Below are 56,110 nucleotides of genomic sequence, written 5' to 3'. Positions count from 1 at the left end.
CACCCCGGCCGAACCCGGCCCGCGCCCGCGCCGCACCGGCTACCGGCGACTGCCGGTCGAACAGCGGCGCGAGCAGCTGATCGCGGTCGCCCTGGAGCTGTTCGCCTCCCGGCCGCCCGAGGAGGTGGGCCTGGACGACGTCGCCGAGGCCGCCGGGGCCTCCCGGCCGCTGGTCTACCGCTACTTCGCGGGCGGCAAGCAGCAGCTGTACGAGGCCGCGCTGCGCACCGCGGCGGACGAGCTGACCAGCCGGTTCACCGTCCCGCCGAGCGGGACACCGTCCGAGCAGCTGGCGGCCGTGCTGGACGGCTACTTCGACTTCGTGGCCGAGCACGAGGCGGGCTACTCGGCGCTGCTGCGCGGCGGTTCGGTGGTGGAGACGGCCCGCACCTCGGCGATCGTGGACGACGTCCGGCGGGTGGCGCTCAAGCGGACGGTACGGCACCTGGGGGTGCGGGAGCCCGGGCCGCGGCTGACCCTGCTGGTGCGCTCGTGGATCGCGGTGGTCGAGGGCGCGTCGCTGAGCTGGCTGGACGAGGGGCGCGCGCTGCCGGTGGCGGAGCTGCGCGACTGGCTGGTGGACCAGTTCGCGGCGATGGCGGCGGCGACGGCGCTGCACGACCCGCAGACGGCGGAGGTGCTGGCGGGGCTGCTCGCGCTGGACGGTCCGCGGACGGACCGGGCCGCGCGGCTGCGCGAGGTACTGGGCGGGCGGTGACCCGGGCTGGGCTCCCGACCCCCGTGCCAAGGGTCGGGTGCGCCCGGGGCCGGCAAGGCCTCAGGCCTTGCCGAGCACCTGGCGCTGGCGGCCGAGGCCGTCGATCTCGATCTCGACCACGTCGCCCGGGGCGAGGAACGGCGTGCCCGGGCGGCCCAGGGTGACCCCGGCCGGGGTGCCGGTGACGATCACGTCGCCGGGCTCCAGCACCATGAACTGGCTCGCGTAACGGACGAGTTCGAGCACCGGGAAGATCATCTCGGCGGTGTTGCCGTGCTGCCGCTGCTCACCGTTGACCCAGAGCCGCAGCTCCAGGGCCTGCGGGTCGGCCACCTCGTCGGCGGTGACCAGCCAGGGCCCGAGCGGGGTGAAGGTCTCCGCCGACTTGCCCTTGTCCCACTGGCCGCCGCGCTCGAACTGGAAGGCCCGCTCGGTGACGTCGTTGGCGATCGTGTAGCCGGCGATCACCCCGGCGGCCTCGGCGTGCGAGTCCAGGTAGCGGGCGGTGCGGCCGATCACGATCGCCAGCTCGGCCTCGTAGTCGGTCTTCTCGCCGCCGCGCGGCACCAGTACCTCGTCGTACGGGCCGACCACGGTGGAACTCGGCTTGAGGAAGATCACCGGCTCGGCCGGGATCGCGGCCCCGGCCTCCGCCGCGTGGTCGCGGTAGTTGAGCCCGATGCCGACCACCTTGCCGGGCCGGGCCACCGGCGCGCCCACCCGCAGGCCGTCCAGGTCCACCACCGGCAGCAGTCCGGCGGCCACCTCCCGGGCCAGCTCGGCGGTGTCCAGCCCGGGCAGGAAGGCCCCGTCGAGGTCGCGGGCCCGCCCGGAGAGGTCGTACGCGGTGCCGTCCTCGCCCAGCACGACCGGGCGCTCGGCGCCCGGGGGTCCGACGCGGAGGAGCTTCATCGATCCGTCACCAGCCTTTCGTCGCAGCTCACCGGGGCGGCGCGGACACCGCTCCCGAGTCTGGCAACGAGGTATATCAACGGCCCGGGGCGGCGGACCAGGCCGTCCCGATGGGCGAATTCCCATCAAATCCCGCAGGAGCCCGGGGGCCCGAATCGGCGACCCGTACGGTTGACACCCGGATCCCGCCGGGAGCGGGCCGCCGGCGCCGGGGACAGGCCCAGAGCGAACGCGGGCGTGCGACGGCGCCCGCGGGCGCAGGATGCGGGCATGGAGATCACCCGGGTACGCGACGAGTTGCACATGATCACCCTGGAGTTCGGCACCGCCTACCTGTGGCGGGACGACCACGGACTGACCCTGATCGACACCGGCATCGCCGGGTCGGCGGACGGGATCGAGAAGGGCATCCGCACCATCGGGCTGGATCCGGCCGCACTGCGCCGGATCGTGCTCACCCATCACCACGAGGACCACACCGGCTCGGCCGCCGAGCTGGCCCGCCGCTGGAGCGCCGAGGTGGTGGCGCACCGGCTGGAGGCGCAGGTCGTCCGCCGCGAGCAGCCGGCGGCGGCGCCCGTGCTGAACGCCTTCGAGCAGCAGCTGTGGGACGGCCTGCCGCCGATCCCGCCCGCCGAGCCCTGCCCGGTGCACCGCGAGGTCGAGGACGGGGACGTGCTGGACGTCGGCGGCGGCGCGGTGGTCGCGCACGTGCCCGGGCACACCGACGGCAGCATCGCGCTGCACCTGCCCGGGCCCGGGGTGCTGTTCACCGGGGACACCGTGTCCAACGTCCAGGGCCAGACCCGGCCCGGGGTGTTCAACACCGACCCGGCGCAGGCCCTCGCCTCCTTCCACCGGCTGGCCGCCCTGCCGGTGGAGACGGTGGTCTTCGGGCACGGCGACCCGATCGCCGTCGGCGCCTCAGCGGCCCTGCGCGCCGCCGCCGAGCAGCACCCCCAGGTCTAGGTCCCTCCGCTCGCCCGGGCCGAGCCGGGCGGCCTCCCGCTGCCAGTGCGCGAGGTCGCGCCGCAGGTCGGCCCGGGCCTCCGGGGCGGCGCCCGGCTCCAGCGTCAGCGCCTCCAGCAGTTCGACGGCGGCGCCCCGGCTGCCGTCCCGGGCCAGCCAGAGGGCCAGGTCGTGGCAGGTGCGCAGGGTGCGGGGATCGGCCCGGCCGCAGATCCGGGCGAAGTCGGGGACCAGCTTCAGCAGCATCTCCACGGCCTCCGCCGCCCTGCCGTCGGCCCCGCGCTGCCAGGCCTGGTCGGCGCGGCGGCGCAGCTGCTCCGGGCTGGGGTCGTCCGGCCGCGGCATCCCGGGCCGGATCCGGCGCAGCCGCTCCAGCACCTCGGCGGCGTCGGCCGGCCGGTCGGCGGGCCGCTTGGCGAGCAGCTGGGCGACCAGGTCGGCCAGCGCCGGGTCGTGGCTGCGGATCCGCGGCGGGGTCGCCGCCATGTGCTTGTGCATGTACTCGTACGGGGAGTCGGCGTGGAAGGGCCGTCGGCCGGTACTGACCTCGTACAGCATCACGCCGAACGCGTAGAGGTCGGCCCGGCCGTCGACGGTGCCGCCGGACCAGCACTCGGGCGCCAGGTACGGGACGGTGCCGACCACGCTGCCGGTGGAGGTGAGTCCGGTGGACTGGGTGAGCAGCCGGGCGATGCCGAAGTCCAGCACCTTCGCCCGGTCCCCGCCGTCCGCGATCATGACGTTCTCGGGCTTGATGTCCCGGTGGATGACGCCGCTGCGGTGCGCCGCGTCGAGCGCCTCGCAGACCTGCTCCATCCAGGCCAGCGCGCGCCCGTGGTCGGGCGGGCCGTCCTTGAGGATCGCGGACAGCGGCCGGCCGCGGACCACCTCCATCACCAGGTAGTGGGTCTCCCCGTCGCCGTCCGCGACCCGGCCGTAGTCGTGCACCGTGACGATGTGCGGGTTGGAGAGGCCGCCGGCCACCTTGGCCTCGCGGACGAAGCGCCCGACGGCCTCCCGGTCGGCGGCGTGCTCGGCCAGCAGAAGCTTGACCGCGACCTCCCGCTCCAGCCACGTGTCGGTCGCCCGCCAGACCACGCCGAAGCCGCCCCTGCCCAGGAGCTCGTCCAAGCGGAAGCGACCGTCGAGCACCTCGCCCTTGTGCATGCCCTCCCCCAACTCGACCGCGCCCGTACGTCGTTCGCCGTCGGATGGGTCACCATAGCGGCGGGCGGGGACGAGCAGGTGAACGGGCAAGCCCTCAGGGCTTGGGCTTGGGCAGGCCGACCGGGTTGATCTCGGAGGTCTGCACCGCCTCGCTGTCCAGGCCCCAGCGCTTGAGCACCTGCCCGTACGTGCCGTTCCTGATCACCTCGTTGATCGCCCCGTTCAGCGCCTTGACCAGGCCGTTGTCCTTGTGGGTGGTCGCCGCGATCTTGCCGAGGACGTCCGCGCCGCCGCCCGAGTAGGTGCCGACCACCTCGGTCTGGCCGGTCTGCACGGCGTGGAAGGCCAGGCTGGGGTTGGGCCCGGTGTAGACGTCGATCCGGCCGGAGGAGAGCGCGAGGTAGTACTCGGTGCCGGAGAAGTACTTGATGTCGATCGGCTTGAGGCCGGCCCGGACGTTCTCCTCGCTCCAGGAGAGCAGCAGCTTCTCCTGGTTGGTGCCGGTGGCGACGCCGACGGTGCGGCCGGCCAGGTCCTCGGCGCCGGTGACCTTGAGGCCGCTGCCCTTCTTCGCCTCGAAGCCGAGCACGTCCAGCCGGTAGGTGGCGAAGTCGTACTTCTCCTTGCGCTCCTCGGTGACGGTGATGTTGGACAGGCCGGCGTCGTACTTGCCGCTGTCCAGGCCGACGAAGATGTTCTCCCAGGAGACCGGGTTGAACTCGACCTTGAGGCCGAGCACGTCGCCGATCAGCGAGGCGATGTCCGGCTCGACGCCGATGATCGTCTTGTCGTCGTCGGCGTAGAAGTCCAGCGGCGGGGTGGTGCCGATGGAGTCGACGACCTTCAGGGTGCCCCGCTTTCTGATCTCCTCCGGCACCAGCGCCGCGATCGCGTCGACCTTGGCGGTGGTCACCCGGTTCTGCTTGGCCGACAGGTTCACCACGGTGCCGTTCGGCGCGGTGCTGCCCTTGGCCGGGGCGAGGTCCGCCGCGGCGCCCGTGGCCCCGCTGCCGCAGCCGGCCAGGGTGAGGGCGGCGGCGAGCGCGGCGGCGGTCACGAGGGCGCGACGGGGTAGGGACATGGCGGAACTCCTGCTCGGTGAAAGGGGGTTCGGGGGATTTGCCGGGTTTACAGCACCTTGGCCAGGAAGGCCCGGGTGCGCTCGTGCCGCGGGCGGTCCAGGACCTCGGCGGGCGGGCCCTGCTCGACCACCACGCCGCCGTCCATGAAGACGACGGTGTCGGCGACCTCGCGAGCGAAGCCGATCTCATGGGTGACCACGATCATCGTGGTGCCGCTGCGGGCGAGGTCCTTGATGACGTCCAGCACCTCGCCGACCAGCTCCGGGTCGAGCGCCGACGTGGGCTCGTCGAAGAGCAGCACCTTGGGCTCCAGGGCCAGTGCCCGGGCGATGGCGACGCGCTGCTGCTGCCCGCCGGACAGCTGCCGGGGGTACGCGGCGGCCTTGTCGGCCAGCCCGACCCGCTCCAGCAGGGCCAGCGCCGTGGACCTGGCCTCGGCGCGGGGGCGGCCCAGCGCGGCGATCGGCGCCTCGACCAGGTTCTCCAGCACGGTCAGGTGCGGGAAGAGGTTGAAGTTCTGGAACACGAAGCCGATGCCGGTGCGCTGGCGCAGCACCTCGCGCTCCTTGAGCTCGTACAGCCGGTCGCCGGAGCGCCGGTAGCCGATCAGCTCGCCGTCGATCGCGACGTAGCCGCGATCGAGCTTCTCCAGGTGGTTGATCGCCCGCAGCAGGGTGGACTTGCCGGAGCCGGACGGGCCGAGCACCACGGTGACCGAGCCGGCCGGGACGTCCAGGTCGACCCCGCGCAGGACCTCCAGCGGGCCGAAGCTCTTGTGCAGGCCGCGGACCTGCACCATCGGGGCGGTCTGCGGCTTCGTGAGCGTGGTCATGGACGTCCTCCGGAGGTACGGGCGGGCAGGCTCCCCGCGAAGGCCCGCAGGCGCTGCAGCGGGGTGGGCGGCGGGGTGCGCCGGGCACCCCGGGAGAAGTAACGCTCGACGTAGTACTGGCCGATCGACAGCACGGTGGTCAGCACCACGTACCAGACGGTGGCGACCATCAGCAGCGGCACCACCCGGCCGGTCCGGCCGTAGATGACCTGGGTCTGGTAGAACAGCTCGCCGATCGCCATCACGTAGACCACCGAGGTGCCCTTGAGCAGCGAGACCACCTCGTTGGCCGCGGCCGGCAGGATGCCGCGCATGGCCTGCGGCAGCACGATCCGCCGGCCCTGCCGCCAGCGCGGGATGCCGAGCGCGGCGGCGGCCTCGCGCTGGCCGGCGTCCACCGCGACGACGCCGCCGCGGATGATCTCGGCGGCGAACGCGGCCTGGTGCAGCCCGAGTCCGAGCACTGCGGCGCCCAGCGCGCCGAGCACGCCGACCGTCTCGAACTCGCCGAAGGTCGGGCCGAACGGGATGCCGAAGCCGAACCGCTTGTAGAGGTAGGAGAGGTTGAACCAGAACACCAGCTGGACGATCAGCGGGATCGAGCGGAAGACCCAGACGTAGGCCCAGGCGACGGTCCGGAGGATCGCGCTGCGGGAGAGTCGCATCGCGGCCACCACGGCGCCGAGCGCGAAGCCCAGCACGGTGCCGTAGGCGGTGAGTTCGAGGGTGCGGCCGATCGCCTGGAGGATGGTGTCGGCGGTGAAGTAGAGCCGGAAGGTGGCCCAGTCCCAGGCGGGGTTGGTGGCCAGGCCGTGGGCGAACTGGGCCAGCAGGACGAGGGCGGCGATCCCGGTCGCCCAGCGCCAGGGGTGCCGGGCGGGGACGGTCCGCAGGCCGTCCAGCTCTCCGGGGTCGAGGCCTGGCCCGGCGGTGGGTCTCGGCGGGGCCGGTGCCGCTTCGGTGCTGACGGTCATCGGGGGACTCCTTCAACGGGCCCTGAGGTCAGGGGTGTTCGGGCGGACTGATCTGCGACTGCGGGATGGCCGAGTCGGCGAGCCCCCACTTCTTGAGGATTTGCTGGTACGTCCCGTCCTTGATCAGCTGGTTGACCGCCGCCTGGAAGGCCGGGGTGAGCTTGGAGCCCTTCTTGAAGGCGAAGCCGACGTCCAGCCGGTGGAACTCGTTGAGGAAGCGGGTCCCGGCGGCCTCCTGCGCGGCCTGGTGGCGCAGTCCGTTGATGGTGGACATCTCGACGTCCACCCGGCCCTGCTGGAGGCTGGTCAGCAGCGCGCCGCCCTCGCTGAACGCCTTGACCTCGTACGGCTTCTTCCCGGCGTCGGCGCAGACGCCCTTCTTGCCGTTGAGCGTGGTCTCGAAGGTGGTGCCGGCGCCGGTGCCGATGGTCAGCCCGCAGAGCTGGGTCAGGTCGGTGATCGGCTGGATCGCCGTGTTGTCCTTCTTCACCGCGAAGCCCTGGCCGTCGTCGATGTAGGTGACGAAGTCGATGATCTTCAGACGGGCGGTGGTGACCCCGAAGTTGCCGGTGCCGACGTCGAACTTGCCGCTGTCCAGGGCGGGCAGGATGGTCTCGAAGACAGCGTCCTCGCGCTGCACGGTCAGGCCGAGCAGCTTGGCCACCGCGTCGGTGAAGTCCACGTCCACCCCGACCGGCTTCTTGCCGGACTGGTCGGCGTAGAAGGCACTGGGCGGGGCGCCGAAGGAGGAGCCGAACTTCAGCACACCGGAGGAGCGCACCTCCTCGGGCAGCAGGGCGGCGGCGGCCTCGGACCTGGCCAGGCCGGAGACGACGTCCTCGGTGGCGGCGGACCCGCTCGCCCCCGCCGCGCCCGCGATCGTCGGGTCCGAACCGCACGCGGCCAGCGCCAGGAGCGGCAGCAGGGCGGCGGCCGCGAGCAGGCGGCGGGAGGCGGTGGTGGTTCTCACGAGGGGCCTTTCAGTGGGTCGGGAGCAGGACCGGCAGGGGTTTCTCGAAGGGGAGCGGGCCGACGGTCATCGGGTCGGCGGTGACGTCGAACAGCGGGGTGTAGCCGGCGGCCAGGTAGAGGCCCTTGGCCTCGGGCTGGCGCGGGCCGGTGGTGAGGTACAACCGGCGGTACCCGGCGGCGGCCGCGGTCCGCTCCAGCTCGGCCAGCACCCGGCGGGCCAGGCCGCGGCGGCGGTGCGCGGAGTGGGTCCACATCCGCTTCAGCTCGGCGGTGTGCTCGTCGTACCGCTTGTACGCGCCGCCGGCCACCGGCTCGCCGTCCTCCAGCAGGAGCAGCAGCACGCCGTGCGGCTCGGCGAAGGCCTCACCCGGGTAGCGGGTCATCTCCTGGTGCGCGTCGGGGCCGTAGCGGCTGACGTACTCGTGGGTGAGCTCGCGCAGCAGCGGCTCGACCAGCGGGTCGTCCAGGGTGACCCGCCGGAACCCGCTGCCGTGCCCGTCGCTCACGCCTGCACCGCGATCAGCTGGTCGCGCTCGTGCCGGGCCCGCGCCGCCGCCTCGGCCTTGGCGGCGTCCCGCTTGGCGACCTCCTCGCGGACGATCGGGATGACGTGGCGGCCGAAGTCGATCGCGTCGCCCAGCAGGTCGTAGCCGCGGGCGGAGAGGATGTCCACGCCCAGGTCGTAGTAGTCCAGCAGCGCCTGGGCGACCGTCTCCGGGGTGCCGACCAGCGCGTTGGAGTTGCCGGCGCCGCCGGTGGCCGCGGCGGTCGGGGTCCACAGCGCGCGGTCGTAGCGCTCGCCGGCCTCGGCGATCTCGATCAACCGCTGGGAACCGACGTTTTCCGGTGTCGCGGTCTCGGGCTGGTCCGTGACCGGACGGCGGCGGGGAGCGAGCTGCCCGCTCTCCCGACGGGCCCTGATCGCGGCCACCGTGCGGTGCGCCTTCTCCCAGGCCAGCTCCTCGGTCGGCGCGATGATCGGCCGGAACGCCACCTGGATCCGCGGCACGTCCGTCCGGCCGGCGGCCCGCGCCGCCTCCTTCACCCGCTCGATCTGCTCGGCGGTACGGGCCAGCGGCTCGCCCCAGAGGCAGTAGATGTCCGCCTCGGCGCCGCCGGCCGCGTAGGCCGCGTCCGAGGAGCCGCCGAAGGAGACCGCCGGGCGGGGCTGCTGCACGGGGAAGACGTCGGAGACGAAGTCGTTGAAGCGGTAGTGCGGGCCCTCGTGGTCGAAGGGCTCTCGGCTGGTCCACGCCTTCTTCACGATGCCGATGTACTCGCGGGTGCGCTCGTAGCGCTGGTCCTTGGTGAGGAAGTCGCCCTCGCGCTGCTGCTCGTGGTCGGTGCCGCCGGTGATGAAGTGGACGGTCAGCCGGCCGTCGCTGATCCGGTCCAGGGTCGCGAAGGTCTTGGCGGCGAAGGTCGGGTAGGAGACGTTCGGCCGGTGCGCGAGCAGGATCTGCAGCCGGTCGAGGTGCGAGGCGAGGAAGGCCGCGGCGGCGGCCGGCTCCGGGGAGCCGGAGCCGTACGCGAAGAGCACCCGGTCCCAGCCGTGGTCCTCGTGCGCCCGGGCCAGCCGCAGGGTGTAGTCGCGGTCGAAGGCGGCGGTGGTGCGCGGGGCGGTCTCCGAACCGTCGCCGGTGGCGGCGATGCCGAGGAATTCGACGGGCATGACGGAACCTTTCGGGTGAGCGGAGTCCGGTGGACTGCGGGTGGGCAGGCCGGAGGCGGCCGCGGCGGGGCGGCCGTCGGGCACGTGACGGTGAAGTGCGAGGGCGGGAAACTGCCGGAGTGCGGTGCGAAGTCGTCGGCGGCAGCGATGGCCTGACGCGTCGCCGGTCGGCGACGACTACCGGCCCGTGACGGGGCGAACCGAGGGAGGGCTCCCCGCCGGGAGATCAGGCCGGACGTGCGGCCCGCTGCCGGGTCAGCCGCGACACGCCGCGGACCACACCCGACCGAAGTCGATGTGGTCGCGGGTGACCAGGGGCTGCTCGGCGTACATGGCCTCAAGTTGAGCAGTCGGCCGAGCGGTACGTCAACCACCCATCATTGCCGCACTGTTGCGATCTCCTGTCGCTTTTCCAACATGCTCCGACCGGCCCCGACCACGCCTCGGTCACCCTTGACAGCCGTCGATCGCGCATGCGTACGATCGACGCGGAGTGCAGTGCCAGGCGCCGGCCGCGTTGAGGGACGCGGGCCGACGCCAGAGACCCGCGTACGTGACCACCGCCGTGCCCGTCCCCGCCCGCACTCCGCCCAGGAGCCGCCGCCATGGCCACCCCACAGGACGTCCTGCCCGCCCCCGCCCGCTCCGAGAGCCCCGCCCCGCCGCCGGCCCCCGAGCCCGAGGCCCGGATCGTCGCCCGCCGCAAGCCCGGCCAGTGGGCCGCCGCCGCGGTCGCGCTGCTGCTGGCCGCGATGGCGGTCAACTCGGTGATCCGCAACAAGGCCTTCCAGTGGAGCGTGGTCGCCGACTGGTTCACCGCGCGGTCCGTACTGAGCGGCCTCACCCTGACCCTCTGGCTGACCGGCGTCACCCTCGCCCTCGGCTTCGTCCTCGGCACCGTCCTCGCCACGATGCGGATGTCCGCCAACCCGGTGCTGCGCACCCTCAGCTGGGGCTACATCTGGATCTTCCGGTCCACCCCGCCACTGGTGCAGCTGCTGTTCTTCTTCAACATCGGCGCGCTCTACCCGACCCTCGGCCTCGGCATCCCCTTCGGCCCCGAGTTCGTCACCGTGAAGACCGTCAACCTGATCGGCCCCACCCTGACCGCCGTCATCGGCCTCACCCTGCTGGAGACCGCGTACGCCGCCGAGGTGATCCGCGGCGGCATCCTCTCCGTCGACCGCGGCCAGCTGGAGGCGGCGGCCGCGCTCGGGCTGGGCCGCCGGCGGGTGCTGCGCCGGATCGTGGTGCCGCAGGCGATGCGCTCGATCGTGCCGACCGCCGGGAACATGCTGATCGGCGCGCTCAAGGGCACCAGCATCGTCAGCGTGCTGGCCGTCTCCGACCTGCTCTACTCGGTGCAGCTGGTCTACCTGCAGTCCTACCGGGTCGTCCCGATGCTGATGGTCGCCACCATCTGGTACCTGGTGGTCACCACCCTGCTGTCCATCGGGCAGTACTACGTCGAACGGCACTACGCCAGGGGAGCCACCCGGGACGGCCTGCCGCCCACCCCGCTCCAGCGCGCCCGCGCGGCCTTCGTCAAGGTGGTGCGGGCATGACCGTGCTCGTGATCGTCGGCGCCGGACCGCGCGGCACCGGGCTGCTGGAGCGGATCGCCGCCAACGCCGCCGAACTCCTGCCCGCCGAGCGGCCGTTGGACGTCCACCTGGTCGACCCGTACCCGCCCGGCGCGGGCCGGATCTGGCGCCACGACCAGTCCCCGCTGCTGCGGATGAACTCGATGGCCGAGGACGTCACCATGTTCACCGACGAACGCGCCACCATGGACGGCCCGGTCCGCCCCGGCCCCTCGTTGGCCGAATGGGCCCGGCGGCAGGGCGAGTTCGCGCCCTACCGGGAGGTCGCCGACCCGTCCGTACGGGCCGAGCTGCAAGGCCTCGCGCCCACCGACTTCCCCACCCGGCGCGCCCAGAGCGCCTACCTGGACTGGGTGTTCCGCCGCGCCGTCGCCGACCTGCCGCCGCACATCACCGTCACCGTCCACCGGGACACCGCCCACCGGATCGACGGCCCGACCGACGGCCCGCAGACCGTCCACCTCACCGACCGGACGCTCACCGCCGACCACGTCGCCCTCACCCTCGGCCACCTCGACTCCGCCCCGCACCCGCGCCACGCCGCCGACGCCGAGTTCGCCGCCCGGCACCGCCGCTTCCACCTCCCGCCGGCCTACTCCGCCGACGCCGAGGCCGAGTTGGCCGGGATCGCCCCCGGCGAGCAGGTGGTGGTGCGCGGCCTCGGCCTCGCCTCGGTCGACCTGGTCGCGCTGCTCACCGAGGGCCGCGGCGGCCGCTTCGAACCCGACGGCGACGGACCCGGGCTGCGCTACCGCCCGTCCGGCCGCGAACCGGTGCTCCACCTCGGCTCCCGGCGCGGCGTCCCGTACCACTCCAAGACCGAGTACCGGCTCCAGGGCCCACCCGCCCCGCTCCCCCGGTACTTCGACGCGGCCGCCGTGGACGCCCTGCTCGCCACCGACCGACCGCTCGAACTGCGGCGCGACGTCTGGCCGTTGATGGCCAAGGAGGTCGGTTTCGGGCACTACCACGAGCTGTTCCACGCCCACCCCGAGCGCACCGCCCTGCCCTGGCCCGAGTTCCTCGCCCGGTACGACCGGCACGCCTGGTACTCCCCCGAACTCGCCGCCCTCGTCGCCGAGGCCGTCCCCGACCCGGCCGACCGGATCGACTTCGAACGGCTCGACCACCCGCTGGCCGGGCTCGAACTCGGCTCCGCCGAAGAGCTCCAGGCCCACCTGCGCGACTACGTCACCGCCGACGCCGACCGGCGCCGCGACCCCGCGCACAGCGCCGACCTCGGCGCCTTCCTCGCCCTGCTCTCGCTGTTCGGCCAGCTCCCCCGGGTGCTCGCCGCCGGTCGGCTCACCGCCCGTTCGGTCGCCGAGGAGGTGGACGAGTGGTTCTTCGGCTACTTCAGCTTCCTCGCCTCCGGCCCGCCCGGCTTCCGGCTGCGCCAGCTGCTCGCCCTCTCCGAGGCCGGGGTGGTGCGCTTCCTCGGCGCCGGCGTGCGGGTCGAACGGGACGAGGCCACCGGCACCTGGCGGGCCTCCGGCACCACCGTGCCCGGCCACACCGTGACCGCCACCGCGCTGGTCGAGGGGTACCTGCCCAAGCACGCGCTGGCCCGCACCCTCGACCCGGTGCTGCGCCGACTGCACCGCGCCGGACGGGTGGTGGAAGAGGTGGTCAGCGACGAGGAGTACACCCACCGCTCCGGCCTGGTCACCATCGCCCCCGCCGACAGCCGGCTGCTCGACCCCGCCCTGGGCGGCGCCCCGCACCCCCGCCGCACCGCACTCGGCCCGCACACCAGCCTGCGCTCGGCGGCCGCCTTCGCCCGCCCGCGCACCAATGCGCCGGCCTTCCGGCAGAACGACGCCGCCGCCCGGGCGCTGCTGCGCGCGCTGGCCGCCCTGCCGGCCCCGGCGATGGTGGGCTGACGGCTCATGGCCCGAACATCTCCTCCACCAGGTCCTCGTCCGAGACGTGGTCCGGGGCCTCGAACACCAGGTCCACGAGGCCCTTCAGGCCCATCCCCCGGTCGAACGCGTCGATGCAGGCCCGGGCCTCCTGGTCGGTGGCGAAGTCCCACACCCGCAGCCGCCGGACCAGCACCAGCGCCTCGATCGGGCTCATCCTCGGCGCCTTGCGGCGGTTCGGACCGCCGAGCCCCTTGCGGCCGGCCTGGGCCAGCTGCTGCTGGTAGCGGGCCAGGTCCTGCCAGACCTGGACGGTGCTCGGGTGGTGCTCGCCCAGGCTGCGGGCGAGGTCGGGCAGCAGCGCGTGCAGCTGGACCACGGCGCTCTGCAGGTCACCCCGGTTGGCCTGGTGGACGGCGAGGTCGTGCCGGGCCTTCAGCACCCGGCTGTCCTGCGGGCCCCAGGCCGCGGTCAGGTCCGGCAGCAGCTCGTGCAGCAGCCGGATCGCGGTGACGGTCGAGCCGCTCTCGCCGATGCACCACGCCAGGTGGTAGCGGGCGCCCAGGGTGTCCGGATCGGCCGGGCCGAGCGCCGAGGCCATGTCCGCCACGACGGTGGACAGCAGCCGGATCGCGCCGTCCAGGTCCCCGGCCCGGCTGAGGTACCAGGTGAAGTCCCGCCAGGTGCCCAGCGTGTCCCGGTCGGTCGCGCCGAGCGCGGTGACGCACTCCTGGGCGATCGCCTGCAGCTGGATCGCCGACTCGCCCGCCGTCGCCGCCCGGTAGGCGACCGAGCGGCGCTCGCGCAGCCCGGCCCGTACGGCCTCCGCGGTCGGCGGGGCAGCGACCACCGGCGGGGTGGTGAGCGGGGACAGCACCGCCGACGCGGGCGGCGGCGTGGGCGGGGCCGCCGGCGGCACGGGCGGCGCGACCGGCGGTACGGGCGGGGGCGCGACCGGCGCGGGCGGCACCACCGGGCCCACCGGAACCGGCGTCGGCACCGGAGCCGGAGCCGGCGCCGGCGCAGACCGCTCCACCACCGTCGGCACCGCCGCGACGGCCCCCGCGCCGCCGCCCTGCCACCCCGCCAGCTCCGCCAACCGCCGCTCGACCGTACGGGCGTCGGCCGGCCGGTCCGCCGGGTCCTTCGCCAGCAGCTCCGCGACCAGCCCGGCCACCTGCGGCGGCAGCCCGAACTGCGCCGGGTCCAGCGGCGCCGGCACCTCGTTGAGGTGCTGGTACATCAGCACCGGCGTCGAGTCCCCGCCGAACGGCCGTGCCCCGGTGAAGAGTTCGACCAGCACGCAGCCCAGCGCGTAGAGGTCGGCCCGCCCGTCCACCCGGCCGCCGGTCCACCGCTCGGGCGCCATGTACGCCGGGCTGCCGACGATCGTCCCGGTGGTGGTCAGTCCGCCCGCCCCCGTGTCCAGCTGGGCGATCCCGAAGTCCAGCACCTTCAGGTGCCCGGCCTCGGTGATCATGACGTTGTCCGGTTTGATGTCCCGGTGCACCATGCCCGCGTCGTGCGCCGCCGCCAGCGCACCGCTGATCTGCTGCCCCCAGCGCAGGCTGAGCGCCGGCTCGGGCACCCCCGCCCGCAGCACCTCGGTCAGGGTGCGGCCGGTGAGCAGCTCCATCACCAGGAAGGTGACCTCCTGGCCGCCGAGCTCGCACTGCCCGAGGTCGTGCACCGTGACGATGTGCGGGTGCGAGAGGTTGCCGGCCGCGCAGGCCTCCCGGACGAACCGCAGCGCGGCCTTCGCCTGGTTGTCGCCGTGGTGCCCGATGACCTTGACCGCCACCGGCCTCCGCATCCGGCTGTCCTGGGCCCGCCACACCACCCCGAAACCGCCCTGCCCGAGCTTCTCCGCCAGCTCGTACCGGCCGTCGAGGACGTCACCGACTCGCACGCGCCCCTCCCCTCCCGTGATGACGCCCAGACTCTACCGACGGCCCTCCCGTTGCCACGGCGCAGGTGGAAGGATGGGCGTCCGTGACCCCCGCGACGGTGCGGCGGTTCGTCCCAGCAGAACCCGAGGAGCGCAGTCATGGCCAAGCAGGCCCCGCAGAGCGACCCGGGGCAGGACGCCCCCGAGGTGTCCGCACCCCAGCACGCGGCCGCCGGCCTGCCCGCCGTCGGCCACAGCCTGCGGATGGCCGCCGAGCAGATGGGTGCCCGCCGCACCCTTGCCACCCTGCTCAAGGTCAACCAGCCGGACGGCTTCGACTGCCCCGGCTGCGCCTGGCCCGAGCCGGACAAGACGCACACCGCCGAGTTCTGCGAGAACGGCGCCAAGGCCGTCGCCGAGGAGGCCACCGAGCGCCGGATACGGGCCGAGTTCTTCGCCGCCCACCCGGTCGCCGAGCTCGCCGAGCGTTCCGGCTACTGGCTCGGCCAGCAGGGCCGGCTCACCCAGCCGATGCTGCTCGACGAGGGCGCCACCCACTACACCCCGGTCTCCTGGGACGACGCCTTCGCGCTGATCGCGCAGGAGCTGCGCGCCCTGGACACCCCGGACGGCGCCGCCTTCTACACCTCCGGCCGCACCAGCAACGAGGCCGCCTTCGCCTACCAGCTGTTCGCCCGCCGCCTGGGCACCAACAACCTGCCGGACTGCTCCAACATGTGCCACGAGTCGTCCGGTTCGGCGCTCACCGAGACGCTCGGCGTCGGCAAGGGCAGCGTCAGCCTCAAGGACCTCTACCAGGCCGACCTGATCATCGTGGCCGGCCAGAACCCGGGCACCAACCACCCCCGGATGCTCTCCGCCCTGGAGCGCGCCAAGCGGGCCGGCGCCACCGTCGTCAGCGTGAACCCGCTGCCGGAGGCGGGCCTGGAGCGGTTCAAGAACCCGCAGCACGCGCGCGGCCTGGTCGGCCAGGGCACCAAGCTGACCGATCTCTTCCTGCAGATCCGCCCCGGCGGGGACCTCGCGCTGTTCCGCGCGCTCAACCGGATCATCCTGGAACAGGACGGCGTCGACCGCGCCTTCGTCGCCGAACACTGCCACGGCTACGAGGAGTTCGAGGCGCAGGCGGGCAAGACCGAGCGGGCGGACGTCCTCGCCGCGACCGGCCTGCCCTGGGAGCAGATCGAGGAGCTCGGCCGGCTGGTGCTGGCCTCGAAGAAGGTCATCGTCTGCTGGGCGATGGGCCTCACCCAGCACAAGCACGCCGTGCCGACCATCCGCGAGGTGGTCAACTTCCTGCTGCTGCGCGGCAACGTCGGCCGCCCCGGCGCCGGGGTCTGCCCGGTGCGCGGGCACAGCAACGTCCAGGGCGACCGGACGATGGGCATCTTCGAGCGGCCGTCGACGGCCTTCCTCGACTCCCTGGGCAAGGAGTTCGACTTCGAGCCGCCGCGTGAGCACGGCTACGACTCGGTGGACACCATCCGGGCGATGCGCGACGGCAAGGTCAAGGTGTTCTTCGCGATGGGCGGCAACTTCGTCGCGGCCACCCCGGACACCGAGGTCACCGAGGCCGCGATCCGGCGCTGCCGGCTGACCGTCCACGTCTCCACCAAGCTCAACCGCTCGCACGTGGTCACCGGCGCCCGCGCCCTGATCCTGCCCACCCTCGGCCGCACCGACCGGGACGTCACCGCGCACGGCGCCCAGTTCGTCAGCGTCGAGGACTCGATGGGCCAGGTCCACGCCTCCCGCGGCGGCCTGCGCCCGCCGGCCCCCGGCCTGCTCTCCGAGACCGCGATCATCTGCCGCCTCGCCCGAACCGTCCTCGGGCCGCAGGACACCGTGCCGTGGGAGGACTTCGGGTCCGACTACGACAGCCTGCGCGCCCGGATCGCCCGGGTCGTGCCCGGCTTCGAGGACTACAACGAGAAGGTCCGCCGCCCCGGCGGCTTCACCCTCCCGCACGGGCCGCGCGACTCCCGCACCTTCCCCACCGCGACCGGCAAGGCCAACTTCACGGTCAACCCGCTGGTCGCCCCCGAGATCCCGGCGGGCCGCCTGCTGCTGCAGACCCTGCGCTCCCACGACCAGTACAACACCACGGTCTACGGCCTCGACGACCGCTACCGCGGCATCAAGGGCGGCCGCCGCGTGGTGCTGGTGAACCCCGCCGACGCCGCCGAACTCGGCCTGGTCGAGGGCCGGTACGTCGACCTGGTCAGCGAGTGGACCGACGGCACCGAACGCCGCGCCCCCCACTTCCGCGTGGTCCACTACCCGGTGGCCCGGGCCGGCGCCGCCGCCTACTACCCCGAGACCAACGTGCTGGTTCCGCTGGACTCCACCGCCGACATCAGCAACACCCCCACCTCCAAGGCCGTCGTCATCCGCTTCGAGCCCGACTCGGGCGCGGCCGAGTAGCGACGGCACGGAGGCCGCCCCACGTCACCGGACGTGGGGCGGCCTCCGTGGTACCGCGTCAGTGCAGCAGACCGCCCAGCGGCAGGGTCGCCGTGGCGCTGCCGGGGGCCGAGGCGCCGGCCGAGCCGGTGGTGCTCGGGGAGCCCGGGCCCGTCGGGGTCCGGGTGGGGGTGCCGGTCGGGGTCCCGGTGGGCGTCTGGCTCGGCGTACCGGTCGGGGTGCCCGTGGGCGTCTGCGTCGGGGTCCGGGTCGGGGTGCCGCTGCCGGACGGCGTGCCCGGGTCGCTCGGGGTGCCGGAGCCGGTGGGCGTGCCCGGGCCCGACGGGGTGCCGGTGCCGGAGGGCGTCCCGCTCGGTGTCCCCGGGGTGGCCGGCTGCTGGGTCGCCGGGCTGCCCGGTGCGGGCGTGGGCGTGACCTGGTTGGCCGGGCTGGGCGCGATCGGGGTGACGGAGTCCCAGCCCTTCGGCAGGTCGGGCACCTTCCAGGCACCGCCGGCGTCGTCCGCCGCGCCGTCCGGGTCGGGCCGGACGGCGCCGAGGATCGACATCGAGCCGATCGGGGAGACCTTGATGAACGCCCCTGGCCGCGGGGCCTGGACGATCAGCCCGCCGCCGATGTACATCGCGACGTGCGAGGCGTCCTGGAAGTAGATCACCAGGTCGCCCGGCCGCAGCTGGTTCAGCGGGACGTGCGGCAGCTGTGCCCACTGCTCCTGGCTGGTGCGCGGGATCGGCTTGCCGGCGTGCAGCCAGGCCTGCGAGGTGAGGCCGGAGCAGTCGTAGGAGTCCGGGCCGATGCCGCCCCACAGGTACGGCTTCCCCAGCTGCGCCAGCGCGAAGGCCACCGACGCGCGCCCGGCCAGCGAGGGGGTGCGCTCGCCCTTGCCGAGGGCGCCGGAGGCGAGGAAGGCGAGCTGGGCCTCGTCGGCCTTGGCCTTCTCCACCTGCTCCAGCTCGGTGCGCTGCGCACCGGTCAGCGAGGCGACCAGCTGTTCGACCGAGGCGAGGTCGGCCGCGACCTTGGCCTTGGCGGCGTCCTGCTGGGCGACCAGCGCCTGGGAGGTCTTGAGCGCCTCCTCGGTCTGCTTCTTCAGCCCGTCGAGCGCCTGCCGGTCGGCCTTCAGCTTGTCCAGGAACTCGGACTGCGAGCGGCTGGCCGCCGCCAGCAGCTCGGCGATGGTGACCGCCTCGTACGGGTCCTTGGAGAGCAGCAGTTCGGCGTACGCGGAGGCGGCGCCGTTGCGGTACTGGGCGGCGGCGAGCTGGGCGGCGATGTCCGTCCCGGTGTCGACCTGCTTCTGCTGCCGGTCCAGCTTGCCCTGGAGGTCGGTGAGCGCGGCCTGCTGCTCGGCGACCTTGGCGACCGACCCGTTGTACTGCTCGGTCGCGGCCTCGGCGCTCTGGTAGAGCCCGTGCAGCTGGTCGAGCAGCGGCCCGAGAGTGGCCTTGGCCTCGGCCAGCGGGTCCGCGCCCGGGGCCACCACGACGCCCGTTCCCGGGTCGGGCGCGGCGTAGGCGGCCTGGGTGGCCGCCGGCAGGGCGAGCGCGGCGGCCGCGAGGACGGCTCCGCAGCGCAGGGCCGCCCGCACCCAGGGGCGTACGCCCGTCGACTCCGTGCGCTGTGCAGCCCCGCCCATGGGTGGTCCTCCCCGCCCGATTGCCCCTGCCCTGCCCCCGGTCCAGCCGGATCCCGCCGATCCTCCCACGGGTTACTCACCGGAAACAGGGCGCACGCGGACCTGGAGGTTAATTCTCGATTTGATCTGTGAGACAGCTCTCAGCAAAAGTGGGCGAATCCGGACGTTCTTCGCTAAGGTCCAGCTCAGCGCGGCCCAGGTCACCATTCCGAAAGCTGCCGGACATCGTCAGGACACCAGCGGAACCACGATTCCCGGCTCAGTTCACCTTCCGTTTACCAAGCCGACCTACGGTCGCGACGTCACCAACGTCCGTGCGACAACTACGACGATTGTTTGGGTATGGAACACATCTCGTTCCTGGTTGCCGTTGTGATCATCACAGCGCTCGCCTTCGACTTCACCAACGGGTTCCACGACACCGCCAACGCGGCCGCCACCGCGATCGCGACCGGGGCCCTTCGTCCGAAGGTCGCGGTCACCATCGCGGCCCTGCTCAACTTCGCGGGCGCGTTCCTGTCCGTGAAGGTCGCCACCACCATCTCCGGCGGCATCGTCAACGAGAAGGCCGGCGTTCATCCCGAGATCATCTTCGCCGCACTGGCCGGCGCGATCCTCTGGAACCTGCTGACCTGGCTGCGCGGCCTGCCGTCCAGCTCCTCGCACGCCCTGTACGGCGGCCTGATCGGCGCCACGATCGTCGGCGTCGGCATGAACGGCGTCAACTTCGACACCGTGATCACCAAGATCATCATCCCGGCGGTCGCCTCCCCCTTCGTCGCCGGTCTCGCCTCCTGGGGCGCCACCAAGCTGGCGTACGCGATCACCCGCAAGGGCAACGCCGCGGCCACCGACAAGGGCTTCAAGACCGGCCAGGTCTTCTCCTCCTCGCTGATCTCGCTCGCGCACGGCACCAACGACGCCCAGAAGACGATGGGCATCATCACCCTGACCCTGGTCTCGGTCGGCGCCCTGCCGCACGGCGCGCTGCCCCCCACCTGGGTGATCGTCTCGGCCGGCGCCGCCATCGCGCTCGGCACCTACATGGGCGGCTGGCGGATCATCCGCTCGATGGGCAAGGGCCTCGCCGACATCAAGCCGCTGCAGGGCTTCGCCTCGGAGTCGGCCGTCTCGACCGTCATCCTGACCTCCTCGCACATGGGCTTCGGCCTCTCCACCACCCAGGTCTGCACGGGCGGCATCATGGGCGCCGGCCTCGGCGGCCCGAAGCCGGAGCTGCGCTGGAGCCTGGTCCGCCGCATGGTCTACACCTGGGGCCTGACCCTGCCGGCCGCGGCCCTGGTCTCCGGCGGCGCGGCCGCGCTGGCCCGGCAGGGCACCTGGGGCGTCGCCCTGGTCGGCGCCGCGCTGGTGGCCGGTTCGGGCGCGATGTGGATGATCTCCCGCCGCCAGCCGGTCAGCGCGGACAACGTCAACGACATCGCCGAGGTCACCCCGGTCGAGGTCGCCGCCACCTCGGCGAACGCCGCCCCCACCCCCGCCTCGACCACGGTCGCGGCCTGAGCGCCGCAGGCTGAGGAGCACTCACCATGCACATCAAGTGGACCGCCCTGGCCCAGACCGCCGGCATCAGCTTCGGCGTCACCGTCGCCGTGGTCGCCGTCTTCGCCCTCGGCATCCTGGCGCTGTCCCGCCGTGAGGCCGCGCTGGGCGCCCGCGAGGGTGGCCGGGCCTCCGGCGGCGCCCAGCCCGTCCTGCTGGCCGGCGCGTACGCCTGCTTCGCCGTGTGCGCGGCGGCCGTGCTCTACGGCTTGGTGCTGATCGCCGCGCCGTAGTCCTTCCGGAACGCCGAACGGGCCGGGGAGTGTCGAACACTCCCCGGCCCGTTCTCGCGCGTCCCCGCTCGCCGGTCAGTTCTCCTGAGTGGTCTTCAGCGCGGTCTCCCGGATGAACAGCACGGTGACGAAGGACAGCGCCGCGAACGGGGCGGCCCACAGGAAGACGGTGCCGATGCCGTGGCCGAAGGCGTCCGTCACCAGCGGGACGATCGGGGCCGGCAGCTTGGCCAGGTCCGGGATGCCGCCGCCGGCCGCCCCGTGCCCGGCCGGGATGTGCGCCGCGGCCAGGTTCGCCGCCAGGTAGTCGCCGACCTTGGTGCTCAGCAGCGCGCCGAGCGCGGAGACGCCCATCGCCCCGCCCATGGTGCGGAAGAAGGTGACCACGGAGCTGGCCGCGCCGAGTTCGTGCCGGGGCACCGTGTTCTGCACCGCGAGCACCAGGTTCTGGCTGGTCAGGCCGAGGCCGACGCCGGTGATCGCCATGTAGACCGAGAGCAGCCCGTAGTTGGTGTCGACCCTGGCGGTGCCGAGCAGGCCGAAGCCGATCGCCAGCAGCGCGGTGCCCGAGACCAGGTAGGCCTTCCACTTGCCGTACTTGGTGATCAGCCGGCCGGCCACGGCGGAGGAGACCGCCAGGCCGATGATCATCGGCAGGGTCATCAGGCCGGCCATGGTCGGGGACTTGGCCCGGGCCAGCTGGAAGTACTGGCTGAGGAAGGTGGTCGCGCCGTACATCCCGACGCCGACCAGCACGCTGGCGATCGCGGCCAGGGTGACGGTGCGGTACCTGAAGAGGTCCGGCGGGATGATCGGCTCGGCGGCGCGGCGCTCGACCACGATCGCCAGGGCGCCCAGCAGCAGGCCGCCGCCGACCATGGCCACGGTCTGCCAGGACAGCCAGGCGTAGTTCGTGCCGGCCAGCGTGATCCAGATCATCAGCAGGCTGACGGCGCCGGTGATGACCAGCGCACCCAGGTAGTCGATCTTCGCCGGGCGCTTGACCACCGGCAGCTTCAGGGTGCGCTGCACCACCAGGATCGCGGCCAGCGCGAACGGGATACCGACGTAGAAGCACCAGCGCCAGCCCAGCCAGGAGGTGTCCACGATGACGCCGCCGATCAGCGGACCGCCGATGGTGGCGAGGGCGAAGACCGCGCCGAAGTAGCCGCTGTAGCGGCCGCGCTCGCGCGGCGGGACCATCGCGGCCAGGCAGATCTGGCCGAGCGCGACCACGCCGCCGGCACCGATGCCCTGCAGGGCGCGGCAGGCGATCAGCTCACCGGTGTTCTGCGAGAGGCCGGCCAGCGCGGAGGTGGCGATGTAGATCAGCAGGGCGATCTGCAGCAGCAGCTTCTTGCTGGCGAGGTCGGAGAGCTTGCCCCAGATCGGGGTGGACGCGGTCAGGGTGAGCAGGGCCGCGGTGATCACCCAGGTGTAGGCGGACTGGCCGCCGTGCAGGTCGGTGAGGATGTGCGGCAGGGCGTTGGAGACGACGGTCGACGAGAGCACGGCCACGAACAGGCCGAGCAGCAGGCCGGACAGGGCCTCCATCACCTGCCGGTGGGTCATCGGTCGGTCGTCGACGGCGGCTCCGGCTGCCGCCTCGGCTGTGACGGTCATCTGAGTCCTTCGCTGGGAGCGGTGGGGATGCGCGGGCAGGAAAATTCGTTGCCTTAAGCAACCATAGGACAGATGGTTGACTAAGGCAACTTTCTTCAAGCCGAAGCAAAGCCCCCGGGCGGGGCCCGATCACTGCGCGGGCGGCTCCCCCAGCACGTCGTTGAAGCGGTGCAGCAGCTCGGCGAAACGGGCCACGTCCTCCTGCGACCAGCCGCCCATCACCTCGCGCACCCGCCGCATCCGCACGTCGTACGCGGCCAGATAGCGCTTGCGGCCGTCCTCGGTCAGCGAGACCAGCGCGGCCCGGCGGTCCTGCGGGTCCACCTCCCGGGCGACCAGGCCGAGCTCCTCCAGCGCGCGGATCTGCCGGCTCACCGTGGCCTTGCCGACCGCGAAGTGCACGCCGACGTCCGTCACCCGCACCCGCCCGGCCTGCTCGACGTAGGCGAGCATGCTGTACCCCAGACCCTCCAGCTCGGGGTGCACCCGGCGTGAGAGTTCCGCCACTCTGGCGCGGCCCCGCCGGAACATCAGTCCGACCTCGCGCTCCACCGCCACCAGGGCTTCCTCGTCCGTCACGGCGCCAGTATCGCCCAGCCGCGGCGGCCGGAAAGCGGTGCGGGAGTTGAGACGAGCCAACTAGTTCATGGTATTAAGTATCCGATTTCTTCCGATACGCAAGGAGATGTGGATGGCCGCCCCGGGGCAGGGTTTCGTCGCGGAACTGAAGGGCGCGGTCACACCGCGTGCGGCACTGCTCGTGATCGGCGTGCTGCTGCTGCAGCTCGGCTTCATCACCTCGTACGTCGGGGCGCTGCACCACCCGACCCCGCACAAGCTGTCGATCGCGGTGGTCGCCCCGCCGCAGGTCACGCCCAAGCTGGTGGCGGCCCTGGAGTCGGTGCCGGCCGAGGCCGTCAAGCCCGTCACCGCGCCGGACGCCGAGACGGCGACCCAGCAGATCAAGGACCAGAAGATCTACGCCGCGCTGGTCGTGAACCCGACCGGCACCGAGGACACCCTGCTGGTCGGCGGCGCCCGCGGCACCTCCGCCGCCAAGGCCGCCGAGACCGTCACCACCGCGCTGGACAAGGCCCAGGGCCGTACGGTCAAGGTCGAGGACGTCGTGCCGCTGGCCAAGGGCGACACCAACGGCCTCTCCGCCTTCTACCTGGTCATCGGCTGGTGCGTCGGCGGCTACCTGGTCGCCTCGATCCTCGGCATCAGCGCCGGCTCCAAGCCGGCCAACGTCCACCGCCTGCTGATCCGCCTCGGCGCACTGGCGCTGTACTCGGTCGGCGCCGGCCTCGGCGGCACGATCACCGCCGGGCCGGTCCTGGACGCGCTGCCCGGCTCGATCCTGGCCCTGACCGGCATCGGCGCCCTGGTGGTGTTCACGGTCGGCGCGTTCACCATGGCGCTGCAGTGCCTGTTCGACGTCATCGGCATCGGCATCGCGGTGCTGGTCTTCGTGGTGCTGGGCAACCCGAGCGCCGGTGGTGTCTACCCGGCCCCGATGATGCCGCCGTTCTGGCGGGCGATCGGCTCGCTGATCCCCAACGGCGCCGGCACCAGCGCCACCAAGTCCATCGCCTACTTCGGCTCCACCAACCTGGGGATGCCGATCCTGGTCCTGGTGATCTGGGCGCTGGTCGGCATCGGCGTCGCCTACCTGGCCGTGCTGCGTGGCCCGCGCTCCGGCGGCCGCGAGATCGTCGCCGAGCCCGCGCAGGCCTGAGCCCCGGCCTCCGTGTTCCGGGAGCGCCGGCCTCAGCCGCCCGCGAGCGACCCCGGGTCGGCGACGATGGCCCGCACCACGCCGACCGCCGCGCCCAGCAGCGGCCCGCGCCGACCGAGCTTGGAGACCGTCAGCCGGTCCTCCGCCCAGGGCCGCACCGTGACCCGGGCGGCCAGCTCGCGGCGCATCGCCGGCAGCAGCCAGGGCGCCAGCCGGGCGTAGCCGCCGCCCAGCACCACCTCGGCCGGATCCAGCAGGTTGACCGCCCCGGCCGCCGCGATGCCGAGCGCCGAGCCGGCCCCGGCCAGCGCCGCCTGGGCCGGCCCGTCCCCGGCGCCGGCGCGTTCGGCCAGCAGGGTCACCCAGTCGCCGCGCGCACCGGTCAGCCCGGCCGCCCGCAGCACCGCCGCCTCGCCCGCGTACTGCTCCAGGCAGCCGTGCGCCCCGCAGGCGCAGCGCGGGCCCTCCGGGTGGACGGGGACGTGGCCGAACTCGCCCGCGTAGCCGCGCGCGCCGCGCAGCAGCCGGCCGCCGACCACGATCGCCGCGCCGACCCCGGCCTCGGCGGAGACGTAGAGGAAGTCCTCCGGGCCCTCGTCCAGCCACCGTTCGGCCAGTCCGCCGAGGTTGGCCTCGTTGTCCGCCTGCACCGGCAGTTCGGCCAGGCGGTCCCCGGCGCTGCGCAGCGCCGGGCGCAGTTCGGGGGCCAGCGGGACGTCCTGCCAACCGAGGTTGGCGGCCCGCTCGAGCACCCCGCTGGCGCCGACCAGTCCGGGCACGGCCAGGGTCAGTCCGGCCGGGCGCAGGCCCGACTCGGCGACGGCGGAGCGCACCAGCCGGGCGAGGTCGGCCATCACGGCGGCGGGCTGCCGGCCGCGGTTGACGACCTCCTGGCGCCGCCAGGCACGGACCTCCCCGCGCAGGTCGACCACGCAGGCGCCCAGGTGCCGGACGCCGATCTCGGCGCCGAGGCCGCCGGGCCCGAGCGGGTTGAGCCCGAGCGCGGTGCCGGGGCGGCCGACCTTGCCGCTGGGCGCGGCGGGGCCCTCCTCGACGACCAGGCCGGCGGAGATCAGCTGTTCTGCGAGCGAGGAGACCGCGGCCCTGGTCAGCCCGGTCTCGGTGGCCACCTCGGCGCGCGAGCGCGGGCCGCGCGCGATCACCCCGAGCACCAGGGCCAGGTTGGCCCGGCGCATCCCCTGCTGGCTGGCGGGCCCGGTCCGGACGCCGTCCGGCTCGCCGCGCATAACTCTCACCTCACGGTCTTACGAGACATCCCGTGGCATCTCGGGTGCAGCGTAACCCGGCCGCGCCCGCTCGGCGGGACCAGTGAAGACCCACCGCCGCACCGCCCAGAAGCGGAACAGCATCGCGACGAAGGTCCCGACGACCATCCCGCTGAGGAAGTCGGCGAACTCCTGGGTGAGCGGGTCGACGTACGGCTCGCGCAGGTCCAGGGCGTACCGGGAGAGCGCCAGCGGAACGTCGTTGACTCCGATCGCCACCGCGCTGACCAGGAAGAACAGCAGGGCCTCCCGCCCGCATCCGTCGGTGCGGAAGGCCCAGCGTCGGTTGAGCGCGTAGGAGACGACGGTGGCGATCACCGTCGCCACCGTCAGCGCGACCACCGGCTTGTGCTCCAGGACGGTGAACTTGAGCCCGACGTCGATCACCGCGGTGAGCACGAAGCAGCCGCCGCCGACCACCAGGAACTTCACCAGCCGGCGGTGCCGCAGCAGAAGCGGGCGCAGCCGGGCCGGCACCCGGGCCAGGACGCGCTGCGTGGGGGACGGCATCTCCGCAGTGTGGCACGCGGAGATGCCGTCGGCCCTGGCGAGCGCTACGCCGCGGCGGCGACCAGCACCTCGGCCGGCTCCAGGGCCAGCTTCAGCACCTCCCGTACATCCGACACCGGGTGGACGGTGAGCCGCTCCAGCACCTCGGCCGGGACGTCGTCCAGGTCGGCCTCGTTGCGCTTGGGGATGATCACCGTGGTGACCCCGGCCCGGTCGGCGGCGAGCAGCTTCTGCTTCACCCCGCCGATCGGCAGCACCCGCCCGGTCAGCGACACCTCGCCCGTCATCGCCACGTCGGTGCGCACCTTGCGGCCGGAGAGCAGCGAGGCCAGCGCCGTGGTCATGGTGATGCCGGCGCTCGGCCCGTCCTTGGGGACGGCCCCGGCCGGGACGTGCAGGTGGACGCCGCGGTCGCGCAGCGAGGTGACCGGCAGTTCCAGCTCGGCCCCGCGCGAGCGCAGGAAGGAGAGCGCGATGTGCGCGGACTCCTTCATCACGTCGCCCAGCTGCCCGGTCAGCGTCAGCCCGGTGCCGCCGGTCTCGGCGTCGGCCAGCGAGGCCTCGATGTAGAGGACGTCGCCGCCGGCGCCGGTGACCGCGAGGCCGGTGGCCACGCCGGGGACGGCGGTGCGTCGCTCGGCGGGCTCCTGGGCGGACTCCGGCACGTGGTGCGGCCGGCCGATCAGGGCGCGCAGGTCCTGCGCGCCGACCGTGGCGGGCAGCTCGCGCTCGCCCAGCTCGGCCTGTGCGGCGATCTTGCGCAGCACCCTGGCGATCGAGCGCTCCAGGGTGCGCACGCCCGCCTCCCGGGTGTACTCCCCGGCGAGCCTGCGCAGCGCCTCCTCGTCCACGCTGACCTGCCCGTCGCCGAGGCCGGCCTTCTCCAGCTGGCGCGGGAGCAGATGGTCGCGGGCGATGACGACCTTCTCGTCCTCGGTGTAGCCGTCGAGCCGGACCAGCTCCATCCGGTCGAGCAGCGGCTCGGGGATGGCCTCCAGCACGTTGGCGGTGGCGAGGAAGACGACGTCGGACAGGTCGAGCTCGACCTCCAGGTAGTGGTCCCGGAAGGTGTGGTTCTGCGCCGGGTCCAGCACCTCCAGCAGGGCGGCGGCCGGGTCGCCCCGGTAGTCGGAGCCGACCTTGTCGATCTCGTCGAGCAGGACGACCGGGTTCATCGAGCCGGCCTCCTTGATCGCCCGCGCCAGCCGGCCGGGCAGCGCGCCGACGTAGGTGCGCCGGTGGCCGCGGATCTCGGCCTCGTCCCGGACGCCGCCGAGCGCGACCCGGACGAACTTGCGGCCCATGGCGCGGGCCACCGATTCCCCGAGCGACGTCTTACCGACCCCGGGGGGCCCGACCAGGGCCAGCACCGCGCCTCCCCGGCGGCCGCCGACCAGCCCGAGCCCCTGGTCGGCGCGGCGCTTGCGGACGGCCAGGTACTCGACGATCCGGTCCTTGACGTCGGTCAGCCCGGCGTGGTCGGCGTCCAGCACGGCGCGGGCGCCGGAGATGTCGTACGCGTCCTCGGTGCGCTCGTTCCAGGGCAGCTCCAGGACGGTGTCCAGCCAGGTGCGGATCCACGAGCCCTCGGGGGACTGGTCGGACGCGCGCTCCAGCTTGTCCACCTCCTTGAGCGCCGCCTCCCGCACCTTCCCGGGCAGGTCGGCGGCCTCGACCCGGGCGCGGTAGTCGCCCTCCTCGTCGGCCGGGTCGCCGTTCAGCTCGGCGAGCTCCTTGCGGACGGCCTCCAACTGGCGGCGGAGCAGGAACTCCTTCTGCTGCTTGGCCACGCCCTCCTCGACGTCCTTGCGGATGGTGTCGTTGACCTCCTCCTCGGCGAGGTGGTCGCGCAGCAGGGTCAGCGCGTACTCCAGGCGGGCGACCTGGTCGGCCTCCAGCAGCACCTTGAGCTTCTGCTCGGCGGTGACGAAGGGCGCGTAGCCGATGTTGTCGGCGAGTTCGCCGACGCCCTCGATCTGGGCCACCCGGTCGACGATCTGCCAGGCGCCGCGCTTGCGCAGCCACTGGGTGGACAGCGCCTTGTACTCCTTGACGAGCTCGGCGGCCCGCCCGGCCACCGGCGTGCCGACCGAGGACTCCCGGAACGGCGTGGTCTCCACCCAGAGGGCGGCGCCGGGGCCGGTGGTGCCGACCCCGATCCGGACCCGGCGCACGGCGCGCACCAGCGCCACCGGCTGCCCGGCGGTGTTGGGGCCGTCCGCCAGGCGGCCGACCTGCTCCACGGTGGCCAGCGTGCCGGCCGCCGCGTACGAGCCGTCCACCCGCGGGACCAGCAGGACCTGCGGCTTGCCGGAGCCGGTGGCCGCGGCGCGGGCGGCCTCGACGGCGGCGCGCACCTCGGTGTCCTTCAGGTCCAGCGGGACGACCATGCCCGGGAGCACGACCTCGTCGTCGAGCGGCAGTACGGGCAGGGTGAGCGGAGTGGACGTCGATGCCATGATCTCTCCCCAGTCAGCGAACTTGAGCCGACCTGACTAAGGCTTGGCGCCCACCGAATGTTCCCGGCGCCTTGTTCGCCATGAGCGAACAGGGAGGCCACGGGACGACCCGGCGGACGGCATCGTCAAAAGCGCGGGGAAAGGCCGGCCCGACGGGGGCGGCCGGTCGGTCAGCGCGCGGCGGACGGCCGCGCGCCGACGTGCACCGCGGCGGGGGCCGATCCGGCCGCCGGGACCGTCGCCGAGCGCCGGCGCGGCCGGGGCCGGCGCCGCTCGGCCCCGCGCAGCCAGCGCCACAGCGCGACTCCGGCGAGCACCGCGGCCGGGTGCCCCACGGCCGTGACCACGTCCTTCTCGGTGGCGATCTGCTGGGCGATCATCAGCCCGGCGCCGCCCAGCGCCAGCAGCCGCCCGCGCCGGGGCAGCAGCCCGGCCACCGCACCCAGGCAGGCGAGCACGCCGTAGCTGACCCCGATGTCCAGGTAGTCCATCGCCTCGGGCGCCATTCGCCCGGTCTCCACCGCGGTGATCACCACCCCCTGGGAGAGCAGCGTCGCGGACACGTGCCCGATCGCGAACACCGCCGCCGCCCGGGCCGGTCCGACCCTGCGCTCCAGCGGCGCGAGGGTGAAGGCGAAGCCCCACAGGTACGGCATCCACACGTTTCCGGCGACCCAGAACCCACTCAACACAAGAGCGCGCAAAGGATGCTGGAGCAGGTTGTGGCCGTCCGAACTGGAGGCCTCCTGCAGCCGCTGGACGAGTTCCGGATCGGCGAGCGTGGCGAAGGTCGTGGTGGCGCCCACCACGGCGAGATATCCGAGCGTGAAGGGGTTGCGCCGAGGTGTCGGAACCCGCTCCAGCAACCACTCGAAGACACCGGTGCGCAGCCCGTGGCGGAGCATTCCGTACGGCACCCGCGCGGCCGCGCTCCCGTCGGCGTCACGCCGCAGTCCAGCCATGCCGCCTCCGCTCCACGCCCGCAGCCGTCGGTCCTCGCCGCAGCCCAACGTACCGGCGCGGGGCCCTGATTCCACCCGGCGGAGCGTTGTCGTGGCCACGGTACGTCGAGGTTCTGAGAGGCAGCTGAGAAAAGCCCGTGAAGGCCGTCGACCCCGAAACCGGCCGGATTACCGATATTGGTCCAGACCTTCTTCTGATTGACGCGTCAGTAGGGCCTCTGACCGGCGACTTGGCGTCAACTCGACTGCATACGCACCGTTACGCAGTGAAAATTCGCCGGGTAAGGTATCGGCCCGTGCCCACTCGTGCAGTGGGCCCGCGGGCGGCCGGACAGCCGGCCCACGGGCCGGAAACGTCCGGTCCACCTGCCGGAAAGCATCCGCTGTCCGTACGCTGCGATGTGCGCGGGAGACGTGGACGGGGAACCACCCGTCCTCCGCTCTCCTGGGCGCGCGACGGGACGGCGGACCCGGCACAGTCCACGACGGAACAAGACTACGAGCGGAGCCCCGCCATCCCCACAGGTGGCCGGCCCGCAGCCCTGGGGGCGGTGGCGTGACCGTGACAGAAATTCAGCAGGACAACCACAACGCCGGTGGCACGGTGAGCAGCCAGCGCAGAGTGCTGGTGGTGGAGGACGAGCCCACGATCGCGGAGTCGATCGCGGCCCGACTGGGCGCGGAGGGCTTCAAGGTCGCCGTGGCCCACGACGGTCCGGGCGCGGTGGACGGCTTCCACACCTGGCAGCCGGACCTGGTGGTCCTGGACATCATGCTGCCCGGCTTCGACGGCCTGGAGGTGTGCCGCCGGATCCAGGCACAGCGTCCGGTGCCGGTGCTGATGCTGACCGCGCGCGACGACGAGACGGACCTGCTGGTCGGCCTCGGCGTCGGTGCCGACGACTACATGACCAAGCCGTTCTCGATGCGCGAACTGGCCGCCCGGGTCAACGTGCTGCTGCGCCGCGTCGAGCGCGCCCAGCAGGCCGCCCGCACGCCCGCGCTCGGCAGCCTGCGCTTCGGCGAGCTGGAGATCGACCACGTGCAGCGCCGGGTCCGGCTGGCCTCGGGCGACGTCCACCTGACGCCGACCGAGTTCGACCTGCTCGCCTGCCTGGCCGCCCAGCCGCGCGCGGTGCTCACCCGCGAGCAGTTGCTGGCCGAGGTGTGGGACTGGACCGACGCGTCCGGCACCCGCACCGTCGACAGCCACGTCAAGGCGCTGCGGCGCAAGATCGGCGCCAGCTGGATCCGTACCGTCCACGGCGTCGGTTACGCACTGGAGGCCCCGCTCTCCTGACGGCGGGAGCTTCGGGCGACGGGCCACCGGGGGGCCCGCGTCCCGAGACCGCCGTGCCACCGCGCGGGGATCACAAGGGACCAATGACCTTTCCACAGCAACGCAACGGGGACGCCGACGGCGCGCGCCCGCAGACGCTGGCCGCCCGCGCCGCCCGCCGGGTCTGGGCCGACATCCGCCCGCTCGACCCGGTCCGCTCGATCAAGGGCAAGCTCGCCCTGCTGGTGATCGTCTCCGTGTTCCTGGCCACCGGGATGGTGGTCGTGGCGATCCGGTCCGAGACCCAGATCCGGATCATCATGGTCTTCTCCATGATCGCCTCGCTGCTGTTCATGCAGTTCCTCGCGCACGGGCTGACCGCCCCCCTGCGCGAGATGACGGACGCCGCCCGCGCGATGGCCTCCGGCGACTACAGCCGCCGGGTCGAGGTGAACTCGCGCGACGAGATCGGCGAGCTGGCGGCCGCCTTCAACGCCATGGCCGCCGACCTGCAAGCCGCCGACCAGCACCGCCGCGAGCTGGTCGCCAACGTCTCGCACGAGCTGCGCACGCCCATCGCCGCGCTGCGCGCCGTGCTGGAGAACGTGGTGGACGGCGTCGTCCAGCCCAATCCGGCGACCCTGGAGGCCGCACTGGAGCAGACCGAGCGGCTCGGCCGCCTGGTCACCCACCTGCTGGACCTCTCCAAGATCGACGACGGCGTGGTCGACCTGGACGCCCGCCCCTTCGAGGTGCGCGAGTTCCTGGACGGCGTGCTGCGCGGGGTCACCGTGGACGGCGCGACGGCCGGCGGCGCCTTCTCCAGACGCGGCGACGTCCGGCTGGCCCTGGAGGTCAACCCGGCCGGCCTGACCGCCGTGGCGGACCCGGAACGGCTCCACCAGGTGGTCGCCAACCTGGTCGACAACGCCTGCAAGCACTCCCCGCCCGGCGGCACGGTGACCGTGCGCGCCCGGCCCGAGGGCGAGGAGGGCGGCCTGCTGCTGGAGGTCCAGGACGAGGGCCCCGGCATCCCACCGGCCGACCGCACCCGGGTCTTCGAGCGGTTCAGCCGCAGCGGCACCGCCACCGCCTCCGGAGCGGGCGCGGACGGCGGCACCGGGCTGGGCCTGGCCATCGCCCGGTGGGCGGTGGACCTGCACGGCGGGCGGATCGCCGTGGCCGAGTCCCCGAGCGGCTGCCGGATCGAGGTCCGGCTGCCCGGGCAGCACTGAGTGGGCCGGGACATTTGTCACAGATCCGACACAGACGCACACGAAGGTCATCGGACGACCCAGCCGAGGCTTTGTCCGGTTTCGTCCCGATATAGGGGGCGATCGGGCCTGATCGTTTCCCCTCAGATACGGCTTTCTAACGTAGTTTTTCAGCCAATCTGCAGGTCAGGACTGTGATCTGGGCGACGCCTGGGGCCCGGGGACTGCGCGATCACTGGTCAGGGGCGTAGCCTTAATCCCCGCTGTCCAAACATCCCAAAAGGAAGCGGAAGAGGGCGGTTGCCGCCGTGTCGCCACATCCTGAAACCCCCAGCTCGGCAAGCTCCACTGGCTTTGGTCCCAATGAGTGGCTCGTCGATGAGATCTACCAGCAGTACCTCCAGGACCCGAACTCGGTCGACCGAGCCTGGTGGGACTTTTTCGCCGACTACAAGCCCGGTACCGAGGTGACCCCAGTGACCCAGGCCGCGACCCAGGCCGGCCCCACGCCGACCCCTGCCGCTGCCCCCGCGCCCGCCGCTGCTGCTGCTCCGGCCGCGCCCGCCGCCCCGGCCGCTCCGGCCCCGGCCGCTGCCCCGCTCGCCGCCGCGCCGGCCGCACCGCCGGCCCCGAAGGCCGCCGCCGCTGCCCCGGCCGCGGCCGCCGCCCCGGCCGGCCCCGAGCTGGTCCAGCTGCGTGGCCCGGCGAAGGCCGTCGCCACCAACATGGACGCCTCGCTGGAGGTGCCGACCGCGACCTCGGTCCGCGCCGTCCCGGCCAAGCTGTTGATCGACAACCGCATTGTCATCAACAACCACCTGCAGCGCGCCCGCGGCGGCAAGGTCTCCTTCACCCACCTGATCGGTTACGCCCTGGTCCAGGCCATCAAGGCCGCCCCGGGCATGAACCACAGCTACAAGGTGGAGGACGGCAAGGCCTTCCTGGTCAAGCCCGAGCACGTCAACCTGGGCCTGGCCATCGACCTGGTCAAGCCGAACGGCGACCGCCAGCTCGTCGTCGCGGCCATCAAGAAGGCCGAGACCCTCGACTTCTTCGGCTTCTGGCAGGCCTACGAGGACATCGTCCGCCGGGCCCGCGCCAACAAGCTGACCATGGACGACTTCACCGGCGTCACGGTCTCGCTGACCAACCCCGGCGGCATCGGCACCGTGCACTCCGTGCCGCGCCTGATGCAGAACCAGGGCACCATCGTCGGTGTCGGCGCCATGGAGTACCCGGCCGAGTTCCAGGGCTCCGCCCCGGAGACCCTGGCCCGCCTCGGCGTCTCCAAGATCATGACGCTGACCTCGACCTACGACCACCGCGTCATCCAGGGCGCGGCGTCCGGCGAGTTCCTGCGCGAGATCCACCGCCTGCTGCTCGGCGAGAACGGCTTCTACGACGAGATCTTCGAGTCGCTGCGGATCCCGTACGAGCCGGTCCGCTGGGCCACCGACGTCGCCACCACCCACGACGACGAGGTCAACAAGACCGCCCGCGTCATGGAGCTGATCCACTCCTACCGGGTCCGCGGCCACCTGATGGCCGACACCGACCCGCTGGAGTACAAGCAGCGCAAGCACCCCGACCTGGACGTCACCACGCACGGCCTCACCCTGTGGGACCTGGAGCGCGAGTTCGCGGTCGGCGGCTTCGGCGGCCAGAAGATGATGAAGCTCCGCGACATCCTCGGCCTGCTGCGCAACACGTACTGCCGCACCGTCGGCATCGAGTACATGCACATCCAGGACCCGACGCAGCGCAAGTGGCTGCAGGAGCGCCTGGAGAAGCCGTACGCGAAGCCCGAGCGCGAGGAGCAGCTGCGGATCCTCCGCCGCCTGAACTCCGCCGAGGCCTTCGAGACCTTCCTGCAGACCAAGTACGTCGGTCAGAAGCGCTTCTCGCTGGAGGGCGGTGAGTCGCTGATCGCGCTGCTGGACGCGACCATCGACTCCGCCGCCGAGCACCGCCTCGACGAGGCCGTCATCGGCATGGCCCACCGCGGCCGCCTGAACGTGCTGGCCAACATCGTCGGCAAGCCGTACGGCAAGATCTTCGGCGAGTTCGAGGGCAACCTCGACCCGAAGTCGATGCACGGCTCCGGCGACGTCAAGTACCACCTCGGCTCCGAGGGCACCTTCACCGGCCTGGACGGCGAGCAGATCAAGGTCTCGCTGGCCGCCAACCCCTCCCACCTGGAGACGGTCGACCCGGTCGTCGAGGGCATCGCCCGCGCCAAGCAGGACATCCTGGACCAGGGCGGCACCACCTTCCCGGTGCTGCCGATCCAGATCCACGGTGACGCGGCCTTCGCCGGCCAGGGCGTCGTCGCGGAGACCCTGAACATGTCGCAGCTGCGCGGCTACCGCACCGGCGGCACCGTGCACATCGTGGTGAACAACCAGGTCGGCTTCACCGCCGCCCCGGCGTCCTCGCGCTCCTCGATGTACTGCACCGACGTGGCCCGCATGATCGAGGCCCCGATCTTCCACGTGAACGGCGACGACCCGGAGGCCGTGGTCCGCGTCGCGCGGCTCGCCTTCGAGTTCCGCCAGGCGTTCCACAAGGACGTCGTGATCGACCTCATCTGCTACCGCCGCCGCGGTCACAACGAGGCCGACAACCCGTCGTTCACCCAGCCGCTGATGTACGACCTGATCGACAAGAAGCGCTCGGTGCGCAAGCTGTACACCGAGGGCCTGATCGGTCGCGGCGACATCACCATGGAAGAGGCGGAGCAGGCGCTCCAGGACTTCCAGGGCCAGCTGGAGAAGGTCTTCGCCGAGGTCCGCGACGCGGCCCAGGCGCCGGCCGGCACCACCACCGGCAAGCCGGTCGCCGACTTCCCGGTCTCCATCCAGACCGGCATCTCCCAGGAGATGGTCAAGCGGATCGCCGCCTCGCAGGTCAACCACCCGGACTGGCTGACCGTCCACCCGCGCCTGCTGCCGCAGCTGCAGCGCCGCGCCGCCTCGGTCGAGGACAACACCATCGACTGGGCGATGGGCGAGACCCTCGCCATCGGCTCGCTGCTCATGGAGGGCCACCCGGTCCGCCTGGCCGGCCAGGACAGCCGCCGCGGCACCTTCGGCCAGCGGCACGCCGTCCTGATCGACCGCAAGACCGGCGAGGACTACACCCCGCTGCAGTACCTCACCGAGGACCAGGCCCGCTACACCGTCTACGACAGCCTGCTGTCGGAGTACGCGGCCATGGGCTTCGAGTACGGCTACTCGCTGACCCGCCCGAACGCGCTGGTCATGTGGGAGGCGCAGTTCGGCGACTTCGTCAACGGCGCGCAGACCATGGTGGACGAGTACATCGCCTCCGCCGAGCAGAAGTGGGGCCAGCACTCCGGCGTCACCCTGCTGCTGCCGCACGGCTACGAGGGCCAGGGCCCGGACCACTCGTCCGCCCGCCCGGAGCGCTTCCTCCAGCTGTGCGCGCAGGACAACATGACGGTCGCGATGCCGACCCTGCCGTCGAACTACTTCCACCTGCTGCGCTGGCAGGCGCACAACCCGCACCACAAGCCGCTGATCGTCTTCACCCCGAAGTCGATGCTGCGTCTGAAGGCCGCGGCGAGTGCGACCGAGGAGTTCCTGTCCGGCTCGTTCCGCCCGGTCATCGGCGACACCACCGTCGACCCGGCGCAGGTCCGCAAGGTGATCATCACCTCCGGCAAGTTCTACTACGACCTGGCGGCGGCCCGCGCCGAGCGCGGCGTCACCGACACCGCGATCGTCCGCATGGAGCGGCTCTACCCGCTGCCGGTGGCCGAGCTCCAGGAGGAGCTGGCCCGCTACGGCGACAACGTCCAGTTCATCTGGGCGCAGGAGGAGCCGGCCAACCAGGGTGCCTGGCCGTTCATCGCGATGAACCTGGTCGACCACCTGCAGGTCGTCATCGGCCGCAGCGGCGGCGACGCCCGTCTGCGCCGCGTCGCCCGCACCTCGGCCTCGTCCCCGGCGGTCGGCTCGGCCAAGCGGCACGCCGCCGAGCAGCAGGCGCTGATCGAGGAGGTCTACGCGCTCTGACGCGCTGAGGCCCCGCACCACCGCTGACGCCCGCGGCCCCCGACTCCCGACCAGGGAGACGGGGGCCGCGGGCGTTCCTGTTCACGTCAAGGTCGCAGCTCTGCAACCAAACGGGGACCGACCCGCACGAGTTCCTGACGGATCGATAGGTTATGCCTCGCCAGATCGCCGCCCGGCGCCCGTCATTGCGCCCGCGGCCCAGGCCGTTCGACCTCACCGCTCTCCCAGGGGGATCACCGCATGACCGCCGACACGTCGCATCCCGGCAAGCTCCCTCCGGTCTTCCAGCCGCTCCTGCCCGACGACCCCCGGGAGGTCGGCGGCTACCGGCTGTTCGCCCGGCTCGGCGCCGGCGGCATGGGCCGGGTCTACCTCTCGTACACGCCGGGCGGGCGTCCGGTGGCGCTCAAGGTGGTCCGTCCCGAGTTCGCCGAGGACGTCGAGTTCCGCCGCCGGTTCGCGCAGGAGGTCAGCAACGCCCAGCGGATCCACGGGCTGTACACCGCGCAGGTGATCGACTCCGGCGGCCTGGACTCGGACGCCCCCTGGCTGGTCACCGCGTACGTGCCGGGCCCGTCCCTGCAGCAGGTGGTGCGGGAGAACGGCGCGCTGCCGGTCCGCACCGTGCTGCTGCTGATGGGCGGCATCGCCGAGGCGCTGCAGGCGATCCACAGCGTCGAGGTGGTCCACCGCGACCTCAAGCCCGCCAACGTGCTGGTCGCCGGGGACGGCCCCCGGGTGATCGACTTCGGCATCGCCCGGGCCGCCGACGCCACCGCGCTGACCGGCACCGGCTACCGGATCGGCTCCCCCGCCTTCATGGCCCCCGAGCAGGCCCGGGGCCGTGCCGTCACCCCCGCCACCGACGTGTTCGCGCTCGGGGCCCTGGCCGCGTACGTGGCCGGCGGCACCGCGCCGTTCGGCGACGGGCCGGACACCGCGGTGCTCTACCGGGTGGTGCACGAGGAGCCGGACCTGGAGGCCGTCCCGGCGGACCTGCGGGAGCTGATCCAGCGCTGCCTGGCGAAGTCCCCGGAGGACCGCCCCAAGCCCGCCGAGATCATCCAGGCCGCCCGCAACCACCCGGAGGTCGGCGGCCAGCTGCGGTTCGGCGAGGACTGGCTGCCCCGGCAGGTCAACACCGAGATCACCCGCCGCTCCGACCTGCCCAGGACCCCGCCGACCCCGCTGCCGGCCGCGCCCACCACCCCGCCGGCCCCGGCCGCTCCCCCGCAGCCGGCCGGCGCGCCGACCCACCCGGCCACCGCGGTGACCCCGCCCCAGCAGCCCGCCACGCCCCCGCCGGGCTTCGCCCCGCCGCCGCTCGGCGCGTACGGCGCGCCGCAGCCGCCCACCGAGACGCCGACCGCCCCCGTGCTGCCCACCCCGCCGACCGTCCAGCTCCAGCCGGAGCCGCCGTCCTTCGACACCCCGCCGCCCGGCCCGGTGGTCACCGCCGTCACCCCGGCACCGGAGCCGGAGCCCGGCCGCAAGGGCGGGGTGTCCTGGAAGGTGCTGCTCACCGTCGCCCTGGTGATGGCGGTCGGTGGCACCGCCGGCGGCGTGGTGCTGATGAAGAAGCTGGACGACGGCAGGAAGGGCACCAGCAGCACCGGCACCGCGGCCCAGCCGGGCACGGGCGCCCAGCCCGGCACGAACCCGGCGCCCACCCAGGGCGACTCCCTCCCCAGCCCGACCGGCGCCGCCAACCCGCCGGTGACGGCCGCGCCCTCGAAGTCCGGCCCGGGCTCCGTCTCCGCCCCCGCCCGGCCGGTCGGCTACACCCTGCTGCTGGACAAGAAGCCGCTCTCGGTCCCGGCCGCCGAGTACTCCTCCGACGCGTACCGGATCGACCTGAACGCGGGCACCGTGGTGCCGCGCAGCGGCTCCAGCGACCTGAAGTGGGGCCTCGGCGTCACCAACACCGGCAGTGGCAGCAAGGCCAACTCCTTCGAGAGCACAGGGGACGAGAAGTCCGACTTCGCCGTGATCACCGAGCCCACGGTGACGGCCGAGCAGTGCGCCGCCGCGATCGACTCCCGGCCGGACACCGACCTGACGTACAACCGGGTCGCGCCCGGCCGTCTGCTCTGCATCCGTGACCGGGAGACCCGCAACATCGCCATCGCCGCGATCACCACGGCCGACCCGACCACGGGTGCCGCCTCGGTGACCCTCAGCACCTGGCGGGCCGGCTGACCGGCCGGTCTATCCTGACCAGGTCAATCCCCATCCGACCGGAGCGAACCGTGTACTTCACCGACCGAGGCATCGAGGAACTGGAGAACCGGCGCGGCGACGAGGAGGTCACCTTCGAGTGGCTGGCCGAGCGCCTGCGCGAGTTCGTCGACCTCAACCCGGACTTCGAGATCCCGGTCGAGCGGCTGGCCACCTGGCTGGCCCGGCTCGACGACGAGGACGACGACGAGTGACCCGGTGGCCGCCGGACGAAGGGCCTGGGAGGCAACCGCCTCCCGGGCCCTTCGCGTGTCCCCGTAAGGGAGGCCTCGGGGTCGGCTCCGGGATTCCTCCGGGGTGGGTCCGGGGCGGAAGCTCTTGCATTTCCCAGAACGCGATATATCGTCTTCAGAAGAGAACACGATACATCGCGATCCGCAACGGGAGGCGGCAGAGATGAGCCAGTGGACGATCGAAGGGCCCGGCAGGACCACCTTCGAGGACGCGGTCCGCGCGCTGCACGTGCGCGTCATCGACGGCTCGGTGAACGTGGTCGCGGCCGAGGGCCCGGCCCGGCTGGAAGTCACCGAACTCAAGGGCGAGCCCCTGCACGTGACCCTGGTGGACGGCGTTCTGACGGTCACCTACAAGGACATCAACAGCTGGAGCGAGTTCGGCGACTGGATCAAGTCGATCGGCTCGGTCCGCAGCTTCTTCGACTCCTTCAAGCGCAAGCGCTCCGTCGCGGTCACCCTGACCGTCCCGGCCGGCACCGACGTCAAGCTCGGCACCGTCTCCGCCGACACCAGCGTCACCGGCATCGACGGCCACGTCTCGGTGCAGAGCGCCAGCGGCGACACCACCCTGGCCGCCCTGACCGGCCGGATCGACGCCAGCACCGTCACCGGCGACGTGGACGCCCAGGCGGTGGGCGGCCGGCTCAAGGTCAACAGCGTCTCCGGACAGCTCACCGTGATCGCCGGCACCGCCGACAAGGTCCAGGCCAACACCGTCACCGGCGCCGTCACCCTCGACCTCGACGTGGCGGGCGGGACCGACGTCAAGGTCAACACCGTCAGCGGCGCGGTCGTGGTCCGCATCCCCTCGCTGGCCGACGCCACCGTCGAGGCCGGCTCCACCAGCGGCGAGGTCTCCAGCACCTTCGACGAGCTCAAGATGAGCAGCACCTGGGGCGCCAAGAAGATCTCCGGCCAGCTCGGCGAGGGCCGCGGCAGCCTCAACGTCACCACCGTCTCCGGCGCGGTCACCGTGCTGGGCCGCCCCGAGCCCGAGGACGACGCCCCGGCGGTGGTCAAGGAGCTCCCGGCCGCCCCCGGCTCCGACACGCCTGCCGGGCCCGACCTCACCAAGGAGGCCTGAGATGACCCCCGTGTTCGGCCACGGCCGGCTCCGGCTGTACCTGCTGAAGCTGCTGGACGAGGCCCCGCGGCACGGCTACGAGGTGATCCGCCTGCTGGAGGAGCGCTTCCAGGGCCTGTACGCGCCCTCCGCCGGCACGGTCTACCCGCGCCTGGCGAAGCTGGAGCAGGAGGGCCTGGTCAGCCACAGCACCGAGGGCGGCCGCAAGGTCTACCGGCTGACCGACGCCGGGCGCACGGAACTCGAAGCCCGTCAGGGCGAGTTGGACGAGCTGGAGCTGGAGATCCACGACTCCGTGGCGCAGCTCGCCGGGGCGATCCGGGAGGACGTCCGGGACAGCGCCAAGGACCTGCGCGAGGAACTGTGGCAGGCCGCCAAGCAGGCCCCCCGGCCGGACCGCACCGAGGGCGGCGGCGACCCCTGGGCCGGGCCCTGGGGCGACAACGAGTCCTGGCAGCGCGCCAAGGAGGAGTTCGCCCAGTTCAAGCGGCAGGCCAAGGAGCAGGCCAAGCGTGCCCGGGAGCAGGAGAAGGCCGCCAAGGCCAAGGCGAAGGCCGCCGAGGAGGAGGCCCGCCGGCTGCGCGAGCAGGCCAAGGCCTCCCGCAATGCCGCCCAGCAGGAGGCGCTGCGGATAAAGCGCCGGGTCGAGCAGCAGGTGCGCGAGCACGCCGCGAAGGGCGACTGGCCGACCGGGCTGGCCGAGGGCCTGTCCGAGCTGACCAAGGGCCTGGCCGGGCTGGCCGACGCGGCGCGCTGGGGCCAGCCCGCGGACGAGCCGGCCGAGAAGATCACGGTGACCCGGATCGACCTGGACAAGGACGGCGATACCGCCCCCGCCGACCTGCCGTCGTGGGCGCGCACCGACCCGGCCGAGGACCCGGCCCGCGAACTGGAGCGACTGCTCGACCGCTTCCGCGACCAGGTCCGCGACGCGGCCCGGGACGGCGGGGTGAGCGCCGACGAGCTGGCCGAGGCCCGCTCGGTGCTGGGCGCGGCCGGCGAGCGGCTGAAGCGGCTGCTCGGCTGAGCCGCCGGCCCCGACAGGTCGCCGGCCCCGACGGCTTCGGCCCGGTGCCCCGTTCGAGGGGCACCGGGCCCGCCGCGCTCAGGGGCGCCGCGAATCAGGGGTTGAGCACGATCTTGCCGAAGACGTCGCCCTTGGCCAGCCGGGCGAAGCCCTCCCGGGCCTCGGACAGCGGCAGCACCGAGTCGATCACCGGACGGACGCCGGTGGTCGCGCACAGCGACAGCAGCCCGGCCAGCTCCTCCTTGGTCCCCATGGTCGAGCCGACCACCTTGAGCTCCAGGAAGAAGATCCGGTTGAGCTCGGTGGCGCTCGGGTTGGGGCCGGAGGTGGCACCCGAGATGACGATGGTGCCGCCCGGGCGCAGCGACTTCACCGAGTGCGACCAGGTCGCGGCGCCGACCGTCTCCATCACCGCGTCCACCCGGGCGGGCAGCCGGGCGCCGCTCTCGAAGGCCGCGTCCGCGCCGAGCTCGACCGCCCGGCGGCGCTTGGCCTCGTCCCGGCCGGTGACCCACACCCGCAGGCCGGCCGCCTTGCCGAGGACGATCAGCGCGGTCGCCACCCCGCCGCCGGCCCCCTGCACCAGGACGGTGTCGCCGGGCTTGACCCCGGCGTTGGTGAACAGCATCCGGTAGGCCGTCAGCCAGGCCGTGGGCAGGCAGGCGGCCTCCTCGAAGCTCAGCTCGGCGGGCTTGGGCAGCAGGTTCCAGGTGGGCACGGCCACCTGCTGGGCGAAGGTGCCCTGGTAACGCTCGGTCAGGATGGACCGGGGCTCGTTCGGGCCCACCCCGTGGCCGGTCTGGCCGATCACCGAGTGGACGACCACCTCGTTGCCGTCCTCGTCGACCCCGGCGGCGTCGCACCCGAGGATCATCGGCAGCTTCTCGGCGGGCAGGCCGACCCCGCGCAGCGACCACAGGTCGTGGTGGTTGAGGCTGGCGGCCTTGACCGTGACCACGCTCCACCCGGGGCGGGCCTGCGGTTCGGGGAGTTCACCCAACTCCAGCCCGCTGAGCGGGTCGTCGGCGTCGATACGTGCGGCGTAGGCAGCAAACATGTCCCGGACGATAGCCGGGACGGCCGAGGCCGGGAACCACGCGTGGGTGTGACGCGTGTCCCGGCCTCAGACTGTGACTGCCCCGTTTGTTCCCCCGCTCGCCTCCGGGCGCTCCGGCCCGCTGCCGACGGTCGTCGCTCCGGCGCTCGTGCCTCGCTTGTCGCTCCTCGCTTTCGGCAGCGGCGCGCCCTTTGGCTCGGGGGGCAGACCCCCCGCTCGCCCGGAGATCCGGGGGCGGGGTTCGTCAGCTCGTCAGATCCGCGCCACGCCCTCGGCGCGGGCGGCCTCGGCCACCGCCTTGCTGACCGCCGGGGCGACCCGCTCGTCGAACGGCGAGGGGATGACCTTCTGCGGCGTCAGCTCGTCGGCCACCACGCCGGCCAGCGCCTTGGCGGCGGCCAGCTTCATGCCCTCGGTGATCCGCGAGGCCCGCACCTGCAGGGCACCGGCGAAGATGCCCGGGAAGGCCAGCACGTTGTTGATCTGGTTCGGGAAGTCGCTGCGCCCGGTGGCGACGACCGCCGCGTACTTGTGCGCGACCTCGGGGTGGATCTCCGGGTTGGGGTTGGCCATCGCGAAGATGAACGCGCCCTCGGCCATGGTCGCCACGACCTCCTCCGGCACGGTGCCGCCGGAGACGCCGATGAACACGTCGGCGCCGGCCAGCGCGTCGGCCAGCGAGCCCTTGAGGCCGGTGCGGTTGGTCAGCCCGGCGATCTCGGCCTTGACGTCCGTCAGGTCGCCGCGGCCCTCGTACACCACACCCTTGCGGTCGCACACGGCCACGTCGCCGATGCCCGCCGCCAGCAGCATCTTGGCGATGGCGATGCCGGCCGCGCCGGCGCCGGAGATGACGGCCCGCAGCGAGCCGATCTCACGGCCGGTCACCTTGGCCGCGTTCCAAAGGGCCGCGGTGGTGACGATCGCGGTGCCGTGCTGGTCGTCGTGGAAGACCGGGATGTCCAGGGCCTCCTGGAGCCGGCGCTCGATCTCGAAGCAGCGGGGGGCGGAGATGTCCTCCAGGTTGACGCCGCCGAAGGACGGCGCCAGCCGGACCACGGTCTCGACGATCTCGTCGACCTCGGTGCAGGCGAGCGCGATCGGCACCGCGTCCACGCCGCCGAACTGCTTGAACAGGATGGCCTTGCCCTCCATCACCGGAAGCGAGGCCTCCGGGCCGATGTCCCCCAGGCCCAGCACCGCGGTGCCGTCGGTGACCACCGCGACGGTGTTGGACTTCCAGGTGTAGTCGTTGACCAGCTCCGGCTGCTCGGCGATGGCCGTACAGACCCGGGCGACACCGGGGGTGTAGGCGAGGGACAGGTCGTCCGCGTCGCGCACCGGCACGGTCGCCCGGATCTCCATCTTGCCGCCGCGGTGGAGCGCGAAAACGGCGTCGACCGGATCGTCGGTGTCCTGGGTGCTGCTGTGAATGATCTCCGCTGCCACGATGACCTCTTCGTCATTGATCTGGCGAGGTGCGCGGCCGACAGGACGACCCGTCCGGAAACCGGAAACCGGGTACGCCGAAGCGGACCCGGGGTCAGGGTCGGGGCGCCCGTCGGGTGGCGCCCTCGGATGAGGGTTTTATGGGGTCTTGTGTTGTCCGCGTTGTGCTACCGGGCCGAGCGTAAGTCGGACAAAGACATCGCACCTATGCCTTTTCGTCCTCGTCACGTGACGTTCATCGCCGTGCTGCCGCGTCAGCTGGGGCCCGGCGTCGGAAGCGACGGGCTCCGGCGGCGGCAACGGCGTCAACGCACGCACACCCGCAGGGGAGTCGGCACCCCGGATACGGAGCCACGTGATGACTTCCGGTCCTGGGCACCCCGAGCCTGTCGGGGCTCGTCGGTCTGGTTCGAGCGTTCGGGGGTCACCCGGTACCGAATTCTGACACACCCGCTGCCGGGCCCGGCAGGGTGGGATGTCAGGATCGCTTGTCCGCTATTGGGCGGATACCGCCTTGACACCCCGGCGACCACGCGCCCCACCCACAGGAGCAGCCCTCATGCGTCATGTCCCCCAGGTCCGCCGTCCGGCCGCCGCCGGAGCCGCACTGGCCGTCGCCGGCGCCCTGCTGCTCACCGGCTGCGGCGGTGACGGGCCGGCCGCCGCGAGCGACCCGGTCAAGGACATCCGCGCCAAGCTGCCCAAGGCCCAGCGCTCGGCCGGGGTGCTGCGCATCGGCATGGACGTCAACCTCGCGCCGGTGGAGTTCCACGGTCAGGACGGCAAGCCGGCCGGCCTCGACCCGGAGCTCGCCGCGGCCCTCGGCCGGATCCTCGACGTGCGGATCGAATTCGTGGACACCCCCTTCGACAAGCTGCTGCCGAACCTGCAGGGCAAGCAGTTCGACGTGGCGATGTCCGCGATCAGCGACGTCCGCCAGCGCCGCGAGGGCCTGGACGAGAACGGCAAGCAGGTCAACCCGGGCGTGGACTTCGTGGACTACTTCATCGCCGGCGCCTCGATCGTCGTCCCGAAGGGCAACCCCAAGGGGATCAAGACCCTCGACGACCTGTGCGGCAAGACCGTCGCCGTCCAGCAGGGCACCACCCAGGACGACATCGCCACCCGGCAGGTGGCCGTCTGCGCCCACACCGGTCGCCAGCTGACCGTGCACAAGTTCGACACCGACGCCAAGGCGCTGGCCGAGGTCGCCTCCGGCGCCGCCGCAGCCGGCGTGAACGACTTCCCGGTGGCCGCCTACGCGGCGAAGACCACCGACGGCGGCGGCCGCTTCGAGCTGACCGGCGCCCAGTCCACCTCCAACCCGTACGGGATCGCGGTGCGCAAGACGGACACCGACCTGCGGGACACCCTGTCCAAGGCGGTCGACCAGCTGATCCGCAGCGGCGAGTACGACAAGATCCTCGGCAAGTGGAACGTGAGCGCCGGCGCGGCGCAGAACGCGGTCGTCAACGGGGGCATCTGAGCGACGGCGGCCAGGCTGGGGGCGGGCGGCCCCCGGCCCGGCCTCCCGGGCGCACTGCGGAGGGATCTGCATACTTATACGCAGGGTGACAGGGGCACGCGATTCGTCCGAATAGCGGACAGTGCGAGCCCTTGTTATCCGATTTTGATCTGAATGAGGGCCACCTGACTGTCATCAGATGGCAGGATTCCCCCCATCTCGGATCGAGCCGACCACTGGTCGAGGCGGTTCCGGTCAACGTCCACCTCGGCGGAGGGTGGCGGAAGCAGTACCCCGCACCACCCTGGGCGGCCCCCTGCGCCCAGGACTGCACCACCCGGCATGCCCGTACGACGACGTACAGCGACATACCCATCCGTACGGCTCCGTACGGCCAGCTGCCCGGTGCGCCGCTCCCCGCGGCGTACTCCGCCCGATTTCTCTCCCCAGGAGGAGATCCCCCTCATGACCGCCCGTACCCAGCGCACCCGCCTCTTCGCGGTCGGCGTGGCCGCCGTCTCCGTGTCCCTCGTGCTGAGCGCGTGCAGCAGCAGCAAGAGCGAAGGCGGCGGTGCGCCCAACGCCAGCGCGACCGTCAATGAGGTCAAGGCCGACGACAAGCTGGTCGCCCTCCTCCCGGCCGACATCAAGTCGGCCGGCAAGCTCGTGGTCGGCGCCGACGCCTCCTACGCGCCGGACGAGTTCAAGGACGACAGCGGCAAGGTCATCGGCATGGACGTCGACCTCGCCACCGCCATCGCCGCCAAGCTCGGCCTGAAGGCCGAGGTCCAGGACTCCGGCTTCACCGCGATCATCCCCGGCATCCAGTCGAACAAGTTCCAGCTCGGCATGTCGTCCTTCACGGACAACAAGGAGCGCGAGCAGGTCGTCGACATGGTGACCTACTTCAACTCCGGCAGCACCATCGCGGTCAAGAAGGGCAACCCGGAGAAGATCGACCCGAAGGACCTCTGCGGCAAGAAGGTCGCCGTCCAGACCGGCACCACCCAGGCCGACGAGATCAAGGACACCCGCAACCCGGACTGCGCCAAGGCGGGCAAGCCGGGCATCCAGAACGACGGCGACAAGTTCGACCTCCAGACGGACGTCACCAATGCCGTGGTCTCCGGCCGCGACCAGGCGATGATGGCGGACTCCCAGGTCGTCGACTACGCGATCAAGCAGGCGGGCGGGCAGCTGGAGAAGCTCGGCGACACCTACGGTGTGGCCCCCTACGGCGTCGCCCTGGCCAAGGGCTCCAAGCTGACCCCGGCCATCCAGGGCGCCATCCAGTCGCTGATCGACGACGGCACCTACAAGCAGATCCTCACCAAGTGGGGCGTCGAGGCCGGCGCCATCGACAAGTCGACCGTCAACGGCGCCGTCAGCTGACCCCTCGTACGCTTCATCTCTCCCCCGAGGCCACACCGTGAACTCTTTGGACAAGGGGACGGCTGGGCAGGGACGGCCTGAGACCATCAAGGCCGTCCCGGTTCGCCACCCCGGACGCTGGGCGGGCGCAGTCGTCATCGCCCTGCTCGCGGCGATGCTGCTGAGCGCCCTCATCACCAACCCCGCATTCAAGTGGGACGTCGTCGGGCAGTACCTGTTCCACGACAGCATCGTGCACGGCATGGTCGTGACACTGGAGCTGACCGCACTCTCCATGCTCATGGGTGTGGTCGGCGGCATCATCCTCGCGGTGATGCGCCTGTCCCCGAACCCACTGCTGGCAGGCACCGCCTGGGTCTACATCTGGGTCTTCCGCGGCACCCCGGTGCTGGTGCAGCTGGTGATCTGGAACTTCCTCGGCCTGATCTGGGCCAAGCTGTCGATCGGCGTCCCGTGGGGACCGGAGTTCTGGTCCGAGCAGACCAACGTCCTGATCCCGACCTTCGTCGCCGCGCTGCTGGGCCTCGGTCTCAACGAGGCCGCCTACATGGCGGAGATCGTCCGCGGCGGCATCCAGTCGGTGGACGAGGGCCAGACCGAGGCCGCGCACGCGCTCGGCATGAGCCGGTTCCAGACCATGCGGCGGGTCGTCCTGCCGCAGGCCATGCGGGTGATCATCCCGCCGACCGGCAACGAGACCATCTCGATGCTCAAGACCACCTCGCTGGTCTCCGTGATCTCCCTGGAGGAGATCTTCCGGGCCGGCCAGGTCATCTACTCTCGGAACTACCAGAACATCCCGCTGCTGATCGTGGTCAGCCTCTGGTACCTGTTCTTCACCTCCGTGCTGACCATCGGCCAGTACTACATCGAGCGCTACTACGCCCGCGGCTCCAACCGCACCCTCCCGCCCACCCCGCTGCAACGGCTGCGGGGCCTGTTCGCCGGGAAGCCCACCCCGAAGACGACCGCCGACGTCGTCCCGGGGCTTGAGGGAGGTGGTCACGTATGACCGATCTGACCAAGTCGCCCGCCGACTCCGTCGCGGCCACCGAGCCCATGGTCCGCGCCGAGGCGGTGCACAAGTCCTACGGCTCGGTCGAGGTCCTCAAGGGCATCGACCTGGAGGTCAAGCAGCGCGAGGTGTTCTGCCTGATCGGACCGTCCGGCTCCGGCAAGTCGACCTTCCTGCGGTGCATCAACCACCTGGAGAAGATCAACGGCGGCCGCCTCTGGGTGGACGGCGAGCTGGTCGGCTACCGGCAGAAGGGCGACAAGCTCCACGAGCTCAAGGACCGCGAGGTCGCCCTGAAGCGCCGCGACATCGGCATGGTGTTCCAGCGCTTCAACCTGTTCCCGCACATGACCGCCATAGAGAACATCATGGAGGCGCCGGTCCAGGTCAAGGGCGAGAGCAAGGCCGACGCCCGCGAGCGTGGCATGGCCCTGCTGGAGCGGGTCGGCCTCGCCGACAAGGCGAAGAACTACCCCTCGCAGCTCTCCGGCGGCCAGCAGCAGCGCGTGGCCATCGCCCGTGCGCTGGCCATGAAGCCCAAGCTGATGCTCTTCGACGAGCCCACGTCAGCGCTCGACCCGGAGCTGGTCGGCGACGTCCTGGACGTCATGCGCGGCCTCGCCGAGGAGGGCATGACCATGGTGGTCGTCACCCACGAGATGGGCTTCGCCCGCGAGGTCGGCGACGCTCTGGTGTTCATGGACGGCGGTGTGGTGGTCGAGTCCGGCAACCCCCGCGAGGTGCTCACCAACCCGCAGCACGAGCGGACCAGGGCATTCCTCTCCAAGGTGCTCTGACCCCGCACGATCGGCGCCCGGCAGGCACCTTTCCTGCCGGGCGCCGACGCTTTCCCCAGCCTGGTAATAGGCTGGAAGCATCCGGCCCGTTACCGAAATCTCTGGAAGGACTGCCGTGGAGCTCGCCTCGTACGCCGATCTCGCCGTTCGGCTGGTGAACACCGAGGAACCCGAGCGCGGCACCGACACGCTGACCTCGGTGGACGCGGTGCGCGCCCTGTTCTCCGACTCCTCCCGGGCCGCCACGCTGGCCGACGAGTCCGACGTGCCCCGGCTGCGGGGCGTGCGGACCAGGCTGCGCGGGGTGTTCGAGGCCGCCGCCGAGGGGGACGAGGTCCGGGCCGTCGACCTGCTGAACAGCCTGCTGATGGAGTACCCCGTCAGCCCGCTGGTCTCCGGGCACGACTACCTGGACGACGCCGGCCGGCCGCGCTGGCACCTGCACCTGGCCGACAACTCGCCGACCGCCACCGCCCACTTCAGCGCGGTCGCCTGCATGGGCCTGGCCGTCCACCTCACCGAACTGGGCGCCGACCGGCTCGGCATCTGCCAGGCCGCGCCCTGCCGCAACGCCTACCTGGACACCTCGACCAACCGCTCCCGCCGCTACTGCTCGGACCGCTGCGCGACCCGCGCCAACGTGGCCGCCTACCGGGCTCGCAAGCGCCAGGAGGCCGAGGCGGCGCTCAGCGCCGGGCAGTAGGCCTCAGAGCTCTTCGACGAAGACCCCGAGACGGCGGGCCAGGCCCGGCACCCGGGCCAGCCGGGGGCCGAGCAGCAGCCGCTCCAGCCGGCGGCCCGGCGCCAGCCAGGCCGGGCTCGGGCGCAGCCGCAGCAGCACCCGGCCGAGCACCAGGTCGTCCGGGACCGGGCCGTAGCTGCGACTGTCACTGCCCACCGGCCGGTTGTCGGACAGCAGCCACCAGCCCTTCGGGCGGCGCTCGGCCGCCCGCTTCACCACCAGCAGGTCCTGCTGGAGGGGGTGCCGGAACAGCACCACCGCGCCCGGCCGGATCGGCGCGCCGTAGCGGACCAGCAGCTGGTCGCCCTCGCGCAGGGTCGGGACCATCGACGGGCCCGCCACGTCGATCAGCCCGAACGGCACCACGCCGCCGCCCGCACCACCCTGCGGGTCCGCGCTCCGCGCCACGACTCCTCCTCCCGGACCGTCCGCACCCAGTCTGCCGTACGGACCGTCATCCGTTCGATGTCCGGATTACCCCGGTTCCGGGTCCGCCTTTCGCCCTAGGCCCACCGCCCGATCGCGAAACCCGGCGGACGGAAGGGTAATCTCGGGCGCGGGAAGACGATCTAAGGAAGGACTCCCATGTTCTCTCGTCTGTTTGCACCTCGCGCCACCGCTCACGCCCACTGCGACCTGCCCTGCGGCGTGTACGACCCGGCCCAGGCCAAGCTGGAGGCCGAGTCGGTCAAGGCCACCCAGGAGAAGTACCAGGCCAACGAGGACCCGCACTTCCGCGCCCGCGCCATCATCATCAAGGAGCAGCGCGCCGAGGCCGTCAAGCACCACATCTCGGTGCTGTGGAGCGACTACTTCAAGGCCCCGCACTTCGAGAAGTACCCCCAGCTGCACAAGCTGATCAACGACACCCTGAAGGCCGCCTCGGCCGCCAAGGCGTCCACCGACCCGGCCACCGGCCAGGCCCTGCTGGACCTGATCGCCGAGGTCGACAAGATCTTCTGGGAGACCAAGCAGGCCTGAGCCTGACGCGTCGCCACCCGGCCGCCCCCGTCCGCCCGTCGGACGGGGGCGGTCGCGCGTTCACGCCCGATCCATGCCCGGTAAGGGCTGCCTGGTCCACGCCGAGCCAGTCGGCCGGCTCGTACGGCACAGGCGCTGGACGCCAGGGCCGACCTGGTCTTCGCCGGCTGGCACTACGGCTTCGACGAGGGCAGCGGGGTCACCCCGCAGGCGTTCAAGGCCCTCGGCGTCGACTCCTACGTGCTCAGCGAGTCCTGCCGCAGCGGCAAGGGCCCCGAGCGCGGGGTGATGGACCCGCTGGAGGCGCTCTACACCGACCTCGCCAACCTCGGCGAGATCTTCGACGTCAGGGACCGCGCCGACCGCCTGGTCTCCGACTTCAGGGCGAAGATCGCCGCCGTCCCGCAGCCCGGGCGCCGCCCGTCCGTCTTCCTGTACGACAGCGGGCAGGACAAGCCGTACACCGCAGGGAAGTTCGCCGCCGCCAACCAGATCATCGACAAGGCCGGCGGGGCCAACATCATGGGCGACCTCGCCGACACCTGGGTCACCGCGGGCTGGGAGAGCGTGGTGCGGCGCGACCCCGAGGTGATCGTGGTCATGGACTACGTCGACCTTGGTCGAGAGCCCGCGCAACCCGGCCGCGATCAGCACCCTGGCCGACTACCTGCGCACCGTCCCGGCCCGCTGACCGGCCCGGGCAGCGCCGCTTCCGACCGGGTCCGCCGGGCGTACGCTCAGAGGTACGAGCCGACGGACCTGACCGGAGGAGCGAGATCATGACCACCATGGCGGCGCCGTCCGCCTTCGACACCCGGGCCCTGCGCGAGGGCATCGAGCGCTGCGACTCCGAGGCCCTGCTGGCCCTGTACGCCGAGGACGCCGAACTCCGCGTGGTCGACCGCAAGACCCAGCCCAGCCACCCCCTGGTGATGCACGGGCGGGACGAGATCGGCGCCATGCTGAACGACATCTACGGCCGCGAGATGACCCACAAACTGGAACAGGTGGTGGTCCAGGGCGACCACGTCGCCTTCCTGGAGTCCTGCCGTTACCCCGACGGCGTGCGGGTGCTGATGTCCTCGATGGCCGACCTGCGGGACGGCCGGATCGTCGACCAGACCTCGATCCAGGCCTGGGACGAGACCGGACCCGAGCAGTAGGCTCGCGGCATGATCCGCACCGCCGTCGTCACCGACGTCCCCGTCATCCTGACCATGATCCGCGAGCTCGCGGACTACGAGAAGGCCCCGCAGGAGGCGGTGGCCACCGAGGAGCAGCTGCGCGACGCACTGTTCGGCGCCAACCCGGCCCTGTTCGGCCTGATCGCCGAGGACGACACCACCGGCGAGACGGTCGGCTTCGCGGTCTGGTTCCTCAACTTCTCGACCTGGCGCGGCACCCACGGGATCTACCTGGAGGACCTCTACGTCCGCCCGGAGGCCCGTGGCGGCGGCCACGGCAAGGCGCTCCTGCTGGAGCTCGCGCGGATCGCCGTCGAGCGCGGCTACGCGCGGGTGGAGTGGTCGGTGCTCGACTGGAACCAGCCCTCGATCGACTTCTACAAGTCGCTCGGCGCGGTGCCGATGGACGAGTGGACCGTCTACCGGCTCACCGGCGAGGCACTGACCGCCGCCGGCAGTCGTTGAGAGTTGTTGAGAAGTCGCTGAGAAGTCGCCGAACCGACCGGTGAGTACGGGCAAAGGCCCTGCCACCCAGCGTCGCAATGCCTTACCATGAGTAACTCTCGCACCGGGGCGCGGAACACCCGCGGCGATGGCGGATCAGCGGTACCGGCGCCCCTTCGCGGGGTAGCAACAGCGGTAGTAACAGCGGTAGCAAGGCCCCCAGCGGGGGTACCAAGCAAGCACAGCGCGTCACCCAGGAGGCAAGGGTGTCCCAGATCGACAGCGATCTCGGAGTTCAGGACTTCGTGGAGGTCCGGCTGCCCGCGGCGGGGGCCTACCTCTCCGTGCTGCGAACAGCGACGGCCGGGCTCGCGGCCCGGTTGGACTTCACCCTCGACGAGATCGAGGACCTGCGGATCGCGGTGGACGAGGCCTGCGCCATCCTGCTCCAGCAGGCGGTACCCGGCTCCGTACTGTCCTGCGAGTTCCGCCTGGTCGGCGACTCGCTGAAGGTGACCGTCGCCGCTCCCACCACGGACGGCAAGGCGCCCGAACGGGACACCTTCGCGTGGACGGTGCTCTCCGCGCTGGCCGGCGAGGTCGACTCCTCGGTCGACGAGGACAACACCGTGTCGATCAGCCTGCACAAGAAGCGCGGCGGGTCCGCCGCCCACTAGCCGGGCACCGAGCAGCACCCTGCAAGGGCCGTCCGCCGCTCCCCCACCGGGGCCCGGCGGGCGGCTCCCGGTACCGCCCCCACGCGGTACGACCAACGAGACGATGCCGGGGTCGACGGCCCCGGTGCTCCCGGAACGGAACGGGGGAATGGCCGTGAGTGATCTGGACCGTACCGGCCTCGCGACGGCGGGCCCTGCCGTACCGACCCAGGCGAGCGTTCCCGGCCTCGCCGCCAACGACGAAGCGCACCCGAAGGACGCCCACCGGATGAGCCACCCGACCGAGCCGACGTCTGAGCCGACGCCCGCCTCCACGCCTCCACCGGACCAGGCGGACGGGGCCGCGGAGCTGCACGGCGCCGTGCCCGCCCAGGGCGGCTCGCACCGCAGCGGCGCCCCGGACCGGGAGGCCGCCCGCGCGTTGTTCGTCCGGCTGTCCGCACTGCCCGAGGGCTCCCCGGAGCGCGTCGAGCTGCGCAACCAGCTGGTGCGGATGCACATCCCGCTGGTCGAGCACCTGGCCCGGCGCTTCCGCAACCGGGGCGAGCCGCTGGACGACCTGACCCAGGTCGCCACCATCGGGCTGATCAAGTCGGTGGACCGCTTCGACCACGAGCGCGGGGTCGAGTTCTCCACCTACGCGACGCCGACCATCGTCGGCGAGATCAAGCGGCACTTCCGCGACAAGGGCTGGGCGGTGCGCGTCCCGCGCCGCCTGCAGGAGCTGCGGCTGTCGCTCACCACGGCGACCAGCGAGCTCTCCCAGCGGCACGGCCGCTCCCCCACGGTGCACGAGCTGGCCGAGCACCTGGGGATCTCCGAGGAGGACGTCCTGGAGGGCCTGGAGTCCGCCAACGCGTACTCCACGCTGTCCCTGGACGTGCCGGACAGCGACGACGAGTCGCCGGCCGTCGCGGACACCCTGGGCGCCACCGACGAGGCGCTGGAGGGCGTCGAGTACCGCGAGTCGCTCAAGCCGCTGCTGGCCCAACTGCCGCCCCGCGAGCAGAAGATCCTGGTGCTGCGGTTCTTCCGGAACATGACCCAGTCGCAGATCGCCGCCGAGGTGGGGATCTCCCAGATGCACGTGTCCCGGCTGCTGGCGCGGACCTTGGCCCAGCTGCGGGAGAAGCTCCTGGTGGAGGAGTAGGGCTGACGGCCGCTCAGCTCCTTCGAGCGGCCGCTCAGCAGGCTTCGGCCCAGCGGGCTTCAGGACCCTGGCGGCCCTGTGCGCTCAGCCCTCGTGCTGGGTGTACAGGGCCGCCGTCGACTTCGGGTTCAGCAGCGAGCCGATGCCCACCAGACCGAGCAGTCCGACCACCGCGCCGACCGCGATCATCGCGCCGCCGCTCTGGATCATGTAGTACGCGACCGGCAGGCAGATCGAGTTGGTCAGCACGGCCGGGCTGCGGCCCCAGCGGCGCTCCTTGAGCAGCGCGCGGGCGGCCAGCATCGGCAGCACGCCGAGCAGCACGATGACCAGGCCGCCGAACTCGTTCAGGGCCAGCTGCTTGGCCTGGCCGGACAGCGCGGACACCATGTCCGAGACGCCGACGACGGCCAGCGCGGCGCCCTCCAGGGCAGTGATGGCGGCGCCCAGGGTGAGCGAAACCGGGCGAGCGGGTGCGGGTGCGGGGGTTTCTGCGGTCACTCCAGCAGGGTAGCCGCCGGTCGGTCCGTACCGACCCGTAGGCTTTCCCCATGCGCGCTCTCCTGGTCGTGAACCACAAGGCCACCACCACCAGTGGCCGGACCAGAGACGTGCTGATCCACGCCCTGCGCAGCGACCTCAAGCTGGAGGTCGCCGAGACGCAGTACCGGGGCCACGCGCGCGACCTGGCCCGTGAGGCGGCGCAGGACGGCACGGTCGACCTGGTGGTGGCGCTGGGCGGTGACGGCACCGTCAACGAGGTGGTGAACGGGCTGCTGGCGCAGGGCCCGGGCGAGAAGGTCCCGCGACTGGCCGTGGTGCCGGGCGGTTCGACCAATGTCTTCGCCCGCGCGCTGGGCCTGCCCAACGACCCGGTGGAGGCCACCGGCGCCCTGCTGAACGCGCTGGAGCAGGGGCAGGAGCGGCCGATCGGGCTGGGCAAGGCGATGACCGACGGCCTGCCGGACCGCTGGTTCACCTTCACCGCCGGCCTCGGCTTCGACGCCGGGGTGGTCGGCCGGGTCGAGGAGCAGCGCCAGGCCGGGCGCAAGTCCACCCACGCCCTCTACGTGGGGCAGGCGATCCGGCACTACTTCACCCAGCGTGAGCAGCGCCGCAGAGGCCCGGTGACCCTGGAACTGCCGGGCCACGAGGCCGTGCCGGGCCTGGTCCTGGCGATAGTGAGCAACACCTCGCCGTGGACCTTCCTCGGCAACCGTCCGGTCTACCCCTCGCCGCTCGCCTCCTTCGACACGGATCTGGACGTCTTCGGAATCACCGTGATGACGGCGTTCGGTACGGCTCGAACGATCCGTCAGATCCTGCGGTCGCACGCGCCTTCGAGCGACGGCGCCCCGGCGGTCGGCCCGTCCGGAAAACACGTCGTCTCCTATCACGACGTCAAACACTTCACCTTGGTTTCCCAGGAACCCGCCCCGTTCCAGGTGGACGGGGACCATCTTGGAGACCGGAGTCGCGTCAGTTTCACAGGCGTACGGCGGGCACTGCGTGTGATTGTGTGACCGGAAGTGGGGTTCACCCTTCTTCTCGAACGCACAAGCCCCCTTCACTCCATGGAAGTACTGGCTGTGAGCTAGGCGACACCGAAGAATCAAAAATTCCTCCCCGAAGGGGGTTGTATCCGAGCCCGAGGTTTGCGAACCTCTACATGGCGATCGGGACACATCGCAGCGACGGCGACTCCGGAACCACAGGAGCACCGACCGCGGGGTGTCCCTCGAATCGCCGAATCCCCCAAGCGCAGACCACCCGGGCCCCGGCGGGCCTTTGGTCTCTTTTGCTGTTGTGGGATTCGTGAAAGCGTTCACATTCACAAGCCATTCGATTATGCCGATCGGGTCACCCCCGCGGCAGGAGGAGTTGGACGACCATGGACTGGCGCCACCGCGCTGTCTGCCGCGAAGAGGACCCGGAGCTGTTCTTCCCGATCGGGAACACCGGTCCTGCTCTGCTGCAGATCGAGGAAGCCAAGGCCGTGTGCCGCCGCTGTCCGGTGATGGAGCAGTGCCTCCAGTGGGCTCTCGAGACCGGCCAGGACGCCGGCGTCTGGGGCGGTATGAGCGAGGACGAGCGCCGCGCGATGAAGCGCCGTGCCGCCCGCAACCGCGCCCGCACCGCCTGATCAGCCCCGTCTGATCACACGCCGTAGCATCAGCAGTAACCGCCGTACCGATCAACACATGATCAAAGGCTTCCCTGCACCTCCTGGTGAAGCCTTCCGCACAAAGGGCCTTGCCCGGCGAGGTCCCGCGACACCGGACCGTCCAGCCACTTGATACTGTTCACTGAGAGCAATACTGTGGAGCTGAGGCGCTCACCGTGTGCAACGCACCGGCGAGGTGTCGCACCACCCAGAGCCCCCGTTCCGGCCGACTCCCCCCGACGGCCGGAACGGGTTGAGAGGCCCTGTCGACCCACCCCCCCCGGTCGACAGGGCCTCGTTTCTGTTTCCGCGTCCGTCGCGTAAGGGCTTGCGGAGTGCGCACCCGGCGCTTCCGCCGAGCGCACGCCCCGGCCGAGCGCCCCGATGCGACGAATTCCCGGCAGGCCTCAGCGGACCGGGATCTCCAGGATCACCTTGGTGCCGCCGTTCGGGCCGGCCACCATGTCGAAGGTGCCGCCGAGCTCGCCGGTGGCCAGCGTCCGGACGATCTGCAGCCCGAGGTTGCCGGCCGTCTTCGGGTCGAAGCCCTCCGGCATGCCGCGGCCGTCGTCCTGCACCGTGATCAGCAGGTACTCCTCCGGCCGGGCGCCGCCGTTCCAGCTGTCCGACCAGCCCATGCCGGTCGCCGGCGCCCGTCCGCGCAGCGCGCTCACCTCCAGGTTCCCGGAGGCCGTCGGGCCGAAGGCGTGCTCCAGCGCGTTCTGCAGCAGCTCGGTCAGCACCATCGACAGCGGGGTGGCCACCTCGGCGGAGAGGATGCCGAAGCTGCCGGTGCGGCGGGTCGCGACCCGGCCGTCCTGGGACAGCTCCATCGCCATCGCCAGCACCCGGTCGGCGATCTCGTCGAAGGCCACCTGCTCGTCCAACGCCTGGGAGAGCGTCTCGTGCACGATCGCGATCGAGCCGACCCGGCGCACCGCCTCGTCCAGCGCGGCCCGGCCGGACTCCGACTCCATCCGGCGGGACTGCAGCCGCAGCAGCGCGGCGACGGTCTGCAGGTTGTTCTTCACCCGGTGGTGGATCTCCCGGATGGTGGCGTCCTTGGTCATCAACTCGCGGTCACGGCGGCGCAGCTCGGTGACGTCCCGGCAGAGCACCAGCGAACCGGTCAGGGTGCCCTTGGGCTTGAGCGGGATCGCGCGCAGGGTCACCACTCCCCCCTGCGCCTCCACCTCGGTCTGCCGCGGCGCCCAGCCACTGGCCAGCTTCACCAGCGCCTCGTGGACGGCCGAGCGGGACGGCGGGGCGAGGTCGGCGGTGGCCCGGCCCAGGTGGCTGCCGACCAGGTCGGTGGTGAGGCCGAGCCGGTGGTACGCGGAGAGGGCGTTGGGGCTGGCGTAGGTGACGACG

48 protein-coding genes and 1 pseudogene (2 of these 49 cut by a window edge) are annotated in these 56,110 nt (G+C 72.2%); 28 read left to right on the top strand and 21 right to left on the bottom strand.

The features are described from left to right. Window positions 1-718, top strand: the 3' portion of a protein-coding gene (locus tag ACIRYZ_RS12080) for a TetR/AcrR family transcriptional regulator (protein WP_402942485.1). The gene continues 38 nt to the left of window position 1, outside the view; 718 of the gene's 756 nt are visible here — the last part of the coding sequence; its start codon lies beyond the left edge, outside the window; the stop codon is at window positions 716-718. Window positions 719-778: 60 nt separating this feature from the next. On the opposite strand, the gene ACIRYZ_RS12075 is transcribed toward ACIRYZ_RS12080, so the two are convergent. Then, window positions 779-1,630, bottom strand: a complete 852-nt coding sequence (locus ACIRYZ_RS12075) for a fumarylacetoacetate hydrolase family protein (protein ID WP_402942483.1) — start codon at window positions 1,628-1,630, stop codon at window positions 779-781. Between the two features lie 270 nt (window positions 1,631-1,900). Between ACIRYZ_RS12075 and ACIRYZ_RS12070 the strand changes: the two genes are divergently transcribed. Next, window positions 1,901-2,599 carry an MBL fold metallo-hydrolase gene (locus ACIRYZ_RS12070; RefSeq protein WP_402942480.1) on the top strand — a complete coding sequence of 233 codons (699 nt, stop codon included), beginning with the start codon at window positions 1,901-1,903 and terminating at the stop codon, window positions 2,597-2,599. Here the strand turns inward: ACIRYZ_RS12070 and ACIRYZ_RS12065 are convergent. Genes ACIRYZ_RS12065 through ACIRYZ_RS12035 form a run of 7 tightly spaced genes read right to left on the bottom strand, consistent with a single transcriptional unit; the run spans window position 2,555 to window position 9,298 of the window. Then, window positions 2,555-3,856 (bottom strand): protein kinase, encoded by a 1,302-nt coding sequence (locus ACIRYZ_RS12065; RefSeq protein ID WP_402942477.1) that lies wholly within the window; start codon window positions 3,854-3,856, stop codon window positions 2,555-2,557. The two genes, ACIRYZ_RS12070 and ACIRYZ_RS12065, sit on opposite strands and share 45 nt — an antisense overlap. A 4-nt stretch (window positions 3,857-3,860) precedes the next feature. After that, window positions 3,861-4,847 carry an ABC transporter substrate-binding protein gene (locus ACIRYZ_RS12060; RefSeq protein ID WP_402942474.1) on the bottom strand — a complete coding sequence of 329 codons (987 nt, stop codon included), beginning with the start codon at window positions 4,845-4,847 and terminating at the stop codon, window positions 3,861-3,863. A 47-nt stretch (window positions 4,848-4,894) separates the two neighbouring features. Continuing rightward, window positions 4,895-5,680 carry an amino acid ABC transporter ATP-binding protein gene (locus ACIRYZ_RS12055; RefSeq protein WP_402942472.1) on the bottom strand — a complete coding sequence of 262 codons (786 nt, stop codon included), beginning with the start codon at window positions 5,678-5,680 and terminating at the stop codon, window positions 4,895-4,897. After that, on the bottom strand, window positions 5,677-6,654 hold the full coding sequence (locus ACIRYZ_RS12050) for an amino acid ABC transporter permease (RefSeq protein ID WP_402942469.1): 978 nt from the start codon (window positions 6,652-6,654) through the stop codon (window positions 5,677-5,679). Before ACIRYZ_RS12050 ends, ACIRYZ_RS12055 begins: the two co-directional genes overlap by 4 nt. 28 nt (window positions 6,655-6,682) lie before the next feature. Continuing rightward, window positions 6,683-7,624 carry an ABC transporter substrate-binding protein gene (locus ACIRYZ_RS12045; RefSeq protein WP_402942467.1) on the bottom strand — a complete coding sequence of 314 codons (942 nt, stop codon included), beginning with the start codon at window positions 7,622-7,624 and terminating at the stop codon, window positions 6,683-6,685. Between the two features lie 10 nt (window positions 7,625-7,634). After that, window positions 7,635-8,132: a GNAT family N-acetyltransferase gene (locus ACIRYZ_RS12040; protein ID WP_402942465.1), complete on the bottom strand. Its 498-nt coding sequence runs from the start codon at window positions 8,130-8,132 to the stop codon at window positions 7,635-7,637. After that, window positions 8,129-9,298: an LLM class flavin-dependent oxidoreductase gene (locus ACIRYZ_RS12035; RefSeq protein WP_387617245.1), complete on the bottom strand. Its 1,170-nt coding sequence runs from the start codon at window positions 9,296-9,298 to the stop codon at window positions 8,129-8,131. Before ACIRYZ_RS12035 ends, ACIRYZ_RS12040 begins: the two co-directional genes overlap by 4 nt. A gap of 605 nt (window positions 9,299-9,903) precedes the next feature. On the opposite strand from ACIRYZ_RS12035, the gene ACIRYZ_RS12030 reads away from it, so the two are divergent. Together ACIRYZ_RS12030 and ACIRYZ_RS12025 are read left to right on the top strand one after the other, a co-directional pair. Continuing rightward, window positions 9,904-10,863 (top strand): amino acid ABC transporter permease, encoded by a 960-nt coding sequence (locus ACIRYZ_RS12030; RefSeq protein ID WP_402942461.1) that lies wholly within the window; start codon window positions 9,904-9,906, stop codon window positions 10,861-10,863. Further along, window positions 10,860-12,785 carry an FAD/NAD(P)-binding protein gene (locus ACIRYZ_RS12025; RefSeq protein ID WP_402942458.1) on the top strand — a complete coding sequence of 642 codons (1,926 nt, stop codon included), beginning with the start codon at window positions 10,860-10,862 and terminating at the stop codon, window positions 12,783-12,785. The genes ACIRYZ_RS12030 and ACIRYZ_RS12025 overlap by 4 nt, the downstream gene beginning before the upstream one ends. A 4-nt stretch (window positions 12,786-12,789) precedes the next feature. On the opposite strand, the gene ACIRYZ_RS12020 is transcribed toward ACIRYZ_RS12025, so the two are convergent. Beyond that, a complete protein-coding gene (locus ACIRYZ_RS12020; RefSeq protein ID WP_402942457.1) occupies window positions 12,790-14,673 on the bottom strand; it encodes a protein kinase in 1,884 nt (627 codons plus the stop codon). A 138-nt stretch (window positions 14,674-14,811) separates the two neighbouring features. Between ACIRYZ_RS12020 and ACIRYZ_RS12015 the strand changes: the two genes are divergently transcribed. Continuing rightward, window positions 14,812-17,097 (top strand): FdhF/YdeP family oxidoreductase, encoded by a 2,286-nt coding sequence (locus ACIRYZ_RS12015; protein WP_402942454.1) that lies wholly within the window; start codon window positions 14,812-14,814, stop codon window positions 17,095-17,097. 58 nt (window positions 17,098-17,155) lie between these two features. Here ACIRYZ_RS12015 and ACIRYZ_RS12010 read toward each other — a convergent pair whose 3' ends face one another. Then, window positions 17,156-18,733: an NlpC/P60 family protein gene (locus tag ACIRYZ_RS12010; RefSeq protein ID WP_402942451.1), complete on the bottom strand. Its 1,578-nt coding sequence runs from the start codon at window positions 18,731-18,733 to the stop codon at window positions 17,156-17,158. Window positions 18,734-19,075: 342 nt separating this feature from the next. Between ACIRYZ_RS12010 and ACIRYZ_RS12005 the strand changes: the two genes are divergently transcribed. Both ACIRYZ_RS12005 and ACIRYZ_RS12000 read left to right on the top strand, forming a co-directional pair. Beyond that, window positions 19,076-20,257 carry an anion permease gene (locus ACIRYZ_RS12005; RefSeq protein WP_387617257.1) on the top strand — a complete coding sequence of 394 codons (1,182 nt, stop codon included), beginning with the start codon at window positions 19,076-19,078 and terminating at the stop codon, window positions 20,255-20,257. Window positions 20,258-20,283: 26 nt separating this feature from the next. Next, window positions 20,284-20,529, top strand: a complete 246-nt coding sequence (locus ACIRYZ_RS12000; RefSeq protein ID WP_402942448.1) for a hypothetical protein — start codon at window positions 20,284-20,286, stop codon at window positions 20,527-20,529. A gap of 75 nt (window positions 20,530-20,604) precedes the next feature. On the opposite strand, the gene ACIRYZ_RS11995 is transcribed toward ACIRYZ_RS12000, so the two are convergent. Continuing rightward, window positions 20,605-22,152 (bottom strand): MDR family MFS transporter, encoded by a 1,548-nt coding sequence (locus ACIRYZ_RS11995; protein ID WP_402942446.1) that lies wholly within the window; start codon window positions 22,150-22,152, stop codon window positions 20,605-20,607. Between the two features lie 129 nt (window positions 22,153-22,281). After that, the gene (locus ACIRYZ_RS11990) at window positions 22,282-22,731 is read right to left on the bottom strand and encodes a MarR family winged helix-turn-helix transcriptional regulator (protein ID WP_402942443.1); all 450 of its coding nucleotides are present in this window, start codon (window positions 22,729-22,731) and stop codon (window positions 22,282-22,284) included. A gap of 112 nt (window positions 22,732-22,843) precedes the next feature. On the opposite strand from ACIRYZ_RS11990, the gene ACIRYZ_RS11985 reads away from it, so the two are divergent. Next, window positions 22,844-23,890 (top strand): ABC transporter permease, encoded by a 1,047-nt coding sequence (locus ACIRYZ_RS11985; protein ID WP_402942440.1) that lies wholly within the window; start codon window positions 22,844-22,846, stop codon window positions 23,888-23,890. 32 nt (window positions 23,891-23,922) lie between these two features. Here ACIRYZ_RS11985 and ACIRYZ_RS11980 read toward each other — a convergent pair whose 3' ends face one another. The 4 genes from ACIRYZ_RS11980 to ACIRYZ_RS11965 all read right to left on the bottom strand — a co-directional run bounded on the left by ACIRYZ_RS11980 (window position 23,923) and on the right by ACIRYZ_RS11965 (window position 29,107). Further along, window positions 23,923-25,137 carry an ROK family protein gene (locus ACIRYZ_RS11980; RefSeq protein WP_402942437.1) on the bottom strand — a complete coding sequence of 405 codons (1,215 nt, stop codon included), beginning with the start codon at window positions 25,135-25,137 and terminating at the stop codon, window positions 23,923-23,925. An 18-nt stretch (window positions 25,138-25,155) separates the two neighbouring features. After that, window positions 25,156-25,686, bottom strand: a complete 531-nt coding sequence (locus tag ACIRYZ_RS11975) for a GtrA family protein (protein WP_402942435.1) — start codon at window positions 25,684-25,686, stop codon at window positions 25,156-25,158. 44 nt (window positions 25,687-25,730) lie between these two features. Then, window positions 25,731-28,145 (bottom strand): endopeptidase La, encoded by a 2,415-nt coding sequence (gene lon / locus ACIRYZ_RS11970; RefSeq protein WP_402942433.1) that lies wholly within the window; start codon window positions 28,143-28,145, stop codon window positions 25,731-25,733. Between the two features lie 170 nt (window positions 28,146-28,315). Beyond that, on the bottom strand, window positions 28,316-29,107 hold the full coding sequence (locus ACIRYZ_RS11965) for a rhomboid-like protein (RefSeq protein WP_402942430.1): 792 nt from the start codon (window positions 29,105-29,107) through the stop codon (window positions 28,316-28,318). A 562-nt stretch (window positions 29,108-29,669) separates the two neighbouring features. Here ACIRYZ_RS11965 and ACIRYZ_RS11960 point away from each other — a divergent pair. The 7 genes from ACIRYZ_RS11960 (at window position 29,670) to ACIRYZ_RS11930 (ending at window position 40,222) form a co-directional block, all read left to right on the top strand. Then, a complete protein-coding gene (locus ACIRYZ_RS11960; RefSeq protein WP_181970677.1) occupies window positions 29,670-30,407 on the top strand; it encodes a response regulator transcription factor in 738 nt (245 codons plus the stop codon). 83 nt (window positions 30,408-30,490) lie between these two features. Continuing rightward, window positions 30,491-31,621, top strand: coding sequence for a sensor histidine kinase (locus tag ACIRYZ_RS11955; protein WP_402942427.1), 1,131 nt, complete (start codon window positions 30,491-30,493; stop codon window positions 31,619-31,621). A gap of 287 nt (window positions 31,622-31,908) precedes the next feature. Continuing rightward, on the top strand, window positions 31,909-35,637 hold the full coding sequence (locus ACIRYZ_RS11950) for a multifunctional oxoglutarate decarboxylase/oxoglutarate dehydrogenase thiamine pyrophosphate-binding subunit/dihydrolipoyllysine-residue succinyltransferase subunit (protein WP_402942425.1): 3,729 nt from the start codon (window positions 31,909-31,911) through the stop codon (window positions 35,635-35,637). A 240-nt stretch (window positions 35,638-35,877) separates the two neighbouring features. Beyond that, a complete protein-coding gene (locus tag ACIRYZ_RS11945) occupies window positions 35,878-37,836 on the top strand; it encodes a protein kinase (protein ID WP_402942422.1) in 1,959 nt (652 codons plus the stop codon). Window positions 37,837-37,886: 50 nt separating this feature from the next. Further along, window positions 37,887-38,069, top strand: a complete 183-nt coding sequence (locus ACIRYZ_RS11940) for a DUF6104 family protein (RefSeq protein ID WP_270144164.1) — start codon at window positions 37,887-37,889, stop codon at window positions 38,067-38,069. Between the two features lie 202 nt (window positions 38,070-38,271). Further along, window positions 38,272-39,195 carry a DUF4097 family beta strand repeat-containing protein gene (locus ACIRYZ_RS11935; RefSeq protein WP_402942419.1) on the top strand — a complete coding sequence of 308 codons (924 nt, stop codon included), beginning with the start codon at window positions 38,272-38,274 and terminating at the stop codon, window positions 39,193-39,195. 1 nt (window position 39,196) lies between these two features. After that, window positions 39,197-40,222 (top strand): PadR family transcriptional regulator, encoded by a 1,026-nt coding sequence (locus ACIRYZ_RS11930; RefSeq protein ID WP_393025050.1) that lies wholly within the window; start codon window positions 39,197-39,199, stop codon window positions 40,220-40,222. 94 nt (window positions 40,223-40,316) lie between these two features. Here the strand turns inward: ACIRYZ_RS11930 and ACIRYZ_RS11925 are convergent, their stop codons facing one another. Together ACIRYZ_RS11925 and ACIRYZ_RS11920 are read right to left on the bottom strand one after the other, a co-directional pair. Continuing rightward, on the bottom strand, window positions 40,317-41,279 hold the full coding sequence (locus tag ACIRYZ_RS11925; protein WP_402942415.1) for a zinc-binding dehydrogenase: 963 nt from the start codon (window positions 41,277-41,279) through the stop codon (window positions 40,317-40,319). A gap of 252 nt (window positions 41,280-41,531) precedes the next feature. Further along, window positions 41,532-42,728 (bottom strand): NADP-dependent malic enzyme, encoded by a 1,197-nt coding sequence (locus tag ACIRYZ_RS11920; protein WP_393025047.1) that lies wholly within the window; start codon window positions 42,726-42,728, stop codon window positions 41,532-41,534. Window positions 42,729-43,287: 559 nt separating this feature from the next. On the opposite strand from ACIRYZ_RS11920, the gene ACIRYZ_RS11915 reads away from it, so the two are divergent. The 5 genes from ACIRYZ_RS11915 (at window position 43,288) to ACIRYZ_RS11895 (ending at window position 48,100) form a co-directional block, all read left to right on the top strand. After that, on the top strand, window positions 43,288-44,214 hold the full coding sequence (locus tag ACIRYZ_RS11915; RefSeq protein ID WP_402942412.1) for an ABC transporter substrate-binding protein: 927 nt from the start codon (window positions 43,288-43,290) through the stop codon (window positions 44,212-44,214). Between the two features lie 444 nt (window positions 44,215-44,658). After that, complete coding sequence (locus ACIRYZ_RS11910) at window positions 44,659-45,585, top strand: ABC transporter substrate-binding protein (RefSeq protein WP_402942410.1); 927 nt, start codon at window positions 44,659-44,661, stop codon at window positions 45,583-45,585. A 37-nt stretch (window positions 45,586-45,622) separates the two neighbouring features. Next, window positions 45,623-46,597, top strand: coding sequence for an amino acid ABC transporter permease (locus ACIRYZ_RS11905; RefSeq protein ID WP_402942408.1), 975 nt, complete (start codon window positions 45,623-45,625; stop codon window positions 46,595-46,597). Window positions 46,598-46,644: 47 nt separating this feature from the next. Next, window positions 46,645-47,397 (top strand): amino acid ABC transporter ATP-binding protein, encoded by a 753-nt coding sequence (locus ACIRYZ_RS11900; RefSeq protein ID WP_402942672.1) that lies wholly within the window; start codon window positions 46,645-46,647, stop codon window positions 47,395-47,397. Window positions 47,398-47,512: 115 nt separating this feature from the next. Then, entirely contained in the window at window positions 47,513-48,100 is a 588-nt protein-coding gene (locus ACIRYZ_RS11895; protein WP_402942405.1) for a CGNR zinc finger domain-containing protein, read from the top strand. A 3-nt stretch (window positions 48,101-48,103) separates the two neighbouring features. Here ACIRYZ_RS11895 and sodX read toward each other — a convergent pair whose 3' ends face one another. After that, complete coding sequence (gene sodX / locus ACIRYZ_RS11890; protein ID WP_402942670.1) at window positions 48,104-48,466, bottom strand: nickel-type superoxide dismutase maturation protease; 363 nt, start codon at window positions 48,464-48,466, stop codon at window positions 48,104-48,106. 258 nt (window positions 48,467-48,724) lie between these two features. On the opposite strand from sodX, the gene sodN reads away from it, so the two are divergent. From sodN to ACIRYZ_RS11860, 6 genes and pseudogenes are all read left to right on the top strand, one after another. Continuing rightward, window positions 48,725-49,120: a superoxide dismutase, Ni gene (gene sodN, locus ACIRYZ_RS11885; RefSeq protein ID WP_030057980.1), complete on the top strand. Its 396-nt coding sequence runs from the start codon at window positions 48,725-48,727 to the stop codon at window positions 49,118-49,120. 135 nt (window positions 49,121-49,255) lie between these two features. Further along, window positions 49,256-49,811 (top strand): annotated as a pseudogene (locus tag ACIRYZ_RS11880) (ABC transporter substrate-binding protein); the annotation flags it as partial. Window positions 49,812-49,899: 88 nt separating this feature from the next. Beyond that, window positions 49,900-50,283, top strand: coding sequence for a nuclear transport factor 2 family protein (locus ACIRYZ_RS11875; protein WP_393025027.1), 384 nt, complete (start codon window positions 49,900-49,902; stop codon window positions 50,281-50,283). A gap of 9 nt (window positions 50,284-50,292) precedes the next feature. Then, on the top strand, window positions 50,293-50,769 hold the full coding sequence (locus tag ACIRYZ_RS11870; RefSeq protein WP_393025025.1) for a GNAT family N-acetyltransferase: 477 nt from the start codon (window positions 50,293-50,295) through the stop codon (window positions 50,767-50,769). Window positions 50,770-51,014: 245 nt separating this feature from the next. Then, window positions 51,015-51,425, top strand: coding sequence for an anti-sigma regulatory factor (locus ACIRYZ_RS11865; RefSeq protein WP_359966134.1), 411 nt, complete (start codon window positions 51,015-51,017; stop codon window positions 51,423-51,425). Between the two features lie 268 nt (window positions 51,426-51,693). Beyond that, window positions 51,694-52,575 (top strand): RNA polymerase sigma factor SigF, encoded by an 882-nt coding sequence (locus ACIRYZ_RS11860; RefSeq protein WP_402942667.1) that lies wholly within the window; start codon window positions 51,694-51,696, stop codon window positions 52,573-52,575. Between the two features lie 84 nt (window positions 52,576-52,659). Here ACIRYZ_RS11860 and ACIRYZ_RS11855 read toward each other — a convergent pair whose 3' ends face one another. Continuing rightward, window positions 52,660-53,076: a hypothetical protein gene (locus ACIRYZ_RS11855; RefSeq protein WP_387629042.1), complete on the bottom strand. Its 417-nt coding sequence runs from the start codon at window positions 53,074-53,076 to the stop codon at window positions 52,660-52,662. 50 nt (window positions 53,077-53,126) lie between these two features. Here ACIRYZ_RS11855 and ACIRYZ_RS11850 point away from each other — a divergent pair, with 50 nt between their 5' ends. After that, on the top strand, window positions 53,127-54,098 hold the full coding sequence (locus ACIRYZ_RS11850) for a diacylglycerol/lipid kinase family protein (protein WP_402942401.1): 972 nt from the start codon (window positions 53,127-53,129) through the stop codon (window positions 54,096-54,098). A gap of 368 nt (window positions 54,099-54,466) precedes the next feature. Then, on the top strand, window positions 54,467-54,718 hold the full coding sequence (locus ACIRYZ_RS11845) for a WhiB family transcriptional regulator (RefSeq protein WP_014138019.1): 252 nt from the start codon (window positions 54,467-54,469) through the stop codon (window positions 54,716-54,718). A 428-nt stretch (window positions 54,719-55,146) separates the two neighbouring features. Here ACIRYZ_RS11845 and ACIRYZ_RS11840 read toward each other — a convergent pair whose 3' ends face one another. Continuing rightward, window positions 55,147-56,110: the 3' portion of a sensor histidine kinase gene (locus tag ACIRYZ_RS11840; protein ID WP_402942398.1), read on the bottom strand. The gene runs 557 nt beyond the window's last position; the window shows 964 of its 1,521 coding nt (coding positions 558-1,521); its start codon lies off the right edge, out of view; its stop codon occupies window positions 55,147-55,149.

It is taken from the genome of Kitasatospora sp. NPDC101155 (genome assembly GCF_044768305.1).
Classification (GTDB): Bacteria; Actinomycetota; Actinomycetes; order Streptomycetales; family Streptomycetaceae; genus Kitasatospora.
Note: the sequence above shows the minus strand (reverse complement) of the source record. Positions and strands in the feature narration are given on the sequence as shown.

Excerpts from the sequence above, each read along its gene's own strand:
- ACIRYZ_RS12075 (WP_402942483.1), bottom strand. The coding sequence starts at position 1,630 with ATGAAGCTCCTCCGCGTCGGACCCCCGGGCGCCGAGCGCCCGGTCGTG.
- ACIRYZ_RS12070 (WP_402942480.1), top strand. The coding sequence starts at position 1,901 with ATGGAGATCACCCGGGTACGCGACGAGTTGCACATGATCACCCTGGAG.
- ACIRYZ_RS12060 (WP_402942474.1), bottom strand. The coding sequence starts at position 4,847 with ATGTCCCTACCCCGTCGCGCCCTCGTGACCGCCGCCGCGCTCGCCGCC.
- ACIRYZ_RS12055 (WP_402942472.1), bottom strand. The coding sequence starts at position 5,680 with ATGACCACGCTCACGAAGCCGCAGACCGCCCCGATGGTGCAGGTCCGC.
- ACIRYZ_RS12050 (WP_402942469.1), bottom strand. The coding sequence starts at position 6,654 with ATGACCGTCAGCACCGAAGCGGCACCGGCCCCGCCGAGACCCACCGCC.
- ACIRYZ_RS12035 (WP_387617245.1), bottom strand. The coding sequence starts at position 9,298 with ATGCCCGTCGAATTCCTCGGCATCGCCGCCACCGGCGACGGTTCGGAG.
- ACIRYZ_RS12030 (WP_402942461.1), top strand. The coding sequence starts at position 9,904 with ATGGCCACCCCACAGGACGTCCTGCCCGCCCCCGCCCGCTCCGAGAGC.
- ACIRYZ_RS12025 (WP_402942458.1), top strand. The coding sequence starts at position 10,860 with ATGACCGTGCTCGTGATCGTCGGCGCCGGACCGCGCGGCACCGGGCTG.
- ACIRYZ_RS12015 (WP_402942454.1), top strand. The coding sequence starts at position 14,812 with ATGGCCAAGCAGGCCCCGCAGAGCGACCCGGGGCAGGACGCCCCCGAG.
- ACIRYZ_RS12010 (WP_402942451.1), bottom strand. The coding sequence starts at position 18,733 with ATGGGCGGGGCTGCACAGCGCACGGAGTCGACGGGCGTACGCCCCTGG.
- ACIRYZ_RS12005 (WP_387617257.1), top strand. The coding sequence starts at position 19,076 with ATGGAACACATCTCGTTCCTGGTTGCCGTTGTGATCATCACAGCGCTC.
- ACIRYZ_RS12000 (WP_402942448.1), top strand. The coding sequence starts at position 20,284 with ATGCACATCAAGTGGACCGCCCTGGCCCAGACCGCCGGCATCAGCTTC.
- ACIRYZ_RS11995 (WP_402942446.1), bottom strand. The coding sequence starts at position 22,152 with ATGACCGTCACAGCCGAGGCGGCAGCCGGAGCCGCCGTCGACGACCGA.
- ACIRYZ_RS11985 (WP_402942440.1), top strand. The coding sequence starts at position 22,844 with ATGGCCGCCCCGGGGCAGGGTTTCGTCGCGGAACTGAAGGGCGCGGTC.
- ACIRYZ_RS11980 (WP_402942437.1), bottom strand. The coding sequence starts at position 25,137 with ATGCGCGGCGAGCCGGACGGCGTCCGGACCGGGCCCGCCAGCCAGCAG.
- ACIRYZ_RS11975 (WP_402942435.1), bottom strand. The coding sequence starts at position 25,686 with ATGCCGTCCCCCACGCAGCGCGTCCTGGCCCGGGTGCCGGCCCGGCTG.
- lon (WP_402942433.1), bottom strand. The coding sequence starts at position 28,145 with ATGGCATCGACGTCCACTCCGCTCACCCTGCCCGTACTGCCGCTCGAC.
- ACIRYZ_RS11965 (WP_402942430.1), bottom strand. The coding sequence starts at position 29,107 with ATGGCTGGACTGCGGCGTGACGCCGACGGGAGCGCGGCCGCGCGGGTG.
- ACIRYZ_RS11955 (WP_402942427.1), top strand. The coding sequence starts at position 30,491 with ATGACCTTTCCACAGCAACGCAACGGGGACGCCGACGGCGCGCGCCCG.
- ACIRYZ_RS11945 (WP_402942422.1), top strand. The coding sequence starts at position 35,878 with ATGACCGCCGACACGTCGCATCCCGGCAAGCTCCCTCCGGTCTTCCAG.
- ACIRYZ_RS11935 (WP_402942419.1), top strand. The coding sequence starts at position 38,272 with ATGAGCCAGTGGACGATCGAAGGGCCCGGCAGGACCACCTTCGAGGAC.
- ACIRYZ_RS11930 (WP_393025050.1), top strand. The coding sequence starts at position 39,197 with ATGACCCCCGTGTTCGGCCACGGCCGGCTCCGGCTGTACCTGCTGAAG.
- ACIRYZ_RS11925 (WP_402942415.1), bottom strand. The coding sequence starts at position 41,279 with ATGTTTGCTGCCTACGCCGCACGTATCGACGCCGACGACCCGCTCAGC.
- ACIRYZ_RS11915 (WP_402942412.1), top strand. The coding sequence starts at position 43,288 with ATGCGTCATGTCCCCCAGGTCCGCCGTCCGGCCGCCGCCGGAGCCGCA.
- ACIRYZ_RS11910 (WP_402942410.1), top strand. The coding sequence starts at position 44,659 with ATGACCGCCCGTACCCAGCGCACCCGCCTCTTCGCGGTCGGCGTGGCC.
- ACIRYZ_RS11900 (WP_402942672.1), top strand. The coding sequence starts at position 46,645 with ATGGTCCGCGCCGAGGCGGTGCACAAGTCCTACGGCTCGGTCGAGGTC.
- sodX (WP_402942670.1), bottom strand. The coding sequence starts at position 48,466 with ATGGTCCCGACCCTGCGCGAGGGCGACCAGCTGCTGGTCCGCTACGGC.
- sodN (WP_030057980.1), top strand. The coding sequence starts at position 48,725 with ATGTTCTCTCGTCTGTTTGCACCTCGCGCCACCGCTCACGCCCACTGC.
- ACIRYZ_RS11875 (WP_393025027.1), top strand. The coding sequence starts at position 49,900 with ATGACCACCATGGCGGCGCCGTCCGCCTTCGACACCCGGGCCCTGCGC.
- ACIRYZ_RS11870 (WP_393025025.1), top strand. The coding sequence starts at position 50,293 with ATGATCCGCACCGCCGTCGTCACCGACGTCCCCGTCATCCTGACCATG.
- ACIRYZ_RS11860 (WP_402942667.1), top strand. The coding sequence starts at position 51,694 with ATGAGCCACCCGACCGAGCCGACGTCTGAGCCGACGCCCGCCTCCACG.
- ACIRYZ_RS11850 (WP_402942401.1), top strand. The coding sequence starts at position 53,127 with ATGCGCGCTCTCCTGGTCGTGAACCACAAGGCCACCACCACCAGTGGC.
- ACIRYZ_RS11845 (WP_014138019.1), top strand. The coding sequence starts at position 54,467 with ATGGACTGGCGCCACCGCGCTGTCTGCCGCGAAGAGGACCCGGAGCTG.